Source organism: Paenibacillus sp. NPDC057934 (assembly GCF_042887565.1).
Classification (GTDB): Bacteria; Bacillota; Bacilli; order Paenibacillales; family Paenibacillaceae; genus Paenibacillus_AQ.
Genome location: NZ_JBHVPB010000001.1, coordinates 115,344 through 173,014, shown reverse-complemented (window position 1 = coordinate 173,014; position 57,671 = coordinate 115,344). Strand labels below are relative to the sequence as shown.

General features: G+C 43.4%; 53 protein-coding genes and 4 pseudogenes (1 of these 57 only partly in view). 15 read left to right on the top strand and 42 right to left on the bottom strand.

Annotation, left to right across the window (positions count from 1 at the left end; all coding sequences use genetic code 11):
• Positions 1-509 precede the first annotated feature (509 nt).
• The 9 genes and pseudogenes from ACFVRY_RS00805 to ACFVRY_RS00765 all read right to left on the bottom strand — a co-directional run.
• Positions 510-641: pseudogene (locus ACFVRY_RS00805) on the bottom strand (DUF255 domain-containing protein); the annotation flags it as partial.
• 178 nt (positions 642-819) lie between these two features.
• Entirely contained in the window at positions 820-1,701 is an 882-nt protein-coding gene (locus ACFVRY_RS00800; protein ID WP_387496038.1) for a DUF2971 domain-containing protein, read from the bottom strand.
• 54 nt (positions 1,702-1,755) lie between these two features.
• Positions 1,756-2,634, bottom strand: coding sequence for a hypothetical protein (locus ACFVRY_RS00795; protein ID WP_387497773.1), 879 nt, complete (start codon positions 2,632-2,634; stop codon positions 1,756-1,758).
• On the bottom strand, positions 2,603-2,893 hold the full coding sequence (locus ACFVRY_RS00790) for a YaaC family protein (protein WP_387496035.1): 291 nt from the start codon (positions 2,891-2,893) through the stop codon (positions 2,603-2,605). Before ACFVRY_RS00790 ends, ACFVRY_RS00795 begins: the two co-directional genes overlap by 32 nt.
• Complete coding sequence (locus tag ACFVRY_RS00785; protein ID WP_387496032.1) at positions 2,890-3,912, bottom strand: YaaC family protein; 1,023 nt, start codon at positions 3,910-3,912, stop codon at positions 2,890-2,892. The genes ACFVRY_RS00790 and ACFVRY_RS00785 overlap by 4 nt, the downstream gene beginning before the upstream one ends.
• Before the next feature lie 542 nt (positions 3,913-4,454).
• Positions 4,455-5,369, bottom strand: coding sequence for a hypothetical protein (locus tag ACFVRY_RS00780; protein WP_387496030.1), 915 nt, complete (start codon positions 5,367-5,369; stop codon positions 4,455-4,457).
• Between the two features lie 198 nt (positions 5,370-5,567).
• Positions 5,568-6,524, bottom strand: a complete 957-nt coding sequence (locus ACFVRY_RS00775) for a restriction endonuclease (protein WP_387496028.1) — start codon at positions 6,522-6,524, stop codon at positions 5,568-5,570.
• A gap of 39 nt (positions 6,525-6,563) precedes the next feature.
• Positions 6,564-8,465 carry an ATP-dependent nuclease gene (locus ACFVRY_RS00770; protein WP_387496025.1) on the bottom strand — a complete coding sequence of 634 codons (1,902 nt, stop codon included), beginning with the start codon at positions 8,463-8,465 and terminating at the stop codon, positions 6,564-6,566.
• A 421-nt stretch (positions 8,466-8,886) separates the two neighbouring features.
• A complete protein-coding gene (locus tag ACFVRY_RS00765) occupies positions 8,887-9,468 on the bottom strand; it encodes a recombinase zinc ribbon domain-containing protein (RefSeq protein WP_387496023.1) in 582 nt (193 codons plus the stop codon).
• A gap of 34 nt (positions 9,469-9,502) precedes the next feature.
• Between ACFVRY_RS00765 and ACFVRY_RS00760 the strand changes: the two are divergent.
• Positions 9,503-9,782: pseudogene (locus ACFVRY_RS00760) on the top strand (transposase); the annotation flags it as partial.
• A gap of 99 nt (positions 9,783-9,881) precedes the next feature.
• Here the strand turns inward: ACFVRY_RS00760 and ACFVRY_RS00755 are convergent.
• The 5 genes and pseudogenes from ACFVRY_RS00755 to ACFVRY_RS00735 all read right to left on the bottom strand — a co-directional run.
• Positions 9,882-10,313, bottom strand: coding sequence for a hypothetical protein (locus ACFVRY_RS00755; protein WP_387496021.1), 432 nt, complete (start codon positions 10,311-10,313; stop codon positions 9,882-9,884).
• A gap of 1,747 nt (positions 10,314-12,060) precedes the next feature.
• Complete coding sequence (locus tag ACFVRY_RS00750) at positions 12,061-12,627, bottom strand: hypothetical protein (protein ID WP_387496019.1); 567 nt, start codon at positions 12,625-12,627, stop codon at positions 12,061-12,063.
• Positions 12,628-12,657: 30 nt separating this feature from the next.
• Complete coding sequence (locus ACFVRY_RS00745; RefSeq protein ID WP_387496016.1) at positions 12,658-12,957, bottom strand: hypothetical protein; 300 nt, start codon at positions 12,955-12,957, stop codon at positions 12,658-12,660.
• Between the two features lie 200 nt (positions 12,958-13,157).
• Positions 13,158-13,475 (bottom strand): annotated as a pseudogene (locus ACFVRY_RS00740) (DsrE/DsrF/DrsH-like family protein); the annotation flags it as partial.
• A 20-nt stretch (positions 13,476-13,495) separates the two neighbouring features.
• Positions 13,496-13,660: pseudogene (locus ACFVRY_RS00735) on the bottom strand (YobI family P-loop NTPase); the annotation flags it as partial.
• Positions 13,661-14,891: 1,231 nt separating this feature from the next.
• Between ACFVRY_RS00735 and ACFVRY_RS00730 the strand changes: the two are divergent.
• From ACFVRY_RS00730 to ACFVRY_RS00710, 5 genes are all read left to right on the top strand, one after another.
• On the top strand, positions 14,892-16,016 hold the full coding sequence (locus tag ACFVRY_RS00730) for a DegT/DnrJ/EryC1/StrS family aminotransferase (RefSeq protein ID WP_387496014.1): 1,125 nt from the start codon (positions 14,892-14,894) through the stop codon (positions 16,014-16,016).
• Positions 16,017-16,482: 466 nt separating this feature from the next.
• Positions 16,483-17,331 carry an AraC family transcriptional regulator gene (locus ACFVRY_RS00725; protein WP_387496012.1) on the top strand — a complete coding sequence of 283 codons (849 nt, stop codon included), beginning with the start codon at positions 16,483-16,485 and terminating at the stop codon, positions 17,329-17,331.
• 25 nt (positions 17,332-17,356) lie between these two features.
• A complete protein-coding gene (locus ACFVRY_RS00720) occupies positions 17,357-17,869 on the top strand; it encodes a GNAT family N-acetyltransferase (protein WP_387496009.1) in 513 nt (170 codons plus the stop codon).
• A gap of 25 nt (positions 17,870-17,894) precedes the next feature.
• On the top strand, positions 17,895-18,965 hold the full coding sequence (locus ACFVRY_RS00715) for a heparan-alpha-glucosaminide N-acetyltransferase domain-containing protein (RefSeq protein WP_387496007.1): 1,071 nt from the start codon (positions 17,895-17,897) through the stop codon (positions 18,963-18,965).
• 47 nt (positions 18,966-19,012) lie between these two features.
• Positions 19,013-20,224 (top strand): GNAT family N-acetyltransferase, encoded by a 1,212-nt coding sequence (locus tag ACFVRY_RS00710; protein WP_387496005.1) that lies wholly within the window; start codon positions 19,013-19,015, stop codon positions 20,222-20,224.
• Between the two features lie 76 nt (positions 20,225-20,300).
• On the opposite strand, the gene ACFVRY_RS00705 is transcribed toward ACFVRY_RS00710, so the two are convergent.
• A complete protein-coding gene (locus ACFVRY_RS00705) occupies positions 20,301-21,350 on the bottom strand; it encodes an ROK family protein (protein WP_387496002.1) in 1,050 nt (349 codons plus the stop codon).
• A gap of 275 nt (positions 21,351-21,625) precedes the next feature.
• On the opposite strand from ACFVRY_RS00705, the gene ACFVRY_RS00700 reads away from it, so the two are divergent.
• Positions 21,626-22,222, top strand: a complete 597-nt coding sequence (locus tag ACFVRY_RS00700) for a sugar O-acetyltransferase (RefSeq protein ID WP_387495999.1) — start codon at positions 21,626-21,628, stop codon at positions 22,220-22,222.
• 150 nt (positions 22,223-22,372) lie between these two features.
• On the opposite strand, the gene ACFVRY_RS00695 is transcribed toward ACFVRY_RS00700, so the two are convergent.
• The 5 genes from ACFVRY_RS00695 to ACFVRY_RS00675 all read right to left on the bottom strand — a co-directional run bounded on the left by ACFVRY_RS00695 (position 22,373) and on the right by ACFVRY_RS00675 (position 31,313).
• Positions 22,373-23,356 (bottom strand): hypothetical protein, encoded by a 984-nt coding sequence (locus ACFVRY_RS00695; RefSeq protein ID WP_387495996.1) that lies wholly within the window; start codon positions 23,354-23,356, stop codon positions 22,373-22,375.
• 25 nt (positions 23,357-23,381) lie between these two features.
• Complete coding sequence (cysK, locus tag ACFVRY_RS00690; protein WP_387495993.1) at positions 23,382-24,302, bottom strand: cysteine synthase A; 921 nt, start codon at positions 24,300-24,302, stop codon at positions 23,382-23,384.
• Between the two features lie 185 nt (positions 24,303-24,487).
• The gene (locus tag ACFVRY_RS00685; RefSeq protein WP_387495990.1) at positions 24,488-28,462 is read right to left on the bottom strand and encodes a discoidin domain-containing protein; all 3,975 of its coding nucleotides are present in this window, start codon (positions 28,460-28,462) and stop codon (positions 24,488-24,490) included.
• Between the two features lie 562 nt (positions 28,463-29,024).
• A complete protein-coding gene (locus ACFVRY_RS00680) occupies positions 29,025-29,723 on the bottom strand; it encodes a Crp/Fnr family transcriptional regulator (protein ID WP_387495987.1) in 699 nt (232 codons plus the stop codon).
• Between the two features lie 75 nt (positions 29,724-29,798).
• Entirely contained in the window at positions 29,799-31,313 is a 1,515-nt protein-coding gene (locus ACFVRY_RS00675) for a DUF4153 domain-containing protein (RefSeq protein WP_387495984.1), read from the bottom strand.
• Positions 31,314-31,426: 113 nt separating this feature from the next.
• Here ACFVRY_RS00675 and ACFVRY_RS00670 point away from each other — a divergent pair, with 113 nt between their 5' ends.
• On the top strand, positions 31,427-33,121 hold the full coding sequence (locus tag ACFVRY_RS00670; RefSeq protein WP_387495981.1) for an ABC transporter substrate-binding protein: 1,695 nt from the start codon (positions 31,427-31,429) through the stop codon (positions 33,119-33,121).
• A gap of 42 nt (positions 33,122-33,163) precedes the next feature.
• On the opposite strand, the gene ACFVRY_RS00665 is transcribed toward ACFVRY_RS00670, so the two are convergent.
• The 3 genes from ACFVRY_RS00665 to ACFVRY_RS00655 form a co-directional block, all read right to left on the bottom strand.
• Positions 33,164-33,655, bottom strand: a complete 492-nt coding sequence (locus ACFVRY_RS00665; RefSeq protein ID WP_066372899.1) for a DinB family protein — start codon at positions 33,653-33,655, stop codon at positions 33,164-33,166.
• Positions 33,656-33,814: 159 nt separating this feature from the next.
• Complete coding sequence (locus ACFVRY_RS00660) at positions 33,815-34,252, bottom strand: GNAT family N-acetyltransferase (RefSeq protein WP_387495976.1); 438 nt, start codon at positions 34,250-34,252, stop codon at positions 33,815-33,817.
• Positions 34,253-34,269: 17 nt separating this feature from the next.
• A complete protein-coding gene (locus ACFVRY_RS00655) occupies positions 34,270-34,716 on the bottom strand; it encodes a hypothetical protein (protein WP_139084808.1) in 447 nt (148 codons plus the stop codon).
• 163 nt (positions 34,717-34,879) lie between these two features.
• On the opposite strand from ACFVRY_RS00655, the gene ACFVRY_RS00650 reads away from it, so the two are divergent.
• A complete protein-coding gene (locus ACFVRY_RS00650) occupies positions 34,880-35,416 on the top strand; it encodes a GNAT family N-acetyltransferase (protein ID WP_066371270.1) in 537 nt (178 codons plus the stop codon).
• Positions 35,417-35,483: 67 nt separating this feature from the next.
• Here ACFVRY_RS00650 and ACFVRY_RS00645 read toward each other — a convergent pair whose 3' ends face one another.
• Positions 35,484-36,908 (bottom strand): NAD-dependent malic enzyme, encoded by a 1,425-nt coding sequence (locus ACFVRY_RS00645; protein ID WP_387495971.1) that lies wholly within the window; start codon positions 36,906-36,908, stop codon positions 35,484-35,486.
• Between the two features lie 710 nt (positions 36,909-37,618).
• Between ACFVRY_RS00645 and ACFVRY_RS00640 the strand changes: the two genes are divergently transcribed.
• Together ACFVRY_RS00640 and ACFVRY_RS00635 are read left to right on the top strand one after the other, a co-directional pair.
• Positions 37,619-38,563: a tyrosine-type recombinase/integrase gene (locus ACFVRY_RS00640; RefSeq protein ID WP_066371274.1), complete on the top strand. Its 945-nt coding sequence runs from the start codon at positions 37,619-37,621 to the stop codon at positions 38,561-38,563.
• A 26-nt stretch (positions 38,564-38,589) separates the two neighbouring features.
• Entirely contained in the window at positions 38,590-39,666 is a 1,077-nt protein-coding gene (locus tag ACFVRY_RS00635) for a D-alanine--D-alanine ligase family protein (RefSeq protein WP_387495968.1), read from the top strand.
• Here ACFVRY_RS00635 and ACFVRY_RS00630 read toward each other — a convergent pair.
• The 3 genes from ACFVRY_RS00630 to ACFVRY_RS00620 all read right to left on the bottom strand — a co-directional run bounded on the left by ACFVRY_RS00630 (position 39,661) and on the right by ACFVRY_RS00620 (position 43,739).
• Positions 39,661-42,105, bottom strand: a complete 2,445-nt coding sequence (locus ACFVRY_RS00630) for an ATP-binding protein (RefSeq protein WP_387495965.1) — start codon at positions 42,103-42,105, stop codon at positions 39,661-39,663. The two genes, ACFVRY_RS00635 and ACFVRY_RS00630, sit on opposite strands and share 6 nt — an antisense overlap.
• A gap of 400 nt (positions 42,106-42,505) precedes the next feature.
• On the bottom strand, positions 42,506-43,096 hold the full coding sequence (locus tag ACFVRY_RS00625; RefSeq protein WP_387495962.1) for a histidine phosphatase family protein: 591 nt from the start codon (positions 43,094-43,096) through the stop codon (positions 42,506-42,508).
• 46 nt (positions 43,097-43,142) lie between these two features.
• A complete protein-coding gene (locus tag ACFVRY_RS00620; protein ID WP_387495959.1) occupies positions 43,143-43,739 on the bottom strand; it encodes a TetR/AcrR family transcriptional regulator in 597 nt (198 codons plus the stop codon).
• Positions 43,740-43,859: 120 nt separating this feature from the next.
• Here ACFVRY_RS00620 and ACFVRY_RS00615 point away from each other — a divergent pair, with 120 nt between their 5' ends.
• Positions 43,860-44,867: an acrylyl-CoA reductase family protein gene (locus tag ACFVRY_RS00615; RefSeq protein ID WP_387495956.1), complete on the top strand. Its 1,008-nt coding sequence runs from the start codon at positions 43,860-43,862 to the stop codon at positions 44,865-44,867.
• A gap of 75 nt (positions 44,868-44,942) precedes the next feature.
• Here ACFVRY_RS00615 and ACFVRY_RS00610 read toward each other — a convergent pair whose 3' ends face one another.
• From ACFVRY_RS00610 to ACFVRY_RS00590, 5 genes are all read right to left on the bottom strand, one after another.
• Positions 44,943-45,761, bottom strand: a complete 819-nt coding sequence (locus ACFVRY_RS00610) for a cupin domain-containing protein (RefSeq protein WP_387497705.1) — start codon at positions 45,759-45,761, stop codon at positions 44,943-44,945.
• Positions 45,762-45,941: 180 nt separating this feature from the next.
• The gene (locus tag ACFVRY_RS00605; RefSeq protein WP_387495953.1) at positions 45,942-46,475 is read right to left on the bottom strand and encodes a cyclase family protein; all 534 of its coding nucleotides are present in this window, start codon (positions 46,473-46,475) and stop codon (positions 45,942-45,944) included.
• 36 nt (positions 46,476-46,511) lie between these two features.
• Entirely contained in the window at positions 46,512-48,119 is a 1,608-nt protein-coding gene (locus tag ACFVRY_RS00600) for a sensor domain-containing diguanylate cyclase (RefSeq protein WP_387495950.1), read from the bottom strand.
• Positions 48,120-48,325: 206 nt separating this feature from the next.
• A complete protein-coding gene (locus ACFVRY_RS00595; protein ID WP_387495947.1) occupies positions 48,326-49,066 on the bottom strand; it encodes a GTP pyrophosphokinase in 741 nt (246 codons plus the stop codon).
• A gap of 140 nt (positions 49,067-49,206) precedes the next feature.
• Positions 49,207-50,241, bottom strand: coding sequence for an HD-GYP domain-containing protein (locus tag ACFVRY_RS00590; protein ID WP_387495944.1), 1,035 nt, complete (start codon positions 50,239-50,241; stop codon positions 49,207-49,209).
• A 272-nt stretch (positions 50,242-50,513) separates the two neighbouring features.
• Here ACFVRY_RS00590 and ACFVRY_RS00585 point away from each other — a divergent pair, with 272 nt between their 5' ends.
• Entirely contained in the window at positions 50,514-50,816 is a 303-nt protein-coding gene (locus tag ACFVRY_RS00585) for a Dabb family protein (protein ID WP_387495941.1), read from the top strand.
• Positions 50,817-50,861: 45 nt separating this feature from the next.
• Here ACFVRY_RS00585 and ACFVRY_RS00580 read toward each other — a convergent pair whose 3' ends face one another.
• From ACFVRY_RS00580 to ACFVRY_RS00565, 4 genes are all read right to left on the bottom strand, one after another.
• Positions 50,862-51,194, bottom strand: a complete 333-nt coding sequence (locus tag ACFVRY_RS00580; protein WP_387495938.1) for a DUF3024 domain-containing protein — start codon at positions 51,192-51,194, stop codon at positions 50,862-50,864.
• 78 nt (positions 51,195-51,272) lie between these two features.
• Positions 51,273-51,782, bottom strand: a complete 510-nt coding sequence (lepB, locus tag ACFVRY_RS00575; RefSeq protein ID WP_387495935.1) for a signal peptidase I — start codon at positions 51,780-51,782, stop codon at positions 51,273-51,275.
• A 39-nt stretch (positions 51,783-51,821) separates the two neighbouring features.
• A complete protein-coding gene (locus ACFVRY_RS00570; RefSeq protein WP_387495932.1) occupies positions 51,822-52,223 on the bottom strand; it encodes a DUF4265 domain-containing protein in 402 nt (133 codons plus the stop codon).
• An 83-nt stretch (positions 52,224-52,306) separates the two neighbouring features.
• A complete protein-coding gene (locus tag ACFVRY_RS00565; protein ID WP_387495929.1) occupies positions 52,307-53,167 on the bottom strand; it encodes an SDR family oxidoreductase in 861 nt (286 codons plus the stop codon).
• Positions 53,168-53,412: 245 nt separating this feature from the next.
• On the opposite strand from ACFVRY_RS00565, the gene ACFVRY_RS00560 reads away from it, so the two are divergent.
• A complete protein-coding gene (locus ACFVRY_RS00560) occupies positions 53,413-54,240 on the top strand; it encodes a hypothetical protein (RefSeq protein WP_387495926.1) in 828 nt (275 codons plus the stop codon).
• 40 nt (positions 54,241-54,280) lie between these two features.
• On the opposite strand, the gene ACFVRY_RS00555 is transcribed toward ACFVRY_RS00560, so the two are convergent.
• The 3 genes from ACFVRY_RS00555 to ACFVRY_RS00545 all read right to left on the bottom strand — a co-directional run bounded on the left by ACFVRY_RS00555 (position 54,281) and on the right by ACFVRY_RS00545 (position 56,034).
• Positions 54,281-55,072: a lipid II flippase Amj family protein gene (locus ACFVRY_RS00555; RefSeq protein ID WP_387495923.1), complete on the bottom strand. Its 792-nt coding sequence runs from the start codon at positions 55,070-55,072 to the stop codon at positions 54,281-54,283.
• Positions 55,073-55,080: 8 nt separating this feature from the next.
• Complete coding sequence (locus tag ACFVRY_RS00550; protein WP_387495920.1) at positions 55,081-55,482, bottom strand: ribosomal maturation YjgA family protein; 402 nt, start codon at positions 55,480-55,482, stop codon at positions 55,081-55,083.
• A 78-nt stretch (positions 55,483-55,560) separates the two neighbouring features.
• Positions 55,561-56,034, bottom strand: a complete 474-nt coding sequence (locus ACFVRY_RS00545) for an NUDIX domain-containing protein (RefSeq protein ID WP_387495917.1) — start codon at positions 56,032-56,034, stop codon at positions 55,561-55,563.
• A gap of 218 nt (positions 56,035-56,252) precedes the next feature.
• On the opposite strand from ACFVRY_RS00545, the gene ACFVRY_RS00540 reads away from it, so the two are divergent.
• A complete protein-coding gene (locus tag ACFVRY_RS00540) occupies positions 56,253-56,429 on the top strand; it encodes a hypothetical protein (RefSeq protein WP_387495914.1) in 177 nt (58 codons plus the stop codon).
• A 107-nt stretch (positions 56,430-56,536) separates the two neighbouring features.
• Here ACFVRY_RS00540 and ACFVRY_RS00535 read toward each other — a convergent pair whose 3' ends face one another.
• The 3 genes from ACFVRY_RS00535 to ACFVRY_RS00525 form a co-directional block, all read right to left on the bottom strand.
• Positions 56,537-57,118, bottom strand: a complete 582-nt coding sequence (locus ACFVRY_RS00535) for a putative ABC transporter permease (protein WP_387495911.1) — start codon at positions 57,116-57,118, stop codon at positions 56,537-56,539.
• A gap of 129 nt (positions 57,119-57,247) precedes the next feature.
• Complete coding sequence (locus tag ACFVRY_RS00530) at positions 57,248-57,427, bottom strand: hypothetical protein (protein WP_387495908.1); 180 nt, start codon at positions 57,425-57,427, stop codon at positions 57,248-57,250.
• Positions 57,428-57,611: 184 nt separating this feature from the next.
• On the bottom strand, positions 57,612-57,671 hold the 3' end of the coding sequence (locus ACFVRY_RS00525) for an ArsR/SmtB family transcription factor (protein WP_387495905.1). The gene runs 846 nt beyond the window's last position; only the last 60 of its 906 coding nucleotides appear in the window; its start codon lies beyond the right edge, outside the window; its stop codon occupies positions 57,612-57,614.

The following is a 57,671-nucleotide window of genomic DNA, read 5'->3' as shown; positions in this document are numbered from 1 at the left end:
TCCTATGCATGAGCTTCTGCCCGCTAGAAGTGTGTACCTCGCCACTTGTGGACTTTTGCTCGAGATAGACCTGTAATGGCTAATAACGGATAACGCCACGCAGGTCACGCAACTCTCTGATTACTGCGTACTTGTCTTGAAGTCTAAGATTCACTCGTTAGCAGATTTAAATACCGCTTTTTAGGTAGTCCACCTTTGCCTTAAAGCAATCCCGTTCTACTTCAATACTGGCAAACGCCGCACTAGGGCGTACTTTCATAGGGTTTGTTGAACCCTTGCGTATATCGAATGGCCCTACATTTTGAATTCCTCAGTATACGATTGAAGGACTTGCCCCTTTTTTGCCTTACAAAAATCCTCTCCAAGTTCACTCATTTCCTCACGTTAATACTTAATGTTTTATACGAGGGTCTAATTTGAAGGGAATAATTTATTATCAGGAGTTTTATAAAATTGAATGACGCAAACACGCCATCAATGACAGGTACGTGTAAATCAACAACTAGCTATTTATTCTCCTGCTTAGCTTTATCAAAAGCTTCTTCCGACCAAGGGAACCAGTTCACCGGGTTATGTACGTGTTGCAGCAGATACGGCGATTTTCCCTTGGCTAATCTATTGAGTACTTTTTGAGTTATCATGGGGAATCATCTCTTTTGGGTGGGATTATTGCTTAAGGTTTATTTATCCAAATTAATGGGGGAATTCACAGGGAATTACTCGTCACCACGAAGTACGAGGATACTGTTATAGAAAATATGCTAATATATACATATAAAATATACCAGAAAGGGTGTGTCGCCAAAACGAAATATTACTTCAGTTTATTCTCTTTGGTTTTAGCTGGTAAGCACTATTGATTTCTTTAAATTCCAGTTTATATAGAGGCACTTTCAACTCATGACTTATTTTAAACAAATTGTCGAAATGTATCGAGGTGCATTTTTCTCCAACATAAATTTCAAAAGGCCTCGCTTTAATAAAAGGCATTCCAATTGAAGTATTTCCTGCTGAACACCTGAACTCCATCTCATATTGCCAACTACTTTGTTTTATATTCTGAAGAAAAACAGTAGTATACACCATCATCAAATCATCTATCAAAATTCTTTTACTACCTTGACTCATTTGGCGGTGCTTCTGCTTCAAAATATAGTCAACAGTTTTCACCATAATATCAGTAATGTCGACTCTTTTGTCAGTATACTGAATAGGGAGTGTACTACTCTTTAAGTTTAGGTTATCAGCCTCATTCATATTGTAAGCAATACAGAAGCCCTTATGGTTATTAGCGTAATGCGCCCACATTGGCATTGAGTTAAATCCCGCTGCTGAAAGTGATGCCGCTCTAGAATTGAACATTATTTCATCACCTAGACGACCATCAAACGGACGCAATTCATCAAATTGCTTTAACTCATCATTTCTATAATAGAACGCTTTATTATCAAAGGGATCATTAAAATCACGACTGTCAGCAAGAAAGATCTTTTGTTCAGATAGTGTCTGCATCTTCAGATTATTTAGATTCTCATCATCGGTTAGACTCACATACTTATATAGAACATCACGAATATGTAATCTTGTTATTTGATATATCCAACGAAATACCTCATCTTTGTTTGAGCTACTATTCAATATTTCGATTGCTTTTATATAGTCCATTGGGTGTTCACGTCGATACTGCTCTATATCAGCCATATCACTATTCATTTTTACACCTCAATAAAATTAGTTTAAACCATTCCTACTACATCAGTTATGTTTAATATAGCCTACCCTAGGAAGACGCTTTACTTTACTAGGAGACAAGTCGTGATACAATCCGCAACGACTGCACCAAAACTTGGTTGACCCGAATGCCATGTACTCATTATCATCTTCAAAGTCTAGTAAAAGTCCCATCGCGGGGTTTTGTTTATAATCAAGATATTTTTTCATCCCTACATCATACGGTGTTTCGTTGTTAGCAAGTATCAACCAATCGTGCTCACAATTTCCACACGACTTGATGTTCCTGCTACACTGATACGGAATAGAAACGGGTTTCCGGTTTCCTACTTTGTAATATTCAAATTCATTGGTTTGTTGTGTCTGCCCTATTGTTATAACAAACATATCGCCACAAAGACAACTACGATACAAATTTGTGCCTTTCTGATAATCACTATTAATATACCATCCACTATGCGTTTTATCGGCATGCTGGGAGACACAATTATTACAGCAATGATTCTGTTGTTCACTAATGACTTTCACCTTGCAAAAAACACAAGTTAAACCTTCAATCATACGTGGGTAATCCAATTTAACATCATGTTGTCTCAATTGATGTGGATTAATCAGGAAGCAATCTTTACACAGCGTATAAACATCAGAAGGGGAAATAATTTTAATATGGCATCTATCACACCTTGTTTCAACACTTAGTCCAAAGAAGCGCCTAATCTTCATTACATTAGAAGTCTCCTTAATATCAACATAAATAAAAGCTGACATCTTTTCTGCTAAAAAAGTGCCACATTTATAATAAAAAATTTTAAACGTCATCTTAACCAGACAAGTGAAATAATAATGTTTCAATAATTGTTTCAAAGTCACACTAATTTCTGAAACCAGTTGCTCTAAAATCATCTCCAGAAATTTCAGACGAAATCATATCAATAAATTGATATAGGGATTTATTAATAAACTCTGAAAGCAACCAACCATGTTGACTAGCTATATGTGCATCTAATCGGTTGGGATCATATCTGGACAGTTCGCTCAGTCTATGCATAGCAGAAAAAGTAAGAATCAACGAATTTCTATTAACAACCCCAGTTGTAAGATTTCTCCTCTTATAATACCATAATTCATTAGTGCTATATATGTACACAAACTTTTTCCTCATTGCTCGATAATAACTTTTAAAGCCTTCAAGATTGACCCCATTATTTTTACTAAACCATGTAAAGGTTTCTCTGCTACGTAAATAATAGATATCCGTTTGTAGAAATCATCTCTATCGAAAGTATCTATATTTGTTAATGTTCGTGCGTTTGAATCTCCTTCCTCAAGTTGGAATTCAAGCCAACTTTCATTATTATTTTTATCAAAGACGAATCTTGGTTTAACAATGGGAATAAACAACTCAGGTTCACTATTAAATGTGAGTTTATATGCGCGATGAATAAACTCAAGATTATACAAAATGTTTTTCAATGTATGCGTTTCTGGAAAGGGTTTTGTATTTTTACGATTGATTAAATATTCTCTCACATTATTTTCGAACGCTTGGCGTTCAGCTGCGGAAACAAATTCTCTAGTTTTATTAGAGATGCCTCTAACAAGAACTTCAGCTTGATTAGATCCAAATATATTTACGTCTCTTGGAGTAAAGCTAACAGGTTCATTTAAGTATTCACATAAACCAGCAAGGACACCCTTTTTTTGTATACTGACGTACTCATTTTGCAACTTAATCTGACCAGCCTCGTGTTTTCCCGATACTCCATGTTGCAAATCGAAATTAATTCGTTTGTAGGTAAGTAATGCCTTTGTGGCATTCAAAAAACAATAGTATGTGGTTAATGGTTTAGCAACTAAATCTAGATTTGCAGTTGCTGTGTAAAAGTTTTTTGCTTGATTCCAATAGTTCGCAGCTTTATGGCAATGTTCTTCTTTGCCAGCACGCAAAAACAGCTCTATATAATGCCAATGAGAGTCAGTTAGTACCGTTTTTCTATCAAACTCGGGATAGACCACTGTTTTTCTTAGAATTAAATCTTTTCTATTATATTTTGAGCAAGGGCGCTCTATCAAAGGCTTGCTAGCCTCTTTCAAGTTGGAGACTTCATCTTTGAGTTTTTGTTGATTCTTTTCTAGTGAACTGATTTTTTTCGTTAATCTGGTTAAATTCTGTTCAGACAACCTGTATCGCCCCTTTATATAAAAACTTTAACTATATTTAGTTGTCGTTTTGCATGAGGTTTAGCTATATCCAATGCCTAACATTCAGTAAAAAGAGTGGGTAATTAGATCTATTAAAAATTATTTCCTATTACCATCACCTACACCAGAAATCATTTCCAATTACAACAAATTATAAAGCTCCTGCAAGCGACAGGAGCCTCAGCTCAATCTAGTTCTATATACCTTTCTCTCAAGCACTTTATCCGAATCCACCATACCGCCGACCTTGACACCAATCCTACCAGTTAACTGGCTGAACTTACCTTAACTCCATCTTTTCAAATCACGATACCGCCAATAATCGTGAGCAGTATCATTTTCTTTTGCTGGACTGAATCTTACCCTCATTTAATTACTTTAGGATTATACTAACAAATATAGCCCAAACTCTAGAAGCTTCGGGAAGTTTTGCTGTTCAGGCAAGTAAATGCGGTCATTAAGCACTACTTCCTAACCAACAACACACAAATCTCCACATGTGCCATCTGTCAATTTTGTCTTCAAGTAGCACCATCTATGTGCACTCCATTAAATAGGTTTGGGTAAATATCAAAAACATGCAAAATTTTGTTTATATTTTTTTTTGAAGTCACTGAAACTAAACCTGGTATATCTCTAAACTTAAAGAACTGATCATTTATACTACCAGAGTACTGATGTAGCAAGAACGCTAAAAAAAACTTTTCACCTGAAGATATAGATTGTGTCGCTCTTTTAAGATGCTCAAAATTCAAACCAACAACATCCATTTTTCTATCCATTGTACTTTTTCTTATTTCTATACAGTCTTCAAATTTTAATAAAGGAGTCTCAAATATCTCTTCCCACAAATCTTTTATAAGTTTGTACTTTGTATATTTTTGGTACTTAATTTTTAAAGACAGTTCCAAATCAGATAACACATTCATTAGGACGCCTATAAGGGTCTTCGCTTTCTCAAGCGAAAAACTATCGTTATTCCGACTTCCCGAACCTAAAATATATTCCCTTTTTGAAACTGTATTATCATGTGCAAGTTTGTTCCTATATTTAGATACCTCATCTATAATATTTTTATTAAATGACAGTTCAATCGATATAAGCTTTTGCATTTTTTGTAATAGCGCGACTGCGTCTCCTTTTGAAATAGATTTTATTTCAGCATCGATGATACTATAAAGGATGTAATTTGATGAATAGATATTATTCAGTATATCTGAATATTTGAGCTTTGGTTGCTTTTCATCTGATAACTTCTCTGGGAAGGCAGCGAGTATTCGCCTCAAAACCTCACAGATACTGCTTTCAAATAGGGCAAATGAGTAAACAAAAAAAGCCTCATAGTTTTGTTTATTCATTTGCCCGAACATATCTTTAATTTTCTCAAAGTTGACTCTAAGATCATTAATCAGTTCTTCACAAACAAAAACCCTCATGATGTTTTCACTTCCTTTTTCAAACTGCTATCTTTCTAATATTCATTCCTAAACTCTACCAAGTGAAATCACGTTCATAGATATCAAGAAAGTCTTAATAGGTATATCTAAATTACAGTATAATTTCTCTAGTAAAACGATACTTTTGCTGTTAACATCGGCAAAATCCCATTAAAACTCTCATAGCAATAAGTAATATTACTTCTCATGTGTTAAGTGTTTACTAATGGATTGCTGTTGCTTTCCATACTTCTTTCTCTTATTTGCGATAAGAATATCCAATCTATATACCCAGTCACTGCCTAAATGAGCATTAAAGAGAACATTAATATCTTCAAACGTCCATATTTGAATTCTCTTGTCGAAATTTCTGATGTTATCATTTACATAACCTGTACAGAATATCACTCCCCTGTTTACTTTATTTTCGAGGATAACATCTCGAAATGCTCTAACGGTCGTTAAATCCAGCTTGGTAGTTTTATACAGCTTGCATTCAACATATACTTGTTCTTCGCCATCTGTCCTTTCAATCTTTGCAATGACATCCTTGCCTCCATCACGAGTTGCGGTTGTCCATACCGTTTCATAGCCCATGCTCTCATATAAATTCTCAATTAACCATTCAAACTCTACAGACTTCAAATTAGTCAAATGCTCTAACGAATTTTCAAAATGAATGAACTTAGCCACTATTATTTGAATACTCTGGTCAACCCCATAAATTCTGTCATCTGGCAGGTTCGGCTGTGAATAGATATAGCTTTCAAGTGCCCTAATTGCTTTGTAAGGACTATGTGGCAATAATTCTAAAATCCACGTCAAACCTTCCCAGGCATCCTGTCCATTTTCAAGTCTTTTATATCTCTCACTATGGAACATATCTTTCGCAAAGTCCCTGTGAGCTTCGTTGTCTGAATCCTTCAAAAGCAAAAAAGTTTTGTAATCTGATACGTCAATTCCTCGAGTAATAGGGCATAGCAAACACCTTAATAATTCCTTAACATAGTCAGTCGACTTATTTTCAATTCCCTCAATAAGCTCCTCAACCCATTCATTATAAGGAATTCTTAAAGAAGGATATACTTGCTCCTTGCCACAAAGAACTAGATCTAACCATTCATCGAATGTATTGTAATTATCTGTATAATACATATATTTTAACTCCAATCATTAAACGATAACATACATCACTTATTCAGCCTCCGCAACTGCTACCTTCGCATCTACAGTCTCATGGTTTTTTGGTAACAAATTAAACGACTCTCTAAAAACATCAGTTACTATTAATCTCCACATAGGAGCTACTGAGTCCCACTCATTAGTCCAATTTGTGCTAATGTGAGCAAATGCTTTATAAGGCTTTTCACTAGATGGAGGAGTGTAGCCAAGTACATCCTCTATACAATTCGAAAGCATTATTCTCCTATTTTCATCACCCACAACTTCAAGAATCGGATCGTTAAATACTTCCGCCCGTTCCTTTCCTTCATCTTTATCATGAATAACGATTGGATTGATCCCCATAGCCCTTAAGTACTTTACAAGAGCTATTATCGTCGCTTTTCCCCTTGCCTTAACAATTTGCCAATTACATTCTATATCTTTCCTTACTACCTCAGGCATTCGACTTAGAGTTTCCCTAAGCACGATATCCTCGGTATCTCCCTCAACCACCAACACATGCTTAGAGAAAAATACTCTCGATATATGATCATCTAACTTCAACAGCATTTTAACGTATGTTTTATCGTCTTTTTGAAGCCTCAGGAACTCCTCACTGGCGTTAAACGCATTACATCTTAATCTCTCTATTTTAATCTGACGATTATCGCTTGTGTACTCGTCATTTTCTCTAGATAGAGAATTTAAAATCTGCAAAGGTTTTTTACTCAAATCGATCATATAAGGAGAATGAGTTGTGCAAACAATTTGATTGTTATGAGTTCCTGCCAACTCGTATATTGTATCCCTCATCTGCTTCGCGGCATTGGGATGCAAATATATTTCAGGTTCTTCGAAACCTATGATTAAAGGTCTATGCTCTTGTCCAGCGGTTTTTCTATTATTCCGCAAATTCCGATACCTTAGTAGGGCAAAAACAGCGGATCGAATCATTCCTGTGCCTTGTAAATTTACAGGTGTATTGATGTTACTGAACATGGAAATAGTAAACTGTGGTTTTATTACTTTATCCGCATCTGCAAGATTAGTAAGTGCTTTTAACCCGGTATTAGGGAAAACTTCTTTCATAACACCATTTAATTCCGTCATCATTTGCCCAAACTCACTCTGGGCATTAGTGGGATCAAGCTCCTCCGCAAGCTGATTCAAAAATAACTGGGCTTGTTTATAATTATTCGATGAGTCTCTTACATCATTAAATAGTTCAACTAGAGTGGAAACTAACGCGCCTGAATTACCTGAAAGTTCTTCTGCCTTATCCTGAGCAGGAATCAATAAGAACTTTGGAAGCTTAATTAACACGTTTGCAGGAATGCCTCCTGGATTTTTAAACCACTCTTCAACCTCTTCGTCATACTCGTACAACTCTTCAACTTCTTCAATAATAGTTTTAACTTTTGCAGTCAATTTCTTGTCACGATCTACTTCAGAGATTTTTGTTTCTATAGGAGTTAAATCAAGCCCCGCATCTATGTACTGGCCAACTGTGCTGCAATTTTCAAACTGTGTTTTTACTCTTTTCACCTGCTGACGTAATTCGACAGCACAATCTGTACCGGGAGTAAACGTCTTCCTATAAATCACTCTTAGTCCGCTCTCTCCATCGTCTTTGTTATACTGTAATACTCTTCCTTTAAAACCGATCCATTGCTTGGCCTCTTCCGGCACGTCCCTAAACTCAGCAGTTAATACTATCTTGTCTGATCCACGTCTAGTCAATTCTCCATCCATATAAGAGAAAAACTCTTCATCAGAAATTCTTTTCACATCATTCAAAAGTATGTTAAGCGCTGCAAGTACTGAGCTTTTGCCTACGTTATTTTCTCCAATGAGAAAAGTTGCGTCTGAGAATAGTACATTTGAATCTGTATGTCTCCTGAACCCCTCAATCTCCAATTTGTGCAACCGCATAGTTAGTTAGTTCCTCCTCTTCGCCTTTGTATATCTATAATTCTCCAATAAATTCCAAAATCCTCCTTAAGTAACAGGTACATGGAACTAAAATAGGATTTGCATAGCTTCGTGCTACACAATAGTTCCAGTAAGCACTGCGGAATGCAAAAATTAAAAGCCCAAGCGCCAACAGCGCCTGAGCTTCATCTGGTAGGTAAATTTGGCTCCAAATGCTAATCTCTCACCAACAACACACAGCTATCCACATGTGTAGATACGATGGAAAGGACTTCCAAAACTACTCGCTCTCACCTATAACAAACCGTCAACTCCACCCGATTCCCTTCCCGATCATACACAATTCGCTCCACCAGTTTCTTCAAAGCCCGATTCTTCTCTTCACTCGTCACTGAAGCGCTCCACAACTCCCTAAACTCACCTATCCGCTCATATATCTGCTCCACAGTCTGATATTGCCTTCATCTAATACTACCCTCCGCAAATCCTTCAATTCTCCCTCCAGCTTCTGTATCTGCCTTGATCGAACACCCTTTCGCTCTAAAAACACTTGCTTCGTTATCATATCTTCTTCATAAGATTCATGCAGTTTGTCCAACGCTCGCTTCTGCTTCTTCAATTCCTGCGCTTTGACCTCGATGATCACTTGAGTATCATTATACCGACTGCCATGCATTTCAATCTCCCGCAAAATGTTTGGATCAACATGGATAATCCGATCATACAGAGCATTGAAAAAATCAGCATCCATTACTTTGCCGCGCTGCTCACATTTGCTGCCGTCTTTGTATTGGTGATAGCACAATGCACTCCAGTGCTGTCCCTGCTTCTTATTCTCTCCCACCCGGAACCTCATCCGTGAACCGCATTTTTCACAATAAAGCAAGCCTGACAAAGGAAAAATGTTACGTCTTGAATTGGGATTCAACATGCGATTCTTAAGCAGCCGTTCCATAATCGCTTCATGTTCTTCCAGTGTTTTCAGCTTTTCATGTGTTCCCATGACTTTAATCCGCTCTTCTTCGGGTACAAGCGATGGTAAAATCGTGATGATATTGGATAACGCCCGTATTCATCATGCAAAGTTACTGTATCCGTTTCTGGAAGAAATGAACGGACGGCTCGAACTAATTTTTTGCCCCCTTACAGCCCGCAACTCAACCTTGTCGAAGGGCTTTGGAAATGGCTGAAATCCAATGCGATCAACAACGTATTTTATCATACCGTATTCGAAATTCGTAAGAACGTAGGACAGTTTATGAACGAAATTATGAAAAATCCCACTTCTATTATTGCCGTCTTTGTATTAGATTTTGATTCTCGATTCTCGATTTCTTTAGTTCAACTTATATAGAACTAAAATAACCGATATTGATTAACCAATCGGCATTCCTATATCATAAGGTGCCGATTAGATTATTTTAGGAAGTTAATGTCAGGGGATTTTGTTTCATACTCAAAATCTGACTCTAGTAGCTCGTCAGCCCTAGCTTTTATTTGCTTTATTTCGCTTGTAAAATATCTTCTTCGCGTATCGTGTACTTGTCGATTTGAATTTACCGAGTCCAATAAGGCTAGTATCTGTTCTTTGTCAAAGGCAGAAATAAACGGTTGGATACAATGGTCGAAGCTCCATTCAGCAGTATTAAAGTTGGTGCTATGCTTATAATGTTCTATCATCAAGTTATAGAACTCATATAAGTTGCCATTCTTTGTAGCAAGCTCACATAAAAATCTGATATCTACGTTTGTAAAATTTCTACCACTATTTATATGGAATTCCAATTCATCTTTTAGTTGCTCTGCAACCATTTTTTCTCTTTCTTCAATTGATGGTAGGTTATTCATTCCTCTCAATTAGTTTTAGATAACGTCTTTGTATTCACGAACCCTCACTGGCTTAAGGACGCCAGCCCGGGTCCGACGGACTTAGCCAGTGCAGGGTTTTGTCCGGCTGCTACCCCGCTTCCTCGAAATCCCTCTGCCGGACCGCGGACCGGATGGCCCTATACGTGAATATGGTGTTATGATGGATCGGCCATCTTCGAAATAACTATCAAATTCCCTCTTGCAATTCAATTCCCAACTTATCTAAATCCATAATTTCACTAGTTTCTAATTAACGAACGCATGATTGAGCTCAACACTAATACCCTATTATTACTGCCACCAAAGAGATCACCCACAGTAATGGAATTGCACTAATAAGAAAAATATTTAGTGATTTTATCTTTTCCTTTAATAGCCAAGACAAAATTGAACATATTACAATAGCAACAGGATACAAAGAAACTACAATCATGATCGATATACCCCATAATGAAATTCCATTATCAAATACCATAAAGGATAATCCCCAAATAAAAAACCAAGGAAGTAGAGTCAATAAGTAAAAGCCTTGAATGATAATTAAGTATAGTTTCATCGATTAATTCCTTTGTTATTATTTATTTTCTAGTCAAGCTTTTAAATTGCCGATCTTTCATATAACGTAATATTCACGAAATTCATAAATATAAGGAATACAATTGATTAAACGAGATCATCGTGTTTAAATAGCCTTTTTGAAGCATGTTTTTATTATACTATTAAATGGAAGAATATGACGAACTCTATTCCTATAGCCAAATAAAAAAACTCCCACCAAATTCCATGGCAGAAGCTTCTAAAAATTGATTCACGCAAACATCTCATCAATGACAGGTTCGTGTGGGTCAATAACTAGCTGTGCATAATAATAAGGCAGGAATGTAATCGCGAATGGCGAATTCAAACGCTATGTCGTGGTGTGTCACTTAGCTTGACAATCTACCATAAGTAAAATCAAAACAAAAACGACATTTATGTCGTTTTGAAGGCAACCTACGAAGGAGGACAGGGGATCGAACCCCTGCCAGTGATGCGCTCTCCCACGGACGGCCATTTAAACAGCCATTAGCAACACATTTAACAAATTTAGAAATTAATTGGTTAAATAATGAATGTAGGAAATTAAAAAATTGAATAATGGCTGAACATTGCTGAGATTGAACTTAGTGCACTGACGATTCAGTGTCTAGGCCACGGTTGATTCTTTATATTTCTTCATGTCTTCGTAATAAAAAAATGAGGTAGAAGGTAAAAGTATTTGAACCAATCAAGCTAATCATAATTACAAAAAATTTCCTCATTGTTTGATTCGAAATTCCCCCCTCGCTATTCCTTTAAATGATCTCCGATTCAAACCCACAAGCATTGGATAATTTCAACTAATTCCCATTATGAAACAATAACGCATATAAAGGAACTATTATCAGATAGATAACTGATATATTCACCCTATAATTTCAAGACAACCATGCAGCCTCTTTTTCCAGATGGATAGAAGGATTCGAACACATCAAACAGGCCGTTCCCTCCAGATGAATAGTCCGGCTGTTATTGAAGAAGCCGTCTAACTCCTGCATGTGAGGGAAGAACAAATTGAACAAGGAGAAAGAGGCAAAAAAGTCCCCTCAAAGTCAACGGAAGTGAAATGTCCTTCACCCCGCCCACTTGAGGGGAATATTTGAAAGCTCAGAAGAGTAGGCTTTCGGCAAGTTTGGAGATATTTAATTTATGTTGAATATATTTTTAATGCTCCAGCACCTGTACGATCTCCGTTTGTGCTCACCTTGATTTTATAATCCAGGCTTGGATTGTTAATGTTGAACCAGACCACTTGCCCCTGACTAACGTCCTCCCTCCAGACACGGCTACCGTCCGGGCTCTCAAGAATAATGTTCATGTTGGGCACGTAAGTCAAATAAACAACATGAACGTATAAATTAAAATGTGGGTAGGTGTTGAAATTTCCGATAGACACTGCCTGATTGCCATTGATCTCTCTAGGGATTGACACATGCTGGGTCGTATTTACAGCCTTTGCCCCTATCTGATCAGCAGCGGCCGATTCGGCCTCAGCAAGCTTTTCTGTAATTTGTTCTTGTGTCAAGTACGATACCGTCTCAACGCCATTCTCATCGTAAGACGTTAGCTTCCCGTCTGCCAGGGTGAGAACATTTACAGTGACGCCTTCCGGCCCTGTCCCGCTCCGTGCTTCCACATTCCCCGCAGCATAAGCGGAAGTCGTCAGCAGCATCGAGATTGTAAGCATTAGATAAAAGGCTTTTTTTAATTTCATTACCATTCCTCCCTTAAAATTAGTTTTTTATCAACTGTTGATTACGAAGGCAGCACCTTGAGATTTGTACGCCGAATACCACCCTAATATGCCTAAAAGAATAAAATCCCCTATTGTTGCATGGGACAAGTCAATTATGGACGCAGCAAACAGGCCGTTCCCTTTCATGGAACAGCCTGTCTGATCTCGTAAGGATGGCTTGCCATTCACTGCTTCAAGCCCTTCTATTCGTGCACAGATAGTGGCTCTTATCAGCAGTTCAATCCCCTGCTGCATGACTTTATCCATCTCGCCTCCGGATAGTTGTTCTTGCTGCACACATTGCTTCAAGTTTTCGGCTACGCTTTGCGCAATGGCCTCGTCAACCGCAGCTCGCCGCGCACCTGGCCTTCGATTCCTCTCAGCCTCGTTTTCTCATTTCAGCAGTATATGGATACGCCATCTGTTTCCCCTCCCACTTCACTTATACGGCCACACCACCGTATTCAGTATGCCCCAGCAGCTCTTCCTGCTGAAAACCAAGCAATCCACCGTCTGACATGCTTGATCATCTTAGGCCCTATTCCGGCCATGTTCATCTTCGACAGACGCTGTGCCCCTCGGGGCATCATCCACCGAATGCCTTCTCCAGCAGCTCTTTATTTGTCGTACCGCTTCATTCTTCCGCAACGTATTAAGGCCCAAAAAGGTAAAGAAAATCGTCACGCATGATCATAGGCCGCTGCTCCGTTCGCAATAATGAATACCGCGATGGCTTTGTCCAGATCTCCACTAAATAATGCGATGGTTGTTTTTTGTCTCTTCGGCACCCCTCCTCCTCTAATATAAAGGAACTGCGAATTAATCATTCTGCTGTTGCGACTTGGGATTATACAATGGATGCCCGTGTGTTCATTTTAAATCTGGGTTCTTTAAAATGCGATATGAATTGATCATATGAATTTGAGCTATCCACAACAGGAATAATTGGAACTATATAATCAAAAAAATTTGTGCGATCTTTTGAAAAAAAAATATCATCTCTAAATATAAAGCTTCTAGGCTTCACTCTTCTTTTAACCTTAAAGTTAGTTTGAGGAATTTTATGAGTTGGTATCTGATGAATAAGTTGATTCAATATTTTTCTTCTAAAACAGGTTCATTGACCTGAATTTCATCTTCAGTATCAGAAGATCTAAAACGTGCCAATGACCTGCCGAACCTTGCCGGAGGATTGCTTGTATTAATATATTGATCCCTTACCTCACGGATACTTTCCATTTGTTAAATATCTATCATAAAAAAAGTAAGCTAGCATTATTAGATTCTATAGTTCTTCTCCTTTTAACTTTTATTCATTGATATATTGGCTATTGAGAGAAGCTTATCAATGATGGCGCTTCCCCATTCTGAACGCTCGACTCTTTCGTTCAACGGCGATGTCTCCCCCTAGCCGTCGTCCATTTTGCATATCTTGGAGTGAGAAATTCTCATACCATTATTTATCCAGTTTTACCTTTGTTAAACGTAAGGAGAGCGCTTGATCTAATAAATCCCTGCGGATGACAACTAACCTCTTGGTTATACATTCATACATCATATAAAATCACTAGTCCTTGGAGTTGTTCGTTTACCCTATTCGTACAGAGGCCGCCGTGAAAACAGACGACTTTATTTATATCATAATCTATAAATTTCTTTAACTATCTTTCAGCAGTTGATAGGTCTGGTGTTGTCTGACTCGTAGGGGCCTTTAACTCACCATTAACTGTATGTAATGCATCTCTAGCAATAAGAATCTTATGTTTTTAAGTATAGACTTATATGACCCGATGTGTGTCCTGGTGTGAAGATTACTTGAATACCACCAAAATAGGGAAGCACGTCTCCTTCATTTAATATTTGGTCTACCTTCACTTTAGGAGGATTATCAAGCAAATGTTGCAATGGTTCAAATAAATCCAATTTTAAAGCGGTCTTTGCCCTTCACCTTTTCACTGATAGTCAGTCTATAATGTCGGTAGCTTGTTATCATACGTGTTCATCATGTTTTACTGAATCCCTCCAGCATTAAAATAATGTCGGCAAAAATATTCCACATGACCAGGAGCACTTAGAATTTTCCCATCTAACATGCAAATATCTACACCCGTTGTATCTGCCCTAATTGCTTTAATTCCTGCCTCACTAAAATCTAAGAGGACAACCGCCGTGCCATGTATTTAAAGATAAACATAAGATAAATCAACGACAAATTATTGGGTTTGGAAGGGGCTCTTTCATTCATGAATAGAATTCAACTATTTAAACCGGTATACCGAGTGGAAGAGTGTTTGGACGGGATAAGGGAGTGCCTCGAAAAAGGTTGGACGGGATTGGGACACAAAACGGTCGAGTTTGAAGAGCAGTGGAAAAAGTATACAGGATTACCGCAAGCTCACTATGTAAATTCGGCGACCTCCGGACTTCACTTGGCTATCAAAGTATTAAAAGAGAATTATGGTTGGAAAGACGGAGATGAAATCATTTCGACACCATTGACCTTTATTGCGACCAACCAAAGCATATTGTATGAACATCTAAATGTCGTTTTTGCAGATGTGGATCAGTATTTATGCCTAGATCCCGATGATGTGGAAAAGAAGATTACCGCCCGAACCCGAGCAGTTATGTTTGTAGGTTTAGGCGGGAACACTGGCCAATATAAAAGAATTGTAGAACTTTGTGCTAAATATAGGTTGAGCTTAATTCTTGACGCAGCCCATATGGCGGGCACTCAGCTTGACGGAGTTGTTCCTGGAAAAGAAGCGGATGCCGTGGTTTACTCCTTTCAAGCGGTAAAGAACCTGCCAACCGCAGATTCCGGCATGATTTGCTTGCGTGAACCCGAACATGATCTCTTATGCAGAAAGCTTTCATGGATGGGAATCGATAAAGATACTTACAGCAGATCTCAGGGGAACTATAAATGGGTGTACGAAGTCGGAGATGTGGGGTACAAGTATCACGGGAACTCGATTATGGCTGCAATAGGTCTGGTTCAACTCAAATATCTGGATGAAGACAATGCGTTCAGAAGAACAGTTTCCGACTGGTACGATGCCTGTTTTGAGCAAGCCAAGGACAAGGTGAGACCCATTCCGGTGGCAGAGGGCTGCCTTTCCTCAAGACACTTGTATGTTATTGAAGTGAATCACAGAGATGAACTGTTGGAACAATTGAATCGTGAGGGGATCTATCCGGGCGTCCATTACCGCGACAATACGGAATACAATATCTTTGCTTCGTCGGCCAACACTTGTCCAAATGCAGGAAGATTGAGTCATGCCATTATCTCTTTACCTTTGCATTTGGAAATGACCCAAAAAGATGTAGAAACTATCGCTTCCATCATTTTGAACTATTCATAATCCATCCGATATGCCTTTCCCGGGAAGACAACCATTATGACGATATATTTTTAATTGGACTAACGGAAACTATACTAGAAACGGCTGTCAGTGGGCAGCCGTTATTATTTGTATAACCGCTTGGAACAGGTTCTTTTTTCTCCTGAAGGATTTTCAAAGCATCCTTTCCTGTGCGCGTTTCTTCAATGGAGACTGAGGCAATCTTCCCTTTTAATATTCGACAGAATTCTTACTCCCCTCCCAAAAAAGCTAAATTCCCCCATGAAAAAAACCTAATTTCCCCAAAAATTAATAATTTTCTTCTAAATACTTCTATAGGCAAGTAGCCGCTCCTCTTCACCATCATTCAGTGCTTGCATTGCATCTGCACCCAATAAATCGCTTCTGGACAAAATCAGATTGAATTGGACAAACTTTCTAAGAAAGGCCAACTTATAATAACAGTAGAGAAAGGGAGAGAACTCAGATGGAACATGTAAGAATGATATCGGGAGTTTTGACAAACATTGAAGAACTGTTATATAGCCGGGAGTTAACGCCTGAGTCCTTGGCGAAGCAATATTATACCAATGTTGCTGATTTGCAAAAGGTGTTTCAAATATTAACCAACTTCACCATAGGTGAATATATCCGCAATAGAAGGTTGAGTAATGCCAGTATCATTTTACAAAAGAATGATGCCCCTATCCTTGATATCGCGCTTGAAATTGGCTACGAGACACACGAAGCTTTCTCAAAAGCCTTCAAAAGATTTCATGGTATTTCGCCTAAAGAGGCTCGTACTGAAACCTGTGCTGACAAAATCAAATATTTTGGCCCTCTACATATTAAATTCAGTGTGGAAAATAGCCCCCCATTAGTAGGGAAAATAGAGCAATGTCCGGCCATGTACTTCGTTGGCAAAATTATTGTTGTTCCTACGGATAGCTTGGAGTATCTACCCATTATCGAGCATACATGGAAGCAAGAGATGAGACGGGGAACACTATATGATCTATGCGACCAATATCACTCGGATGGGCTTACAGGTATTAGTCTTTCTGAAGACAAGGAAGCACTGCAATATGGGATAGGTATCCTTACACATCTTCCTCCTGAACAATTACACATGTACGAAGCGATAAAACTTGAAGCGAGGAGATGGGTGAAGTTCTCTGTAAATGGCATCGAAGATGAGGATTTCCGATTAGTTCGCAATCGGGTGCTAACAGAATGGCTGCCGATGTCGAACCACTCCATTTCCATGCTGCCTGAGATTGAGTATTATCCAAATATGGATGAGCAATCTCCGGAAATATGGTTTCCAATATTATGAGTACCAAAGAAAGGGATTTAATGTTATGGAGAAGATTAACGAAACAATCATCGTTGATTTGAATGATCATTATTTGGCGCAGGCAAAAAAACTAGTGGACCTTGTTTTTAGTTCCGAAGAAGAGGAAGAGAATCCTTCGCAAGAGCTGGAAGCGAGTCTTAGTCAAGAACTGCTGTATCAATATCGTGATGAGGTAGACAATCAGCTTCGTTCATTTCGATATTATGTAGCTGTTGATGGAGATCAGGTGAAGGGCATTATTGGGTTATACGAATTGGAGCATGATTATGAGATGAATGATTGGGTAGGGTGGTTCTGTGTGGATAACCGCTTTAGGGGGCAGCAGATAGGCAAAAGATTACTTTTGCACGCGATCAAGGAATCACGTATCCGAGGCAAGCAAAATCTATGCTTATATACGTCCACACATGAGAATGAACGGGAAGCACAAAAATTGTATGAGCAGAATCAATTTTATGTTACGCGTACAGTTCTTCAAGATGGATATGACCTGCTGTATAGGCAAAAACACCTGTAACATCACGATTTAAGGAGAATTTCAGATGATAGATTTGCAGAAAGTGAATAACAGCGGACGTCAAGTTGAACTGGATATCGCCAGAGGTATTGCTGTCATTGCGATGGTCTTAATTCACGTATTATTGGAATTTGGAAATACCTATGCAACTGATGAATCTATTTACGGCAAGATCGTCCAATTTTTCGGGGGTGTTCCCGCTGCCCCTGTGTTCATGTTCCTCCTGGGAGCAGGAGTCATCTATTCCAGAAAGAATACACCAGCGGTGCTTGCAAGACGAGGTCTTATACTACTCCTATTTGCTTATTTGCTAAACCTGCTTCGCTCTGTTATTCCCAGTATGATCAATGGCTTAAGTGCGGGTCAGACAGTCATGGAACAATTTCCATTGCTATATGGCGATCTATTATATGTGGACATATTGCAGTTTGCAGGACTTGCCATGCTTTATTTTGCTTTAGCGTTAAAATTGAAATTGACGATTCGCGGACATGTGATGAATCTACTATTTTTCATGCTCATCAATGATCTCGTTTCACCTTTCGCAGCTAGCTTGGACAATTTGTACATCTCGCCTATTGTGGCCTTATTGTTCGGGAACGAGCTTTCTTACTTTCCGTTCTTCGTATGGATTGTTTATCCAATCGGTGGATGTATATTTGCAACCTTTTTAATTCAAACTAAAAACAAGAAGAGGCTCTACCGTTCTCTGCTCAAAATCAGCTCCACCATACTGGTTGGATTTGCATTCTTAGCTATAGCATTTGGTTTTCCTACCGGTTATGAATCCGATGCTGATTATTATAACCATAATATGCTAGTCAGCGCCTTTTTTTCAGCCTTTATTGTGTTCTGGATTAGCTGTATTTACTTTGTCTCATCTTATTTAATAGGACAAAAATTTCAGTTTTTTAAAAGTGCTAGCGCTTTGACCACTCAGATTTACGTTATACATTTCTTATTAATTGGTATATATATGGTCTTTATTCATCGGAAGCTAGGACTTGAGATTATCGTACCACTGTCCATAGCTACTTACCTATTCTCTCATTGTACCTCTTATTTATATGTACGACTAAGACGCTACTTTGTTTAAACTAATACACTGTCCAGACTGTCAGCTCTAATAGAAAGGATAATAAGATGAGCAGGAAAAAACAGCTTAAAATAAAAAAGGTTGGCTTGGAGCATCTCAAGCAATACAATCAGCTGCTTAGATATGTATTTCAGGTAACCTTTCGGGATTTACATCAAATCGGGTGGGAAGAAGATGAAATTATTCGTGCCAAATCGCCTGTTTTGGAGCAGGCTGATGTACTCGGGTGGTTTGATGAAGACAAGTTGATCTCTCAGGTAGCCGTTTATCCTTTGCAAGTACGCATCTTTAATCAAACCTATGATATGGGCGGGTTAACTGGAGTTGGTACCTACCCGGAATATGCTAACCAAGGGCTCATGCATAAATTATTGTACCAGTCACTTGAAAATATGAAAAATCGGGGTCAGTCCATATCCTTCCTCTATCCCTATTCGATTCCTTATTATCGTAGAAAAGGCTGGGAGATTATTTCCGATAAGATCACCTATGAAATTAATGATTATCAGCTGCCCAAGAATAAGCAGGTTCCTGGCGAAATCGAACGGACTACTGTAGAAAGCGAGCAAGTGAAAAAAGCCTATGAACGCTTTGCGCTTCAAACCCACGGTGCTTTGCTGCGGAATGACTTGCTTTGGAATGAATATTGGCTGTGGGATTCAGATGATATCATGGCAGCGATTTATTACAACACAGATGAACAGCCGGACGGCTATGTGCTTTATCGGATCTCAGATGAGATTTTTCATATCAAGGATATGATTTTTATCAACGAAGAAGCTCGTAGTGGTCTGTGGAATTTCATTAGTGCACATTTCTCCATGATCTCTAAAGTAAAGGGCAACACCTATACCGATGAACCATTAGCATTTTTACTGGAGGATGCGGATATCAAAGAAACCATTTCTCCTTATTATATGGCTCGAATCGTAGACTTTAAGCCGTTCATCGCACAATATCCCTTTAAACCGGATACCATTGACCGAGAATGGACCTTTATGTTGGATGACCCTATGCTGTCATGGAATCAAGGTGTGTTCAAACTCAAGATCTCTGCAGAAGGTAACGGCGAAGTTGTCCGGGTATCAGAGAAATGCAGCGATAGAATTGACATCCAGACCATGGTGACTATGCTGTTAGGCTACAAACGTCCAAACTATCTACACAAAATCGGTCGCATATCCTGCACTTCGGAAATCGTAGATATGCTTGAAGATGCTATTGAGCAGCGGACGCCTTATTTCTCAGATTACTTTTAATTTTTTGATGATTAGCTGATATAATAAAAAACGCCTTATTAAGGCGTTTTTCAATAAATGCTCTCTTCAAAAACCTCTACCGTCGTCTCTCAACCAACTGCAGATTATAGCTCAAGCTCTCCAGCGTGACAGCAATTAATCCATTCATATAATGGTCATGCGGATGATCTAACACAATAATTTGTGGCATATGCTCATCAGGAATGACGCCGGAGCAGAGCTGGTAGATTTCCTTAATATGCTCTTCTTTCGCCAGTTCTCCAGTTAATGCTATCGTCTCAGGGTTAATAACCGCAATGAGCGACATAATTGTCGTTGCTGCCAAATTCGCAAATGTATCATGTTGGTGCAGCCTGGCAAATTGCTCTTGACGTGAGATCCCAAAGGGTAGAAAGGATACCTCCCCTGCAAACTGGGTTGTACCGCGATGAATATATCCATCAATCATCATGCCTGATCCGGGAAAGTTATTCCGCGGGAAGGTCACCACTACGATGGTTTTATCTTCTTCATAATCCTGCTTTTTATAAAAACCATAAACCGTCAGGTTCATATCATTGTCAACGGTAACTTCAATCTCATACTTCTCTTTTAAAAGTGACTCTAAAGGTACATTAATTAACTCTGAAATGTCACAAACGTTAATGACCCCTTGATGAACAAGACCTGGAATCCCAATCCCAAGGGCCTTGATCTCAGGATGCTTGGTGATCAGTGATTCGATTACATGCTCAATAACAGTAATGTCAGCCAGCTCCACGGCATGAAAACCAGCATCGATCTGCTCACCCGATAAATTCGCTACCCTATAAGTTAAAGAGTGCTGATCCCCTTCAGCATTAATATATATGCAGGCGATGTAGGCAAAATTGGCATTATATACGAAGCGCTTCGCCGGCCTTCCCCCGTTCGGCTGCTCCATTTCAGTTTCAATCACTTCACCTGTTTCGAGAAATTCATTCAGAATATTGCCGCAGGTAGCAACACTTAAGCCTGTTGCGCTTGCAATCATAGACTTTGTGCCTTGCTTCATCATTTTTAAAGCCTGCTTGATCAGTTCCTGGTTAATTTTTTTAACGCGAATCGAATTGTTCGTGATCTGACTGATTGTATACACCTCTTTCATAGTTATTATCTTAAAAATCTAGCTTTTGGATACTTCTTTTGTTCGTCTTATATAGACAGGCTAAATATCCAGTATTGAGCTTGTCTACTTGCTTGTATGAGAAAATCTAGGTATCATGATAACAAAACCTTTTCACTAAATTACTTTCAATAACATTTTTAATAATAAAATATAATAATTCCCTTATCAAATGTCAAGCATCAGTCAGGGATTCCAGACTACTGGTTCTTACTAAATTATAACCATAGATTCGTCTTGGAGGTTGAGGAATAATTATGAACGAAAAAGAGAAAGCAATCAAAGGGTTGTTATATGATAACAACAATGATCCCTTACTTATTAGAGAAAGAACATATGCTAAGGATCTCTGTCACGACTACAACCAATTACGTCCCTCTAGTATCAATGAACGTAAAGCAGTCATTAAACAATTGGTCGGAAAAGCCAGCCAGAACTTCCATATTGAACAACCGTTCTGGTGCGATTACGGATATAACATCGAGTTGGGTGATAACTTCTACGCTAATCATAATTGCGTGATCTTAGATTGCGCCAAAGTAACGTTTGGAGATAACGTATTTATTGCACCAAACTGCGGCTTTTACACCGCCGGTCATCCGCTGGATGCCGAGCAACGTAACCAAGGCTTGGAATACGCCTACCCGATTACTGTCGGCAACAATGTGTGGTTTGGTGGTAATGTAGTGGTTTTGCCAGGAGTGACCATCGGCGATAATAGCGTTATCGGAGCAGGCAGTGTGATCAACCGCGATATCCCATCAGGGGTGATTGCTGCTGGGAATCCATGCAAAGTGATTAGAGCTATCACTGAAGAAGATAAGACGAAATATTGGAAAAGCCAAAACCTGTAAACCCTACCTGCTAGCACATGCTAGCGCTCCAAAATAGAAATATAAAAAAGCTCCCCTCAGCTAAAGGTTATATTAATTAAACCTGCCTGCTGTTAGGGGAGCTTATCATTTTAGACACATAAAAAAACTCCCGCCAACCATCATTTCGATTTATAAAGGAGAGGTATAACGCCCGTACTGAATGTCCAATTCCTTGAACGTCGCTGCATGCTGATCCAGGAAAAAAGTATTAACCCCTTCCGCACCCCACCAGTTGATCCCGAGTAGGACACCGTCCGCTTTTTGGGCGGCAAACAGTACCGAGAACATCTCAGGAGTCACCTCTCCGCCATCATCCACCCGCCATACGGAGTAGTCGTCATCCTGAGCGACCGCGGGATAGTCCATAAAAGCAAGGGACTCCCCTTCCTTCAGCACAAGACTGAACAGCATATCCTTATCCTGCCGCACAAACTGAACAACATATAACTCACGGTCCGGAGACAGATCGGCAATCTTTCCGATGCTTTGAATCTCCCGTTTTCTGACCGCGGCAATCGCCTTCTGCACGTCTTCACCAACTACTGGAGGGTGCGCCAAATCTTCATTGGCTGGCTTAACGTCCAGCAGAGACTTGGCATTGAAATCCGCCTCCGTGGTCAAATAATAGGTGGCATCGGGGAAGGCACTTTCTTCTTCAACGGTGAACAGGTACCCTGGCAAATGCGCAAAGTTATGCGCCATCTCCCGTCCAGTCCCGTCCTCACTGCCGGGCTGCCATTTCACGAAATTCACAGTCAGCACCTGTCCGTTGTTGCCGATAGCCCGATCTAGCAGTGATAGTGCCTTATCCTGTCCCTCTTCCTGTGCGGTGACCAGAATCTGCTTACCCTCCGCATCGGCAAACCCGAAATTCTCGGACAACTTCCCAGTGTCCAGAACCTCTGCGGCTTCGGCGTTCTCCGCAGTCGGGGAAGCCTCTGCCACAGGCTCCGGCGAAGCTGTCTCTACAGCGGCTGGACCGGCTGGACTGGAAGACGCTTGCTGAGCAGCGTTCCCACCGCTCTGCGTGTTTCCTGTATGGTTCACAACAGAGCATCCCGCCAGAATTATAGTCAGCACAGCAGTAACAGTCATCCCCGCATATTTCTTCATTCCTGTACCTCCGCCGTTAGTTGGATTAGAAAATCCCCATGCTCAGGTAACGCTCACCGGTATCTGGAGCAATACACAGCACCCGCTTGCCAGGGCCAAGTCGCCGGGCCTCCCGCAGAGCAGTCCATACCGCTGCGCCACCAGACGGTCCGATTAGAATGCCCTCCTGTGCCGCCAGTGATCTTACGATATCCAGGGCATCTTCATCCGCTACCTGCACAATTTCATCGTACACCTCAGTGTTGAGAATCGCAGGAACAAAGCCGGGGCTGGTACCTACCAGCTTATGCGGCCCCGGGATTCCGCCCGACAGTACTGGTGAACCTTGTGGCTCCACCACAAGAATACGGATGTCCGGCAGCTCCCGGCGCAGCACTTCCCCAGTGCCGGTGATCGTTCCACCTGTACCTGAAGTAGCCACGAACACATCCAGTCGCCCTTCCATCTGCTCCAGAATTTCCGGCGCTGTCGTGATCCGGTGAATATCGGGATTAGCCTTATTCTCAAATTGCTGTGGAATGAAGCTGTTCTCTATACTTCGGCCAAGCTCTAACGCTTTGGCAATAGCACCCGGCATACGCTCCGCTGCGGGAGTCAGCACAACATCAGCACCATAGGCTTTTAGAATATTAATACGTTCCTTGGTCATGTTGTCTGGCATAATCAGAATGGCCTTATAGCCCTTCGCGGCTGCGTTCATGGCGAGCCCAATGCCTGTATTTCCGCTGGTCGGCTCAATAATGGTTCCGCCAGGCTTCAGCAGCCCTTCTTGTTCTGCTTGCAGAATCAGGTTGTACGCGGCCCGGTCCTTGACACTTCCGCTGGGATTGTACATCTCCAGCTTGACATAAACTTCCGCATCCCCGGGACTGGTAAGACGGTTCAGACGCACAACCGGCGTATCCCCGATCAGCTCGGTGATATTATTAACTATTTTTGGGGACATGGTATAGCCTCCTCATTCCATTTCTTTTCCTTAACATGCCTATTCCTTCATTGTAACTGGTGAGCAAGGCTGCTGTCGAATCCAAAAGCACCTGCGACAAGCCCTCACGACAAAAAGCCGCTCCCCTGTAAAAGCGGGAGACGGCTTGTTGCAACCAGCTACTGAAACAGTTAAGTCATGATGTTTTACGGATTCACATTAATAGTGAATGTCGAGGTATTGTTCTTGATTGGTGTTACTGTGTTCGTAATCTTCAGATTGTTGAAGGTGACGGAACCGACTGCCGGACCTTGACCCGGCTCAGCGGATTCATTGACCCAGATGCCGACGCCGGATTTAGCGTCAAACGCGTCACCGCTCTTTTGCGCGCCGGAAATCGTGATGTTATTGAAGATAGTGTCTTTTACCGGGAACTGCGGTGTATTACCGACATAGTTCGTCTGGAACATAATGCCGTGGTACGTTGGATCAATGATATCCACATCGCTGACGCGGATTCCCTGGAACACCTTGGAGGCCGAGAATACCCAGATGGCTGGGAAGGTCTGGGAGCCCCAGAAATGTCCGCCCGCCCGCTCAATCGTAATGTTCTCGAAATTCGTGGTTGGGGAAGCCCCGAAACCATTCATCGGATATCCAAAGTCAAGCGAACTGATCGTAACTCCGGAGTAAACCAGCGTATCGGCGATGTAGATGTTGCGGAAGGTATTAGCATAACCGCCGTATACCGCGAGCCCTGCTGCACGCCAGGTCAGGAGTGAAGTCAGATTCTCATAAACATTGTCTCTCATGTCAGATCCGCCTGCATCGATGGCCGAGAACAAGGCAAAGCTGTCATCCCCGGTCGCGCGTGCTTCAATATTGGAGACCAGGTTGTTCGTGCTGCCGTTTGTCATATTGATACCGTCGGCAAAAGTGTTGCGGATACGGGAATTCTTGATAACCATGTAGTCCGTGTTAGCACCCCAGTACATGCAGACCTGATGCTCGGTCCAGATGTTGTCGATGGTGATGTTGGCCACATTGGCGAAATCAAAGACTTTACCCGGACCGTCGATACGGGAAGTATAGTTACCGAAGTAAGCGAAATTGGCAAAAGTGGAGCCGTTCGCCGTATCGGTAGCTCTAAATCCGATATCTGTATTGCTCTGATTGGCTGGGGCCACGAAACGTGTATACCATGGTCCTGCGCCAATGATTTTTACAGGCTTGCCGTACACTTGGAACTTGTTAGAAGTCTCATACGAACCGGCAGGCAGGTAGACACCGACGAGGTTGCCGGTAGTATCCATACGGAATTTGTCCAGTGCGTTCTGCACGTCTTGATGAGTAAATCCAGTAGGCACTACATATTTGGCTGGGTCAGGATTTGGAATCGGTGACACTTGCTCTAAGTTGATAAAGTCGATAGCATATTGCGACGTATTAGCAGCATCCTTTTGCAGGCGAATCTTGCTTCCCGCCGGGATGGTGCTGTCGAACATAATATTGGCTTCGTCATAGATATGACGCGGTGAACCTGCGCTTGGCGTGTTGCCCGGGTTAGTCTCTGAGCCGTACAACCAGGCATACTTGGAAGTAAGGTTGATCGCCTTCGTGAAGACACCGTTTACATAAATATTAAGTGTAGCATCTGTTCCGCCACCACTCGGGGAATCCGGAATGGAGAAACGGGTCACCAGCGTATTCGTGCTGGCTCTGGTGGTGAATTCCACGTAGCTGCCTGTGGTATTCAAGGTTACCGCTCTGCGGCCGGAAGCTTCACCGGCAAGGTCGCCAATGTTACGGTTCGGTGCAAGCTTGACGGCACCGCCGCCAACGACAGCATCCTCAGCTTCGTACATATCGTAAGGCATATTGGCCCCTCGTCCTACGAAGAGAGATTGATTCTGAATGTTGTTTCCTTGTTTTACAGGAAGCTCATTGGCATCGACAGCAATCTCGCTCTTGATGTTGTACTTGCCGTTACCGGCTGTCCAAGAACCAAGACTGATTGGTGCTGTCGTTTGTCCGCTGGCAATCACGCCAGTGTAAGAACCGCTCAGGGTCTTCACTACTGCATTGGTTGTGGCATCTGTAATCGTCAGGGTAACAGCATGGGCCCCTGCGGCGGAAGCCGCTGTGCCCTGGTTCTTGATTGCGATCGTGAAGTTTACCGTGCTGCCTGGCGATGGATTGCTCGGCGACCAGCTGACGGAGTCCGCGATCAGGTCGGAGCTGGATACTGCTGCAACCGTCAACTGGGACGGATTGGTGTAGTTGTTGTTGGATTTGTCCAACTCAATAATGCTGTTGTTCTCATCCACCTTGGCAGTTACTGTATAAGCTGCAGCATCCTTGGCTCCAATGTTCACAGAGACATTCGTGGAAGCTCCTGCAGCAATGGCTCCAACCGGAGCAGTGCCGACAAGCGTCGTACCCAGGTAGAAGTTAACACTGGTGGCTCCAGAAGCAGCCGTACCGATATTCTTCACAGTGGCATTAAGTGTGATAGCAGTGGTCTCTATCGGAGCTGCCGGTGTCCAGGATATCCCTGTGATCGTCAAGTCCGGGTTAGGAGCTGGCGTACCGAAGATTTGGAATTCGGCAATTTGCCCAGCGCTGGAGCCAGAGTTTGTCGTAATTCTGAGCTGCACTTCGCTGGCTGTAGCATTAACCGGTATGGTCACTGAATTGCCAGTAGCCGGATTAAAAGTATAGACGGTTGCCGGTACAAGACTGGAGAACGTAGTTCCGTTCTGGTCCCGTCCGAGCACCTGAATCGTTTGTGTGCGTGTAGACCAGGACGAAGACGGGTTCAGCTTCAGTACAACGGAGCTAAGATTGGCATTCGCACCCAAATTCACACTGAGTGTATTCGGATAACTTCCGCCTGCACCTTCCCAGTAAGTATTTACATTTCCGTCATTAGCATTGGTGGCTACGAAAGTAAATACTGAAGAAGAAGCGGTGACCGGTTTGTTCAGCGCCAGGTTGGACCCTGGTCCGGTCGTCGGTGTTGGTGTTACGGTCGGCGACGGCGTTGGTGCCACGGTCGGCGATGGTGTTGGCGCTACGGTCGGCGACGGTGTTGGTGCCACGGTCGGCGACGGTGTTGGCGCTACGGTCGGCGATGGTGTTGGTGCTACGGTCGGCGACGGTGTTGGTGCTACGGTCGGCGACGGTGTTGGTGCTACGGTCGGCGACGGTGTTGGCGCTACTGTTGGTGACGGTGTTGGCGCTACTGTTGCCGTCGGCGCCACGCCCGGTGTGAGATTAAGGTTGTCCAGATTTACATTACCAGTGTCCCCGGCATCGTACTTGTACGCAATCGTGTTAGTTCCGGCATTCAAGGCCAGTGTCTCTACTTTGGTGGACCAAGTGTCCCAGTTTGCCAGATTCAGCAGAGAAGTCTGCTTCACCTTCGTTCCGTTGACGTACACGCTGATTGTCTTGGTACCGCCGCTGGCATTGGCATAACGCAGCGCTGCGTCATAACTGCCGGCTGTAGGTACGTTCACTGTGAAGGTAGTTGAGGCACCTTGTGTCAGGTATCCATCCACAAATCCCGATCCAGTGTAACCCGTGTGATCGGTGTTCACCTTCGCACCACCGGACAGCGCAGCCGCTTCGGCTTCATACGCTCCAGAAGGTGTTGCAGTCGTACCGTAGACTTCAAACTCAGAGATTTGAGCGGCCGCCCATCCTGTATTAGCAGTAATATTCAGTCGGACGTATCTCACACTTGTCGCTGTAAAATTGATGGTTACCGTATTGCCATTGGATGGATTAAAAGCATAACTGCTAGAAGATGCCAGATTGTTGTAACTGGAATCGTTGCTACTTCCCTCTACAGACAGTGTCTGATTTCTTGCGCCCCAATTGGACGGCAGCTTCAGCACGACCTGGTTGACATTGCTGGCTTCACCCAGATCCACTTTAAGCCACTGTGGAAAAGCATTGCTGCTACTCTCCCAATACGTTCCCTGGTTGCTATCATTGGCATTGGAAGCCACATATACATCACCAACAGAGCTAGCTGTAATCGTCTTACCCTGGGCCAAATTTCCGGCTGCTGAACTCACAGATGGGAAAAAGGCTAACTGGCCCACAAACAATGCAGCAATCAGGCAGTACATCAGGACGGACCTTCCCGTTGAAGCTTTGCGACCTGTTATCATTAACAGCCAACCTCCATATTTTTTATGGTGAAGCTTGAAACCTTTTGGACTGCACACATCTTTCGAAAACAAACACTTCTTGGATACCAAGTCTCGAAATCTTGCAAACTCCCACTTCGTATACGCTTTCAAAACCAGCCTTTAGCCATCTACCGCCTCCTCCAGGATACTGAAATCGTAGAGAAACCTTGTGAAGCAGCATACTATTACTAGTAGAAAGCCCATAGTGATCCCCTTAGGCGCAGAAAGCAGTCGCTTCGCATAAAAAAGAACGATCCCCTTGCTTGCGTAAATATGCATAACTGCAACTCAACACGCAATATAAGAAGATCGAATCTCGGAGGATGACTATTAACTAACTAATAATGGTAATAATATAAGATATAGTAATCTTCCAGTCGATGGCAATTTCTATGATTTGTATGTGGTATCTTACGATTTCGATAAAATATGCCAATAGTCTTACTTCAAAAGACTGATCCCTACCTATAGAAAAAGCAAAAAGACCGCTTCTTCCGGCCGCAGCCTGTTAAAGCGATCTTTGATAGCAACTTGTGCCACTCTATTCGTACAAACTGCCGCTCGCCAGTTCAGCCAGCTTCCCTTCATCCAGGATGCTTAGGCGGCCATGCTTGCGTTCGATGATGCCCTGTTCAATAAATTTACGAACAATCCGGTTCAGATGCCGGTAGCTGGTACCCAGCAGTTCTGCTGTTTCTGTCAACGTGGAGGTGCGAATCTCATCTATGTATCGTATCCCCTCACCGTCCGTGAACAGTGATAACAGATAGCTCGCAAACCGGTTCTCTACCGGATACAAGAGGTTCAGCGCAGAAGTCTGTCCCAGCGTGTAGAGCTTGTGGCTCAGTTCTCCGTATAGAAAACGTAGTAGCACCGCATTATGCTCCATTTCCTTCAGCAGCCGTCTCCGGCTGGCAAGCAGGATCAGGCTGTCTCCCACCGATTCTACTTGGTTCTTCACAGGATATTCCCGCAGCAGTTCTACATCTCCGATAATCGACATTGGCCGCGCGAAACGTACCAGCATTGACTTCCCGTTAGGCAGCAGCGTGTGAATCTTAAGGTTACCTTGTACCAGAATGAACAGATATTCCAGCTTGTCTCCAACCGAGCAGACCGCCTCACCATCCCCGTACAATCGCAGCTCCATAGACTCGATCATCGGATTGCCAAAAATTTCGTCAAGACCGTTTTTTTCCGCCAGATGGCGAACAGCCTCCCGGTCATATATCATTTGCATTCGCCATATCCCTCCGATGCTTCAGTGTAATGTAGAATGCCCCGTAAAAAAAGGACTTATGTCCTTTTTGGCTATTTATTTCGTCTCTGCCTGAAAATACTCTCTCAGTTCATGTTCTGCCCTGTATCGTGATACATTAAAAGACTGCCATTTGTCAGCCGTCTGGCTGACCTCCCATTCCCTGCGTAAATCATTATCAAGTATACCATTCTGACTACGGCTGAAATCAATCAGAGTCGGAATCGCTTGTGGCGATAATGTAAACAAATAATCGGCATCCAGTTGTCCACTGGTGACATACCGTTCAATATTCTTGTTCGCGACAATTACGTCCAAGCAGATATAGTTCATCACGACGTATGACACCAGCCCCAGCACGATATAACATTTTGCCAGAGAAATCTTCTTGCTTCCAATCCGCAGTGCTGCCAGACCAAGCAGCAGGCCCAGGAAAATCATAAAAGCATGCACCAGAAAACGCGTGTAGGTATATCCGTATGCTTCCTCATATAACGTCAGCCGGGTAAAGGCGGAATACAGCATGACGCCGGAACAGGCTACCAAGATGTATAGCAGGACGCGAGTGATTCTTCGCAGCATACCCTGTCCTTCACCTGAAGGCAGAAGGCATAACATAAGCAGTATGAAATTGATTCCTGTCACCATCACCAGCTCGAAAAAACCGCTCCGTGCATAATCAGCATACGTGCTGCCCGTTGGCAGAATTCCCTCCCACGCACCGAACAGATAGGAGAACTGCACGAACACAAACAGCACATAGACCGTATTAATCGAAATTAGAATCGTCGCCATGATCACAGGATCTATTCTGAAGACTGGCAGTTCCGGTGTCTCCATATTTAGCTGCTGTAGCGCAGGATTCTGGGCATTCCAACTGTAATCCTTGGGATCTACAAAGCCCCAGACCAAGCCGAAAAAACCAAGTCCGAACAATAGTACCCACAACACCCGTACAACACCCTCGCCCAGAGACAAGTTGCCCAAAATATTGGGAAGCTCCTGCATCAGATGAAGGAAGACTCCGTCGGCAGAGGAGAGCAGCGAGACCACAACCAGCAGGATCGGACATGAAATGGTCAAACCAATCAACACCTTAATCAGAACCTGCTTACGCTCATCCTTCATTTTGCCACCCTGCTTGCTGCGCAACTGGGCAAAGGCTGTACCCCAATGCCGAAAACTCTGCGGGAAAAAATGTTCCAGCATTTTGCCGATCAGCTTTCCCTCGCTCCACGAGAGTCTGTCTGCTCCCAGCATATACGTCATATGTAAAAGAATCAGAACCGGAAGGACCAGCAAATTAAGTCCGAAAAATAGCATATCCTGGAACAAAACAAACGTTAGCGAGAGTAAGCCGATAGAAGCTAACCATAGGTAGCTGAACCATGAGAACGGACGTCTTTGCTCTCGGGCGCAGTACAGCATAAAGACGTAAAACAAGGTCACAAATATCGGATAAGATATACCGGGTTGCGCACCATAGAACAAATACTGGTGAATAACAGCCAGCAGAAATGCTGCACCCAATACGATAAGAGGGCGGACCCGCCTTACTTCGTTTTCAGACATGGTAAATACCTCCAGTTTATGACTTTCTAATCCTTATTTTAAATGTTAAAATAAGAAGATAAATAGAAAAAACGAAATTATTATTTCCTATTTTCCAAGGAGGACCCTCTTTCGTGAAGCTGCATAGCCAATATTTGAAGCTCCATTCCCGCTACGGAAGCGCCGCCGAAGTAGCTGTCACCCTGGACGAGCTGGCACAGACCTTGGGCTGCACACACCGTAACGCCCTGCATGTCGTGAATAAAATGGTCCAGCAAAGCTGGATCGTCTGGACATCCAGCCGCGGCCGGGGGCGGCGCTCTACGCTGCGTTTTCTGCTGCCTTCCGAGGAGATCGCCCTGCAATCGATGAAGCAGGCGATCAGCCGCAAGGATATCCTTAGCTCCATCGAGGGTATTCGGGACCATGCCCGATCCTCGTCGCTTCAGGACACCCTTCAGGGCTGGCTGCTAGCCTATTTCGGCCATCATTCCGAGATCCGCAGCGACAAGCAGATTGATACTTTGCGGCTGCCGATCACACAACAACTGCATACCTTTGATCCGCTTTATATGAATTTGTTGGCAGAGTCTTTTGTGTCGAGCCATGTATTTGATGGTCTGCTGCGCCAGAGCGGAGAACAGAATGTGATCAGTCCGGGGCTCGCTCATGCGTGGGAGGCCGATCAGAGCCGGACAACTTGGACTTTTTTTCTGCGTAAAGAAGTCCTGTTCCATCATGGCAAGGTGCTGGCTGCCGAAGATGTCGTCTATTCCTTTGAGCGGCTGATGCAAACATCTCAGCGAACGCTCTATAGCTATATTTTCAAGGAAATTCAGGCGGTTACGGCTCTTAGCCCAACTACTGTTCAGATACAGCTCAAGCAACCCAATGAGCTCTTCCTACCCTTCCTGTGCACCAGCCGGGCGGCGATTGTGCCACGGGACTCGGAAGGTGCGCGTGGTGCAGATCTCGGGCGTCAGCCTGCCGGGACAGGACCGTTCAAGGTCACAGAGATGCATGAGCATCTATGTGTGCTGGAAGTGTTTCCGTATTATTTTCAGGGACGAGCCCACCTGGATCGTGTAGAAATTATCTATGTGCCGTGGGAGATGGATGCATCTTCTGCCGATTCCGGTGCCGCGTTCCATGTGATCCAGAACCCATCCGCCCCCGAGTCTTCGAGCTGGAGCCGAATGCACTCGGAGTCCTCCACGCGCAAATTCGTGACCTGCAATACGCATAAAAAAGGACCGCTGAGCGATCCATTGGTCCGAGGTCATCTGATCTCCTGTCTGCATGGGCAAGGGGCTGCAACTGACAATATCCCGCAAGGGTCTATCCCCCGCGCGGGCCCATTGCAGATTGCCACCATCCCCCAATATAGGGGTGATGCCGAAGATATTGCGGTCAAACTGACTGCCGCCGGCTATTCCTGCCGGGTCGTCACCGTCTCCCCGGAGGAATTCAAAGGGTCGATCCGTCTGGAATCAGACCTCATTGTCTTCTCCCTCTTCCGTGATCAGGATGAGCAGCTGCGGCTGTTCGACCTTTACCAGACCTTGTCACGGCACCTGGAGGCGCACACGCGGGGCGACATCGAAGGCATGCTCCACAGAATCTCCCGTGAGCCCGATCCGCGTGTCAGAGCCGAGATCTTTCAGCGGATTGAGAAACGTCTGACGGACGAGCATCACCTGCATATTTTATATGAAAAATCGACCCAAACCGCCTACCTTCCTTCGGTTCGCGGCGTCACCTTCAACAGCCAAGGCTGGGTCGATCTGCGTCATATCTGGTTTCCTCCGGAAGACTTGAAAGCCCGGTAACTCCACAGTTACCGGGCTTCTTCAACGGTTAATTATAGCGGTCTATTCTCTGCCAGGCAGACTAAATACCAACCCTTTTTCTATTAGGTTAGCCGACACCGGCGCCTTGCCGATCTCCCTAGCCCATACGGATAGCTGTCCCATATGATGAATCTCGTGAGCAATCACATGCCGGAGCACCTCACCCCAAGCTAGGGAGCGCACCCGCCCATCCGGCAGCAGATCATCAAACATTTTCCGTTCCAGCTCTTCCCGCCAACCTAATACGAATCCCTCTACATCATGCCGGAAACGTGCATCTAGCGCCCTCACCTGTGCCAGGCTTTGATACAAATTGAAATCCTCCAGAAAATCCGGCTTGCCCTGAATGGACTGAATCCAGCTCCACTCGACATCAGCAACATGGAATAGCGTCTTCAGAATGCTCCCTACACCACCTGTCCGTACTTTGAGAAGATCCTCCTCCGGCACATCCTCACACCAGCGGTACCACTGCTCGCGAACCATCCAGTTATAACGAAAAAAAGTCTCCAAATAGAACGCCTCCATGATAATCATATCCTGAGTATAATATGGCGGGAGCTCTCGTAGTATGGAAAAGATAGCTTTAAAAAATTGATCCCGCGTAGGTTCTCCTTATTCTCTCCTCGTCTCTTACCGCACAAGGCTCCCATGTAGCCACTCTGGTTAGCCCTAGCTTAAATGCTTCCTGTAACCCTCTACCTTCTCATCGCGGAAGCCCAGCGTTTCATAGAATATATGTGCTTCCTTCCGCTGTTCGCCTGAGACCAGAATCATGTAATAGCAGTCCCGCTCACGGGCTATTTCCTCCATCCGCACCATCAGTTTCTTGCCAACGCCTTGCCGGCGGGCACGCGATGAGACCACAACATTCTCAATGACCATAAAGGACCGACAATCCCCCACCAGGTCGTAGCACAGAATCCCCATTACTGAACCTACCAGCTCACCATCTATAAAAGCCCCCAGCAGAATGTACCGGTTATCATCCTTCACCAGCTTAAAAACTTCCTCCAGCTTACTCCGCTCTGCCGCTCTCTCCACCAGTTCATGATACAGATCGTTTAACGCGTCCAGATCGTCCGTTTCAATTTCTTTAAGAATAACCATGATTGTCCTCCGTCGATTTATTTTTTGGGAACCTGCAGCTCAAATTGCTCCTTCTGTCCATCCCATTCAACCGAAACTTGAATTACGGCGTCCTCTTGCTCGATAGAACCGTTACTTACAGACCTTGATTTCAAATCACTAAAGTGAACCGGACCTTCAATAGTGCTACTACCTTCTCCGGTAGTCCCTTTGTAGCTGTACTTCAACTCTTTTATATCACCGAGATCGGTTTGCTTGCCCTTGTACTTGAGCTGGAAGGTACGCTCATTCGAAGAGCTGTACTCCGGTCTCACGCCTTTCCTGTCGGTCAATGTCGTTGATGCTTTCTGCACATACTCCGCCGCCCACTGCTCCCCCTCACCTTTAAACGTATAATTATACTTATAAGTCTTCGAGTTACAGGATACAAGAAGCAGCAACATTATTGCACTCACCAGCAAAACACGAAGTGCCTTCGTCATCATCCAGACCTCCTGTCCTTTGATTAAGGCAACCTGTCAGACGGTCTCAAGATCGCCAAGTGATTAGTATAATTTTACAACAAAAAGAACTTTACCTTCCAGTTCTATCGTCCGCAGGAGTAAACTTAGAAAATACTATTATTTTCCTCACGAAAGGATCGATAAGATGTCTGACTTTGAATTCCCATCCTTGCAAACTGCCAGATTGACCTTAAGATTGCTAACACTTGAAGACAGCCAGGAGGTATATAAACATTTTGCGGATGAGGACGTCACGAGGTTCATGGATATTTCGCCCTGCAAGAGCGTCGAAGAAGCTGAAGAAATCATCCAATTTGGCATAGATCACCCGGGGTGCCGCTGGGGAATATTTGAGACGATCACTGGCACGCTTATTGGCACTTGCGGTTATCATTGTTGGGTAACCCAGAGCAACGGCGAAGCCAAAGCAGAAGTCGGATATGACCTGTCAAAAGCATACTGGGGTCACGGATTTATGACAGAAGTCATGCCCCCCGTGATTTCATTTGGTTTTGAAAAAATGGGGCTAACGATGATTGAAGCCACAGTGGAACCCCAGAACGAGCGATCTATCCAACTGCTGAACCGGTTAGGCTTTGTACGACATCAAGAACTCGTAGATCAACTCGTTTACTTCCATCTGAACTCGCCATTGCGTGAAAGCTCTCCTGCCAGCTTATAAGCTCTGTATGCATAGCAAAGAAGGACAGCCAAACCAGCTGCCCTTCGCATCATTCAAGCCCTTAGCGCTACTCTTCCTTCGCTTCTGCAGAGAAGTCCGGGGGAATCCGTCGTGCTGTATCCGTTGCAATCGCCGCCTTAATCACAGCTGAACGAACATGCTCTACCACCTTGTCATTAAAAATACTTGGAATGATATAATGCTCATTCAATTCGTCCGGTTGCACCACGGAAGCAATAGCCTTCGCTGCAGCCAGCTTCATATCCAGATTAACCGACCTGGCCCGGCAATCCAAAGCCCCACGGAAAATACCAGGGAAGCACAGCACATTATTGATCTGGTTCGGGTAGTCACTTCGTCCAGTAGCAAGCACCCTTACATGCGGTTCAGCCAGATCCGGTTCAATCTCCGGCGTAGGGTTCGCCATTGCGAAAACGATGTTATCATCAGCCATGTTTTTGAGCAGATCGACACTCAAAATCCCGGCACCAGCCACCCCGATGAACACATCTGCGCCCCGGATCGCTTCCGGCAAGCCGCCGGTAATCCCTTCTGGATTCGTATGCTGAGCCAGCCTGTTCCACTCTGCGTTGCTGTATTCTATTTTAGCCGAGAGAATGCCTTCCCGGTCTACCGCATAAATATTTCGGGCCCCCGCTGCCAGAAGCAGATTACAGATGGAAACACCTGCCGCACCAATACCGACCACAACAATGCGTGCAGTTCCAATATCCTTGTCCACAACTTTGAGCGCATTCAGCAGACCTGCAAGAGCTACAACAGCCGTGCCATGCTGGTCATCATGAAAAACAGGAATGTCCAGCTCTTCCTCCAACCTTCGCTCAATATCAAAACAGCGCGGCGAACTGATATCCTCCAGATTGATCCCGCCAAATCCGGGAGCAACCGCTTTCACAATTTTCACAATTTCATCCGGGTCTTTTGTATTCAGACACAAGGGGAATGCATCAATGTCTGCCAGCTGCTTGAACAGCATAGCCTTACCTTCCATCACTGGCATCGCCGCTTCAGGTCCGATATCTCCGAGACCTAACACCGCGGTTCCGTCAGTTACAACAGCTACTGTATTTCTTTTCATCGTCAGGGAATACGCTTTGTTAGGATCTTCATGAATGGCCATGCTGACACGGGCTACGCCCGGTGTATACACCTGCGACAGGTCTTCCCGGTTCTTGATCGGCATCTTCGGAGTAACCTCAATCTTACCACCCAGATGAGCCAAGAAAGTCCGGTCAGATACGTTGATTACTTTGATACCCGGCATGTCCGATAACACACCGACAATCTCGCCGTTCGCCGCATCCGGCACATTCACCGTAATATCACGGGTCGTCACATCCTTGCCCGCACGTATGACGTCAATCGCTACAATGTCACCGCCCACCTCAGCAATTCTGGATGCTACATCACCAAAAGACGCAACCGATTTCCGTATTTCCAGCCGGATAATCATTGTTGTCGCTATCGACATACATTCTGCCCCCTTGTCTCAAAGTCTGCTTCCGCTGTACAACACTCATATTATAGGAGATAGATTCCCATTACAATAGATGGAAATTCACACACCCTGCCCACCGGATGATCATTGTCAGGATAACCAAAAGAAACGACATTAAGACATAATATAACCCCCTCCAAGCGACAAATGCATCGAAAGTCTCAAGTTAACCCTGAGTATTGGAGTAACTGGAATAGTTCCTGTTATTTTCCTTAAATTCTCTTCTTATCAAAGATTAACTGGAAAAACTCCTGTTAATCTCCTTAATAATAGAGCATTAAGGGATAAACGAGGTTAATAACGGGAGAAATTCCATTTATTTATGACAAATAAGGTGAAACGAAATAATTAACGGTATATTTTCCCGATATCCAATTCCCTTCTAAGCTCGAACGTCAGCTCAGGTGATTGTTTCGCCGAAGTGTGAACTAGCGGTCGCTGATCTTAAGAATGATCGCGTATGAATGAGTTACATGTGTTACATAAGTTACACCCTTGTGCACCAAAGATTTCGCCCACCCAAGACGTTTAATTTTTTAAAGTTCACACTATACAACTGAGCAGTGCATAACAACACGAATATGGGTAGCACAAGGATAATCCTAACGTTCTAACGGTAATCTTTGCTATAATTTGAGCAGTCGTAGAGCCTACATAACATACATACACCAGGAGGAATACCATTGACGCTCCCCGCTTCTGAACTGCCTGCATATCTTGAGAAATATATTTCCTTTCTAATCATAGAGAAGAATCTGTCTTCCAAATCAATCAAAGCCTATACTTCTGACCTCAACATGCTGCACTTCTGGCTCATAGAGAACGCTGTAGAAGGCATCACTAGCGAAAGTCTTCACCTCTATTTTCATAGCTTCAACAGTTCAGGTACACTCAAAGACTCGACTATAAAACGCAAATACATATCAATTAAGGCCTTTTTTATATTTTTAGTCCAAAAAGAGTGGCTAGATCAATCCCCTCTTCAGAATTTCGGAAAAAAATTCAAAATGGCCAAACGAATCCCGAAAACACTGGCGGTAGAGGAAATCGAACGATTGCTTCACTCCCCACAATTGGACCGTGAGACATTAAAGACTCCTTTTCGCACACGTTTATCCATCCGTAATGATGCGATAATCGACCTTTTATTTTCAACAGGAATGCGTATTGGAGAGCTGACTCAAATTCATTTGCAGGATATTGATCTCAAGAATAGAGTGGTGGTCATTTTCGGAAAGGGACGCAAAGAGAGGTTATTGTATTTGTCCAGTACAGAGCTTATTGAGAAACTGAATGAATGGCTGAGCGTTCGGGAGCTTTTCCGCCCCCAAGTCGATACCCTGTTCGTGAACAAATACGGCCAAGCGTTATCTATTTATGGCGTTGAAGATATTTTTACGAAATACAGGCAGCTCGCTAATATTAATGAAAAAGCCACACCGCACTATCTGCGCCATTCTTTCGCAACACAGCTGCTTGAAAACGGGGCCGATCTACGCGCTGTCCAAGAAATCCTGGGCCACTCCAGCGTAAGCACCACAGAAATCTACACAGAAGTATCTGTCAAAAGAAAACGGGACGTCCTCTCCCAGTTCAATCCCCGGAACCGGATTGTTACCTCCAAATAACTACGAATTATTTGGGGGTAAGGATAGTGAGTGAGATTGAAAGACTTATTGCAGATGCAAAATTAAAAGCAAATACTATTAAAGAAAATTATAAAATTGCTCTTTTAACAAATACACGTTCCAAAACTCGAACCATTAACAATGAGGTTATTAGCTACTCGCCTAATAATGAATTTTTTTCAGATGAAGAATACAACGAAGTCCTGGAAGGTATACAATCTGCTGATTATTATGTGGAACCGTTTTTTAACGAAATCGAATTCATTATGGATGCTCTTGTAAATGCTAATGAAAAAAATGATAAGTGGGTTTATAATTTATCCCGCAATGGAAACTTCACAGGAAAAAAATCATTAGTTCCTTCTTTCTGTGATTTATTGTCTATCCCTTATACAGGTTCCAATGCTTTTGTTATTTCTTTTAGCAGAGCAAAGTATATATACACAAAATATATAGAGAAACACAATATCTCAGTACCTCGAAGTTGGGTGTACAGCGCTAGCAATGGCTGGCTCCATCAATCAAAACCACCTTTTGGTACCAAAATCATAATTAAACCAATGCATGAGTCAGCAAGTATTGGCCTTTCCAACTCATCGATCAGCATTTATGATACAAACACAGAAAAACAATTCGATGAACAGATAAGTAATAATAGTGAAATGCTAGTACAGGAATTCATTCAAGGTTTTGAATGTGAGGTTCCTTTATTAATTTCAACTAAGCCTTATGCATTGGATCCCGTTGGTATTTCGATTGATGGACAGACTCAACTGGACGATCTCATACTAACTCATGAACGGTCTTTTAACGACTTATATGATTTTTATCCTTTGGAACAACAATTACATAAAAGTAAAGTTGAAGCTATAAAGACAACTGCTGTTCAAATTTCTTCTTTATTAGGACTAAGAAATTATGGTCGCGTTGATTTTAGGATAAATCATCAAGGCGTTCCATTTTTAATGGATATTGCTGCCTCTCCATATACAACTAAACATAGTTCATTCGCCTTTTCTTTCGATAAACTGGGTTTAAACTACTATGAAATTTATAATGCGATAATAGGCTTATCAGCAGCTGATAATTCTCTAGTTTTATAGAGAAGAAAATTGCAAATCAGAAAACAGAAATAATCTACAATAAAATTCACTAGCGTCATCTTCGTGTGTTGAATTATCATAAATCCATTTATCCAGCATAATAGGATTCATAATTTTTTTTTCAACCACTAACTTTTCCAGTGCTGTAATTCTACTTGTGAATTTCTTTTTATTCTTTTTATGAAATGTTGGTGGATTTTCTTGCATACGTTTTAAATAAGATGTAGCGTCCTCCCAATTATTTTCCAAGATACTTCCTACTAACTGTACATTAGAAATGTAATAATCGTAGAAATTATCCTCATTATCAACAAGGACATGCTTTTTTAAGTCATCAAGAAGAGTATAGCAGCCCTTAAAATCTCCCTTTATTAAAAGAAGATTCATAAGATTAAGAAGCATAATAGCGTTTTTCTCATTGGGAGTAAGAGACAATTTATTTTTAAAGTTCGTAATAGTTTGGTCTAACAGTACTTCATCCAACGCTTCATTATTTCTGAAGGATGATAAAAAATCGGCCAAGAATAAATTGTTATATACTTTATCTTTCGAAGGAAATTTTATATATTGATGTTCAGCAATGAGTTCTAGGCATTTGTTTAGGTGGGATATAGCTTGAGAATACTTACCTGTAACAATTAAAATTCCGGCATAATTACAAAGCGCAAAATAATACTGCAAATAGTCTTCTGTCCGTTCAAAATACGCCACACTGTCCTGTATAGCTCTTCTGGACATCAATACAGACTTGTATAGAAACGATTTTCTATTAAGAATCTTGCCCATATATTCATAAAATGGGGATTGAGATTGGTTGCGAATGAATTTCTCCAGATCTAAAGCAATCATTTCGGTTTGATCAAAATCTCCGAGTTTATTGGAATATGTTGAAAACAATGCGAAGGAGCACTGTGCCCACTGCTCTTTCTCTGAAAACTTAAGTTCGACCATTAGTTCTTTTAAGTTGTCTGTGTGCTTGGAGATTCTGTCCGTATTCATATCGAGCATCAATGATACTAATAGTTGCACACGCGCAACTTCTGCATTGAACAAAAGCGAACCTGAGCTTGAAATATTATTAAGTTCTTCATAGGCTTTCAGATAATCTTGCACCATGTAGAGCTCGCAAGATTTTATTAAATGATTGAAGTCTGCACATTGAATTTGAATATTATAACTAGTGTTGCTTTCAAAGATTTTATTTAACATTTCCTTGATATGTATAGACTCATTGCTATGAATTGCCACCTCCATATTACGACAATAAGCCAATATTAATAATCCTATAACTTCTACTAAATATTTATTTTCATTATCAGCAAATGAAAGATGTATTGCACGAGCTAAGTAATTTTCAGATTTATGTTCTCTCAAATAATGCGAGTAATGAAAATGAAATTTGGCGACAGAGCCTGCCAATCGCTCATAAAAATATTCTTGAATACGGTTATTCGAAAACATGAATTCATCACTCTTTTTTAAAAGCAAATATTCGCAAGATTTATGCAAATAAAAATCTATGTTTTTCATATCTTTACAGAGATATTCTATTTCCTTGATATTAAAATTACCCTCAATAATAGAGGAGGCTTTTAAAATATCAAAAAAATCCTTTTTTTGTTCACCGAACAACTCTAATCTGTATTCAAGAATTTTCATAAGATTAAGATTGGTACTAACCGCTGGAACTATCGACGAGTTATGACTATGTAATCCTTCTACTACTATTTTTATAAAATCAATATTCGCACCACTAAGCGACCTGATCGTTTCAAGTTCTTCTTTGCTAAGAGACAGATTATATCCGAGTACACTTAAAATTTCTTTCATTTCATGGTCCTCAGGTAATGCTAATGGTAATATTTTTCCTTCGTTGAAAAATGTCTTTGCTTCTAGATAAGGTGATTGCTGTTTTTCATCCTCATCTATTATCATTACAATTTTAATATTTTTATTACTAAGTACTTTTTTACTTGTTATTAGTGTTTCTAAAAATGATTTTGAAGATTTGTCCCAATATTGATAACTGTCAGCAACAATAACAATATTCTTTTGATTTATTTTATTTAGTTTTTTAACAAAAAAACTAATTTTGGAATCAAAAAGTTCTTTTTTTCTAAATGAATTTGTTAGACCTACACTGAATATTTTGGGAATAGACAATCCTAGGCTAAAGCTCGTTCCAGTATGTTCTCCAAAAGGAAGTTTAACATCTTCTGCAAACGTAATTGTAGAATAAGCATCGACCAATCCTTTTGTACCTTCAATGTAATATCCTGCCCAATCCTCGTAAAAATTCTCAACTTTTTCCAGATATTCTTTTATCACAGTTGTTTTACCAGAACCAGTAGGGCCATGAATACATACAACATTAGTTTTTTCACTAGTAAATGCGTCCTCGATTGCGTTTCTTATATTTAATTGTTTAGTAGAAAGCAAATGAATTGACCCCCAAATAATTCGTAGTTATTAGGTCATATTAGAAAGATTCGGAGGGAGAAACTTGAATTACAGTTTATCATCACAAATCAAAAATATGATCTACTATATTATTAACTTATTCGAGTTCAAATTCCAATATCCTCCTTTTTAACATCCACATTCCTCAAAAATATAGCAAATGTAGACAAAATAAGACAGCAGGTCTTTATAAACCTACTGTCTTATTTTGTATTTTAGCCTATTTATTACATAATGTTCTGAGTGAGCAATAGCAAATGTCCTGTGATTTCCTCTTGGTCAGACCGCATGGCCTATGCAGACAAATGATTTTCTAAATTCTATAGTCTTTAATCAGAAGAGAATGGAGGAAATTAATAATTATCATGCTCTCTCTGCCCTACCCAAGACTCTTCTCAAACGTGTACAAACCACCATTTTTCGGAACTGTAAATGATTCCCCTTGATATCCCCTCCGCAGCAACTCCTTACGGAGAACCTTCATAAATGCGCCATGAGTCACGAGCAATGTAGCTGCGTTCTGATCTTGTTCCAACTGATCAATAACACTTCTTGCTCTTAATGTCGTCTCTATCCTGCTCTCTTGCTGAGAACGGTGTGATCCATACCAAGCCAGCCTTCCAATCACCATCCACCAGCTTAGAGGCAGTTTTACAGGGAGCTTGGTGAATGCACGAACATCGATCTCTCTGAGCTGATCCGTTACAATAATTTCGCCAGTGTACATGCTTTTGGCTGTTTCAGTTGCTCGATATAGATTACTCGACAAGCACCGCCCCCAGTCTACATCAAGAACATTTACGACCTGAGGCATTTCTATACTGCACGCATTATATTCATCCACCCAAGCGTTGAATTGCTTCGCGCTCATCCATGTTCTCTCTGTTTGCAAATCAACTTTGAAGTGTCTAAGCAGTCCAATCTTCACATTCCCGCTTATAGTAGCCACCTCATTTTCTACAGACTCCATGTATTCGCGCAACTTAGTCTAGCATCTACTTTAAAAAGACTGCCGGTCACTTGCTAAGCACATTCAACACCGCATCATAACAGGATTTCTTAAACACAGCATGCAGATTATCCCGGTCCGACATCAGCCATTGAATCAGACAACCGTCAATTACCGCCCGGATAACCGGAGCCGTTGTATCCGGGGAGAGACGGGCGGCGAAGAGCCCCTCCTCTTGACCGAGCAGCAGCACCTCTGTGCTAATACGGGTACAGTTGTCATAGAAACGCTGATTGATCTCACGGTACACAGGAAGTCGGCTCGCCCGGGCCAAAAAATCCAGGTAGACCCGGTAAAAGGAGCGATTCTTCTCCGGGGAGACGAACACGGCATCGATGTAAGCCATCAGCTTACCTGTAGCCGTCGTCTGTTGCTGAACAGCTGCGTGTTCTTTTTCATAGATTCTGGCGGTTAGCCACTCTAGCAGCTCCGTCAGGACAGCTTCCTTATTCTCAAAGTAGTAATGTACTACCCCCTTGCTCACCTCAGCGTGATCCGCTATGACTTGTAGTGTCACGGCATCATATCCAGATTCGGCCAGCGCTCGAAAGGCTGCGGAGAGGATTTGCTTGCGTTTTTCCTCAGATTTCTTATAACGTACCATAATACCTCCACTAAATAGGCAATAATGCATATTATATCACAGACATAAAAAAGTTGACCGGTCAGAATAAATATTATATAACTGTCTTACATTTCATTTGAGTAAAGGAGTCCTTCGCACATGAACTCACAACTACCAGAATCATTTCAAGCCCTGATTGTTGATAAGACCGACGACTCATTTTCTGTCGGCATTAAATCTCTAACCTTGGCAGACCTGCCTGCCGGAGAAGTTGTCATCAAGGTCGCTTATTCCAGTGTAAACTATAAAGATGGTTTAGCCAGCATTCCTGATGGGAAAATTCTCAAATCCCATCCTTTCATCCCGGGAGTGGACTTGTCAGGCTATGTAGTCTCGTCTAGCGACGAACGTTTTACCGAAGGTCAGCCTGTGATCGCTTGCGGCTATGGCATTGGCGTAACCCATTTTGGTGGCTTTAGCCAATATGCGCGTATTCCCGCAGATTGGATCACGCCCCTCCCGGACGGACTCAACTTAAGAGAAGCCATGATCTATGGAACCGCCGGCTTTACAGCAGCCTTGTCCATTCAGGGCCTGGAAGAGCATGGTCTGTCTCCTGAAAAAGGAAAAGTGCTGGTCACCGGAGCTACCGGCGGTGTCGGCGGAGCTGCTGTCGCCATGCTTGCTACCAATGGTTATAAGGTCTCTGCCAGCACTGGAAATGGTGCAGCTGGAGACTATCTCCAAGCGCTGGGTGCTGAAGAAATCCTCACTCGTGAAGATGTTCTTGGGACATCTACCAAACCCCTGGACAGACAACTATGGCAGGCTGCCGTCGATTCTGTCGGAGGATCTACACTCGCTGCCGTCCTGAGCAAGCTCGCTTACAAGGGCTCTGTAGCTGCAAGCGGGTTGACCGCAGGGACCGCCTTACCGACTACTGTGCTACCGTTTATCCTTAGAGGAGTCAACCTGCTTGGTATTGATTCCGTATTCTGTGATGCGAAGACAAGAGCAAACGTCTGGGTACGTATGGCAACCGACTTAAAGCCTGATGATCTGGAGCTTCTGGTAGACCGAGAAGTGACGCTCGAGGAGCTCCCAGAAGCGCTGGAGGATATTTTAAAATTCCGGACCCGCGGACGTGTGCTTGTTTCTTTAACTTAAAGTCATTTTCTCTAAAAAAAGGGCGTCTCCGCAGCCGTGGTTCTGGCTTGGGAGACGCCCTTTGACATCTGAGGGTTAGAGTGATTCAGGTGCTCTGACGTATTGTACGATCGGCTGCTGTTGCGCATACGGCTGCTGCCGATTGCTCTGTCCATACACTTGATGGGTATACACGGGTTGGCCATAAGGCTGTGGTGCTTGTGCATAGGGCTGCGGTGTCTGTGCCCAGCCTTGTTGAGGTGCATTCCAGTGGGGCTGAGGAGATTGCCCATATTGCGGAGGGATAGCCCCGTAAAGAGATTGGCCATGAGGATGCGGATTCGGCATCGTATTCTCCGTCTTGCCTTTGACCGCTCCTTTTACACAGCCCACCGGCGGACCAATGAAGGTCTTCTTTTGAATAGGGCCGAGCGCCTCTTTTACTTTAGCTTCATCCAGGCAGTAAGTATGAGCAAGCACATTCGTTGGAGTAAGCTTCAGAATATCCGAACCAAGGATTACCTCGGGAATCGGTGCATCAAAAATAGCCAGCAAATGTGTGTCATCCACCGTAGCCACCTCGTAATGCCACCAGCCTTGTGGAACATTCGCTACTTGACCCGGGGTAATCGGGAAATGCAAAAGCTCATTCGTAAACGGGTTAATCAACGAAACCACAGCCGAGCCACAGATGCAATAAACCAGTTCTGCCGCATTTTGATGATAATGGGGTTCTACCACATTGGATTTACTAAGGAAAATATCCAGCAGTGAAGTGTTCTCCAGCGTGTTCAATTGTTGAACAGACAGCACATTGATAAAGTTCCGATCATCTTTTTTGAAAAGCGGGCTTTTGTTCACATCCGCAGTAAATTGTGTCCCAGGAGACGTATAATCCATATAAGAAGTCAAAATACATTCCTACCCTTCTGTTCATCCCAATTTTGGACTCTCTAAGGTAAGATATGTATTTGCCTAGGCCCAGGTGCGGATTTTTTTATGTTACCCAGTCCATCAATGGATCCGGGCAATTACCCGGGAAATTGCGGAATCCGACTGAATTCGTAGCGGCAGGGCGATCACTTCAAACTTTTTCTAGCCAAGCAATGCACCCACGTTCGTCAGATTCTCCAGAATCAGTACGTCGTTCGACAATAGATACTTATGGATTTCAAAAGGAAATCTGTCTGGTGAAGGCATGTCCATACCAATAATTTTGACCCGCTTCTTCACAAGCAGTCTGGCAAATTCCATACTCAGCACAGGATGCCCCTCGAAATATCTCTCCTGTCCGAAATAGACGTCATGCCCCGTATGCAGAAGAACAATATCGCGTTCCTGTATCTTATTCTCACAAGCCTCCGAGTAATCAATTACCGTCTCGTTAGACACATCCAACATGCATCCATTCCCAATAAAAGTATCCAATGGGTACTCATTAATGGTCTTGGTAACATCTAGCATATGCATCGGTCCGTCAATGTGAGTGCCGGAATGCATGTTAATGTCTAGTTGATGATTATTATATTTATCTCTCAGAAATTGTTTGGAATGGACCAAATGGGTTGCGGTATCTCCTGGATATACGGGTAAGCCGTCAAAGATTAGATGAGTTAATTCGATCAACAAGGTAGATTCCCCCAAGATCAACAGTTAATTACTAAATCACGATTGCTCCGTTTCACTGCCAGAGATAATGGTTCTGTTTCTCCCCGTGTTCTTGGCATAATACAGCGCTTGATCTGCATTCCTAAGCAGCATTTCGCTGGACTGAGCGTGGGTGGGATAGTGGGCTATGCCCTGCGATACAGTTATTGGCGTCATGGTTGGAGCCTCACTTGCTGCCAAAGTTTGGCGGAAGCGTTCAGCCACAATGTAGGCATCCTCCGCTCGGGTATCAGCCAGCAAAATAATAAATTCCTCTCCGCCGTAACGACTGCAGATATCCCCGGGTCTGACGGATGCTGCTAGAATTCCGGAAACACGCTTCAGCACCTCATCACCGGTCAGATGGCCATAGGTGTCGTTGACAAATTTGAATTTGTCGACATCCATCACAATCAGGGAAAAGGAAGTGCGTGCCGCAATCCATTCTTCCATTACAAGCTCCAGGGCTCTGCGATTAGCAAGGCCAGTCAATGAGTCCGTCATGGCATGGCGCGTTAATTGATCCGTCTGCTTCTGCATCACCTTCAAGGCAGTAAAGAGCGTCTTGGTCAGCAAGTCAGCTTCCCTGTTCCAGTGGGACCTAGCAGCAGGGATTTCTATTGTCCCCTTCCCGACTTTGCTTATCAGATTCGCGAGATAGACGAACGGACTGGCCAGCCTGCGGGCCACTACAATAACAACGGCTATCAGCAGAATGAACGGTAGCAGCGTATACCAAAAGATTTTTTCCATATGACCTATAATCTGCTTGTGTATCACCTCGACAGGGGACACCACCACAATTCCCCAGCCGCTGGCGGGAACATTGGCATATCCGGCCAGCATCTTCACCCCTCCGATATTAATAACCTCTTGTGCACCGCTGTGACCTTTTATTAGCTCCTGAACAGCTTTATTAGCACTGATATCCTCACCAATTCGCCTTTTATCTGGATGATACAGCAGTTGCCCCTTGGAATCCACGATATAATAATATGAGCCGGTCTCATCCCTCTCGTTATTATCAAAAATCATACTGAAGATATTCTTCTCCTCAAGGTATACGGTACCACCCAACATCCCCCGATATCGTCCCTTACTGTCGAATAAGGGCTGGCTTATGAACATAGTCATTTTTGCGGTGTTTTTCGTAATATACGGCTGTGAGATATAAGTCTTCTTTGCGGCCAAAGCTTCCAATACTGGTTTGCTAGTAAACAGTAGCCCGGCGGTTCCAAGCGATTCTGGAGACACATTACGGATCATCCCGTTCTCGTTCACCAAAGCTATCGAATTGAAATAACTGCTGCTTTGTCGCATTAACTCAAGATAATGATTGAACAGATCCTCCGTTGGTCCATCTTCACTCATGAGGTTATGTGCACTGAAATCCAGGGTGCTGAGCATGGACTGGAAAAGAGACTCTGCCGTTTGACTCATCCGACTTGCGTTCGCATGATTCAGATTCAATGTCGTTTCGGTCAGGGACTCCTTTTCGGATTGGTAAGATGCAACCAACAGAATAGCTGAGGTTAGGACAAAGACCATTGTTACCAAGCCAATGAGGAGCGCTGTAAGGCCTATTTTTTTTCTGCGACCCAAATGGGCTTCTCGGTGTAAAGGCATCCTGCACCCCCTGTGTTTTTACGTGACCCTTACAATAAACAATGATTAATTTTATTATAAACGAAAGATTCACATGAACGGTAAGAAAAAAATGCTATATCCATCTAATACTCTCTAGGCGAGTGCACAATGCAGAACAGCGATCCCCCCATAACGGGAGAATCGCTGCTCTGCTCACTATTGTGATTGTTAGAATGAAAAACCTGTTATTCGCCCAAAAGTTTGAGGAAGCCGGAAGGCAAAGCGATTTTCTGATTATTGATAATAATTCGTTTCAGGTCTTCTATCATGTCGTCCTCGCCCTGTGCATCCTTAATTTCCTTAATCTCGCGGTGTAGACGTTCCATCTGCACATCCAGCATGTTTGCAGATTCAGCAGCCTGTTTCAATTCGCGGGTAAGCCGCTCCGGAACGGACTGGTTGTATTTATAGAAGATTTTATGCTCCAGACTAGCCCAGAAATCCATAGCAATGGTACGGATCTGTACTTCGACACACACCAGTTCCTGACCGTCGGACATAAATACAGGAACCTGAATCAGTAGATGCAAGCTTTGATAGCCGTTGGGCTTGGGATTCTTGATATAATCCTTGATCTCCAGCACCGTCAAGTCATCCTGCTTCTGCAGCATCTCGCTAACATGATAAATATCAGAAATAAAAGAGCAGGTAATACGCAGGCCCGCAATGTCTTTAATATCATGCTTCACAGAGGCCAGAGAGATCTCGCAGTTCTTGCGCAGCATTTTATTCATAATACTCTCAGGAGACTTCAACCGTGATTTCGTATGCTCGATGGGACTATAGTCATGAAGTGACTGGAATTCCTGCTTCAGAATTTCAACCTTGGTCTCCATTTCATCCAGTGCGAACTTGTAGAGCAGCATAAACCGGGTAATTTCGTTACGGAATCTCTTCATTTTCTCAATTTGATCTTCGGTCTTCATGGAAATCTCCTTCATCAGGTTATGAATTAATCATAGCCAATCCGCTATCGGAATTCAAATTTGGAATAAAAAGGGGATTAAAGCAATAAAACTGCCCTTCCGGTCGTTAGACCAAAGGACAGCTTTATTCTCATAGCGTACTAGATAAAGACTTCTTCAACAGACAGATTACGTTCTTTGGATAAGTCTCTGAAAGATTCATCCACCTTCACAAGCGGTTTGAACATGTCCAGCGGATTGTTCATGACAATGGTACCCATCTCCCCATTGCTGAGCTGTACAGTCTTCCCGACAAAGTTAGGCAGCAGATGTCCTGTTAACGCTTGTACTGCATTCCCGTTCAGCTTCCCAAATCCAAGCTCATGCACCTTGCGCAGTACGGTAACAAGGCCTTGCTTAGGTTGATTAGCTCTGGCAGCCGTCATACCCATATAAGTATTGGCGACAGCGACAATCCGTGTATAGGGGTGAATATCATTCTTGTGCAGTTTGCCCGGATAGCCGCTGCCATCCTCGAACTCGTGATGCTGGAGAGCCACTAAAGCAGTAGTTTCATCCTTCATGGATTCACGAATAATTTCATATCCGTATGTAGTGTGGCGTTTCAATTCTTCCTCTTGGGAAGGAGTCAGGACGCCTGTGTGATGCAGAATCCCAGCCGGAACCTGGCTTTTACCAATGTCATGCAGATATCCAGCTCTGCTGATCTCATATCGCTCTGCCTTGGAATGGCCCATCCATGAAGCGATATAATACGATAGTAATCCGACTTGCAGGGAATGATTGTATGTATCTACGTCGTCACGTTCGAACAAAAGCAGGAGCGAAACGACATCCTTTTGCTCATCCAGACTTTCTAGCAAGGGCTGAAGTGTATTGTCAACCATGGTTTGGGTGAAACTGCCCTTGGCAAGTGCTTCCAGAAAGATGGCTTCGTAGTTCTGGATTGTAAGATCCAGATTAGCTTTCAGATCCTGCTGGAGATTATTGACTTGCCCCCCCTGTTGCATGGAGCGCGGCTCAATATCCACATAATCAATCTTGTGCCGGATGAGGATGGTGATTTCTTCACTTTGGACGACAGTCCCTTTCGGGAGCACATGCAGACCAACACTATTGAAAGTGTCTGTCTGCAGACAGTCGCCGTGTTTTAGATCCGTGACATGAACTTTCAAGAATCAGCACCCCTTCTTATGTATAGGAATTTTTTCCTGTTGCTTTTACTTGATCATAGTCTATTAACGTTTAGCCTGACAATATGGTGAAAGTCACATAAACGCCGTCTACTAGGTCCAAAGTATCCCGACTTTAGCAGCACTACCCTTATCAAAGGGAGAAATTAGCCTTACCTCGCGTTTTTTCAGGTTTTATTGACAAAATTCTTTGTGGTAAGCTAGAGCGGCAACGTCCATTAGCCCTACACTTCATGTATAAAGGAGTTTTTACGATGTTTGAACATTTGGTTCTTTTTAAATTCAATGCTAACTATGATCCAGCGACAGGACCTCGGCTTGTAGAAGCTTTATTGTCTTTTAAAGGGGAAATTCCAGGTATTGTGCAAATTACAGCCGGTGTGAATGAGACTGAGGAAACAGACAATATTCGTGGTTATACACTGGGACTACGGGTAACCTTTGAAAATAAGGAAGCCCTGCGCCAGTACGGCCCACATCCGAAACATCAAGACTTTGTCCAAATGCTGACAGGCATCCTCGATAATGTCGTCGTGGCGGATTACCCCATCCAATAAAGAGAACCGGCGCGCGATCTAAGATAACAAACTTGCAGCAATCTTTCAGTCTCCAAAGATCCCCTGGCAATCTTGCTCTACAATCTTTAGTTGTTGCTCAAAATCAGCATTAGGCTTAACATTGTCCAACACATGCCAATGGTTCTTCAGGTCCCGCCAGTAAATGCACCAACCTTGATCACTCCTGCAAAATTGGGCGATTCCCCATTCTATCCATTGTCCATTCAGCAGAATCGGGCGCTCATCCAGCAGCGTTACCGTATCTTCATGTATCCGATACTTGAGTTTACGCTGCGGGTTGGAGCGCCCGGAGTTATTGGCTTTTATAAAATGATCCATGATTTTCTCTATACGTTTCTTTGTAAATGGATCCAGCATCTCATCCTCACCTCTTAAGAAGATTCCAGAGGTTACTTTATCATTTTTACATATACATAATCTGAACGAGGAACGCCGTTAACGCTGAAATAGTAAGTGGGTTGGAATTTCCGCAATCACTTTTCCAATCAACTGATCCTTGGCAACAAACGGCTTCTCCCATAAATGGCCGTCATAACTGATATTCCGGTTATCTCCAAGGAAGAAATAGTGGTCTGCCGGGACCGTAACCGGTCCGAAGCTATAGTTCATCGGCTCTTTCAGATAAGGCTCATCTACCTTAAGGCCGTTTCTGTAGAGAGCTCCCGCTTTGATCTCTACAGTATCACCTGGAAGTCCGATAAGCCGCTTAACATAGCGTTTACCTTCATCGCCGGGCACCGGTGGGTAGAACACCACAATATCGCCATGCTCCAGTGAAGTCATCCACAGCAGTTTCTCAACAATAAGACGGTCATTGATCTGGATGGTCGGAATCATCGACCCGGTAGGGACCTTCATCGCTTCAGCGACATAGGTTCTCAGGAATAAGGAAACTACAAGGGCAATCACGAGCGTAGGCACCCATTGCTTGGCATATTTCATCATGATTATTCACCTCACCAATCTTTATCATTAGCTCTTGCTTCATTCTCCAAAACATTCAATAATGCGGTTCATTTCGTCTTCCACATCGAGCATAGAGTCCTGCGGAATATGAATAACGACCAATCCGCCAAAAATCTGCTCCCAGCTTCCACCAGCTCCATTGACCCGCTGCTTGAAGGCGGCCAGAACCGGTGAATACGCGGTATCTTGGGTCAACAACCAGGCATATCTTTTTAAATCCGATTTCCGTACAGTCTCCTGATAGTAGTAGACTCCCCGTTCTTCCTTTAGCCGGATTACATCCCCCATGGACACGCCTGGATTAAAAATAGGTGTCTCTTCTATTCGATACATGTCCTGATCTACCGGGGTAACATCCAGAACCTCAATCTCAAATCCTCGTTCATCAAAACATATATGCAGCTCCAAAGGCTTCGGCATCAGCATACCTCAATTCTTTCTCTTAAATATCAAATCCATATATGATAGTTTACCTTATTCAGCCCAACAAACACAAAACTTCACTACTTCTTCAAACTCTTATCTATGATTTTTTCAAGCCACTTCCAGGGAAGAAGCGTCTTGCCCCATCTCAGGATACGTGTTCCTTTCCCAATTGGATAACGTAGCCGTGGTGAAGACATCCCTGCAATCCGTCCGATTAGATCTGCCACCTGCTGCGGGTCAGGAGCCGATCCGGCGGTCTTTCTCGTGTAGCTCAGTACGGCATCGAGTCGCTCTTTGTAAGGTGAATCGGGGCTGGTGCGAATGCTGTCCAGTCCTTTGCCCCAGATGGCGGTACGGAATGAGCCTGGTTCAACGATGACAACCTTGATGCCAAACGGAGACATCTCATGGCGCAGGCTTTCACTGAAACCTTCTACTGCGAATTTGGATGCAGCGTAAGGCGCATATCCGGGGAATCCAGACAGACCGCTAATACTTCCAACGTTGATAATCGTCCCACTCTCCTGTCCCCGCATCAGCGGCAGCATAGCCTTAGTTACAGCAATAAGACCGAACAAGTTCGTCTCGATCTGCCCACGCCAATCGTCCATGGTCACTTCTTCCACGAATCCACCTACAGCGTATCCCGCATTGTTCACCAGCACATCTATTCTTCCAAAAGTTGCGATCACTTTGGCCACGGCCATATCAATGGAGCCTTGGTCTGTTACATCCATATGTATAAAGTACAGCCTATCCAGCACGCCCTCCTGCCGGGCCTGTTGCTCAAGTTCACTACTGCGGCCGAGGTCCCGCATCGTTGCTGCCACCTTGAAGCCTTTCTTGGCAAGCGTAATAGCGGTCAGCAGCCCAAAGCCGCTGGAACTACCGGTTATTAGGGCTACCTTTTCCTTCGAACGTTCCTGATAGGAAGTCATCCTACCCCTCCTTCATTGAAAGATTTGATTTATGTTAACAAAAGTATATTTCATGATCAAAAAGAAAACAAATGTTCTATTTTCTGATTGACTATCCAGTAATTTTCAAGTTATAGTAAAAACATAAATATGATAGATTGTGCGGGCGAAGCACCTCGCAAGACAGGCAGAAATGCCTTTCTTGGGGGTGCTTTTTTTGTGCCCACTACTATTCAGAGAAGAGGTTGAGATCAATGTGGGAGCCAATGATTGCAGACAAAGTACGTAACAGAAAGAGTGATCGCTCAGCGGTTAAGAAGGAAACAGCGGTATATCGAACATTCACTGCTGTAATTTTGCTAACGTTATCCATGCTTTTTCTGCATATGCCTCAAGCCGAAGCGGCAGCATCAGACTGGGACATGGCGCTAGAACGTATTAGTAATCTGTACAACGACTATTCTGCCGTGCAGGAAAACATCACACTGAATACAGGAACCCTCCAGAAACTGCGCAAGCAGAACAATGACGAGTTGAAGGTAATCCAGGGAAAGCTCAAATCCACCGGTCAGGTCCAAATCGACAACTTGAAGTTGCAGGTCGATGCAGCACGCAATAAACATGCTCCACTTCTGGAGAAGTATAAGACACTAGGACAACAGGCGGCTGCTGCCCGCAAAGCCAAAGATCTGAAGAATGCCGCGGTCCTCGATCTGCAGCGCAACAAGCTCAAAGCAGCGGTGTCAGCGGCACAGGCAGAGATCAAAGCTAAATCCGAAACGTTGGCGGTAGTCCGTAAGCAGACCACTGACAAGACCCAGCCAGCTAGGGAAACTCTAGCAGCTATATCAGCACTTCGGAAGGAGACCGCCACAGGGAATAGAGAGCTTACTGTTGCACAAAGGCTTCGCACAGAAGCTCATAAGCGCTATCAGGCAGGAATGAAGCAAGGTGACGCACACGCTGCTGCTGACGGAATGGAGACCTCTTTTGCCAAGATGAAAATCGTTCAGGCCTTGCAGCTAAAGCTGATAGGCTGGGAGAAACAAATCTCCACCCTGCTCCGAGCAGCGGAGCTGAAACTCCCGAAATAAACACTAGAGCTGACGGGCTGTTGATGCCGACCACTTTTAATTAGATCAGCTTGACCAACATACTAATGAAGAGCGCAGCAGGATACAACACAACTTGGCCCAGTAAGGTGCCCAGGAATCTTGAGCCCATCAGCACAACATATATTTTCCCAAGCTGATCCCGATACTCTGCATGCTGAGTGGCCTTGTGCGTAATAATCCCCAGCTGCGGGTCAATGAACACTGTAAGCATAATCGTCGCCAGCCCGTTAATAAGTCCGGATGCCTGTGAGGCCGTCGTACTGAACTGTGGAACGAGATGTGCTGCATAGAGCGAAGACAACACACCTACGGTGTAGAAGGCCGTAACGAAGATATTCATGACGATAAAACGTTTAGGAATGCCCAGATACCTGAAGCTGTAGAGTCTTACCTTTGGTTTTCTTATGTATTTTCGGGTGTTCTTGAGCTGGCTTATCGTGACACTGTTCAGCAGTTTAGGAATGGACCCTTCGATTTCCAGTTTGGAGATGACCCTTTCGAACAGACCTACAAATGTCGGGAAGACTGCTATAGCAATTAAGGTGCCCAGAGATGAAGCCAGCATAATAATCATTAAATAGTTAAGAAGCGGGAAACCCGGATTCACTTTGGCATAATCGACGAATTTAGCTGTCAACGGGGCCTGGATCATATTGGCCGTTCTGGATACAAGAACAATGATTCCTGTCAAAGATAGGGCAATCGCAATTTTGTTTAGCCTCACCCCGGCGAATCTAATCGAATAGGATAGAGTCTCCGCGGTATGGATGATCAAGGTGAGCAGGCATACAATAATTAAGCTGTTGGTCATGTTCTCATTCATCTCCAATGCTTGTCTTTATAAGCTTGCGAGATCGCTCTATCCAGAACAAAGACGACAGTAATTCCGATAGTATACCTGAGTAGATCAATCCACAGGAACCCTTTTCCTAATACCAGGCCTCCCAGTACAGTAGCACGTATGCTGTTTATCCAGTCCGCTTGATATAACTGGCTGAACTCAATGCCATAACTGAACAGCAGACTTAGCCAGAAGGAGAGCAAGAGCTGTCGTCTAGTCAATAATAGCCGGAAGCCAAAGTAGACCATACTGCCCCATAGCGCATCGCCAAAATGTCTGGAGATAAACAGCGGCAACTCATCCGCAAACGCCCTGGATTCAAGGCCAAGCACGATGACGAACAGAACGGCGGCAAGGTAGATTAGTTTAGTTCTCCACATGATATAAATACCTATAAATATATGTTCTCATTATTGCCTCCAAAATTATGTCCATGACTTCTACTAACAAATGATGCTTTATTCAAATAACGGTTTTAAGGAAGAACTGTTCTTTGCAAAAATCTCTTTCGGATAAGGAATCGCTAGCTCTGGCAGTTCTTCTTCCTTAAAAAACTTCAGTTCCTCCGCCTCTCCATCCAGTCCGATTAACGTTCTATTGATCATTGAACATTCAAATACCATAGCCAGATACTCCACCTGATGACCATTGTTATATTCGAATCTAAATTTCTCACCGCCAAACACACCGATCATCCGATTCGGATTAACCATGAGTCCCGTCTCTTCGTACACCTCTCTTCGTATAGAACGTGAAGGCTTCTCGCCCGGTTCGATGGCGCCTGCAGGCAGGCCCCACAGTGTCTCGCCCGGTTTGCGGATAAACAGGATCTTGTCCTCTTCATTTCTTATGACTGCCGCTACAGAGGGGATTAGTAGCAACTCTGGTCCGATCTTTTCCCGTAATCCCCGATAATACTCAGACATTGGCATGGCTAACCATCCTTTGGGTTTATGACGTGACCTTAATTAAACTACTGTATATGTATATTAGACAAAGCCCTGTCATTGACCTTGTTCATCTTAACTTTTTCTTCCATCGGTTCAAAACATGCACCTGTTGTAGTGAATTTGCATAGTCCCGGCTGATTACTGCCACAATAGATAGATAAGCACCATGCCTATCATTCGATGTCAGGGAGGATTATACAATGAGTCCAGTCAAACCGGATAAAAACCTGATCAACACAGTAAGTGACCTTGAGACAACACCTGTGACAAGCCAGCAAGCCCAGCAGCTTGGACAAAAGAAAAAAGACCATCGGAAAGAAATGATCAGTAGTGATGATCAGAAATTCCAGAAGCCTGAACAGAATACGTATAAATAATGCGAAAAAGGGAGCTCTGTACCTCTGTACAGGGTTCCCTTTTGATTGTCAGGCCCAGCCTCTCATTATTATGAAGACTACTCTCCCTTCATGATATTAGAAAATCTTTAACCCTCTCCTAGCTCCATTTCTTTCTGCCCCCGAGCTCGGGTCCAGCAGGTCCATAGCAGATCTGCGCTAAATAACAGGATCACTAGCGGCATGGCTATCTGCCATACCACCCCCACCTGACGGTACAACAACACCATGAGCGGCTGAAGCACATATACACAAGCAATGGACAGCATCCACCAGTATAAAGAAAAGCGCAGGCAGATATGTCCATGAAGCTGGTAAGACATACCGGAGTAGTCCCACCATTGCTTGTGAAAAGCTTTTTGCAGCAGCCAGCCACTAGCGTATTCAACCGCTGACGGGATCAGCAAGGCACATAACAGGAATATTGGGAGCGGTACTCCCAAATCCCGAGTAGCCAGCAGCAACAGCGGAGCCAAGCCGTACATCGGTTTGAATGGACCTCGCAGAAAACCTTCTTTGCGAAAGGTGCCCTGACTATATAAATTGTAGGTTCCTTCGAGTACCCAGCCCAGGAAGGAATACACCATAAAGTAAAAAAAGTACTCACTAACCACGGCAACTGGCCCATAGTTATACAACGAGATATACGGTGTTCGTGTGAAAATTGACATGGATCTCGCCCCCTGCCTGTTCAATTGGTGATTGAACATCGGGACATAGTATGCCTTCCTTAGACTGGCAATATTCGCTGTAACCATAACAAAACAGGCCATCCATATGGACGGCCTGTTTGGCAGTTATTAGTCCTGATTATTCGGAAGCGGATCAGGATGCGCGGATTCCGCAGGCTTGGCGACCCAATCGTCCGCCTGTGGCTCGATGTCGACCCCACTCTCAATCTTCTTGATTTCCGCCAGTGAATCACCGGCTTTATTTTTCTTATTGCGGATGTCCGCTTCATTCTGAATATGATCCGTCATGTGAAATCCTCCTTTTGGGCTGTACGATGTTGTTCTTAGTTATCGTTACCCGTTAAGGTTGTTTCCAAACATGACATATTTAACGCTCCGGACGGATGATCTTGGGAGCGCTGGGGAAACCCTAGTCGGTAACAATTACGCCGACAGCGACGGCAAGACAGCTGTACCGCAGCTTTTCATAGGCTCATTCGCTGTAGACTCTGAACACAATATCCTGCTCGTAATTTCCGCTTCCGCAGCCGTA

What these genes read in the sequence shown, in the direction of transcription:
- ACFVRY_RS00800 (WP_387496038.1), bottom strand. Translation starts at nt 1,701, where the DNA reads ATGGCTGATATAGAGCAGTATCGACGTGAACACCCAATGGACTATATA.
- ACFVRY_RS00795 (WP_387497773.1), bottom strand. Translation starts at nt 2,634, where the DNA reads ATGATTTTAGAGCAACTGGTTTCAGAAATTAGTGTGACTTTGAAACAA.
- ACFVRY_RS00790 (WP_387496035.1), bottom strand. Translation starts at nt 2,893, where the DNA reads ATGAGGAAAAAGTTTGTGTACATATATAGCACTAATGAATTATGGTAT.
- ACFVRY_RS00780 (WP_387496030.1), bottom strand. Translation starts at nt 5,369, where the DNA reads ATGAGGGTTTTTGTTTGTGAAGAACTGATTAATGATCTTAGAGTCAAC.
- ACFVRY_RS00775 (WP_387496028.1), bottom strand. Translation starts at nt 6,524, where the DNA reads ATGTATTATACAGATAATTACAATACATTCGATGAATGGTTAGATCTA.
- ACFVRY_RS00770 (WP_387496025.1), bottom strand. Translation starts at nt 8,465, where the DNA reads ATGCGGTTGCACAAATTGGAGATTGAGGGGTTCAGGAGACATACAGAT.
- ACFVRY_RS00765 (WP_387496023.1), bottom strand. Translation starts at nt 9,468, where the DNA reads ATGGGAACACATGAAAAGCTGAAAACACTGGAAGAACATGAAGCGATT.
- ACFVRY_RS00755 (WP_387496021.1), bottom strand. Translation starts at nt 10,313, where the DNA reads ATGAATAACCTACCATCAATTGAAGAAAGAGAAAAAATGGTTGCAGAG.
- ACFVRY_RS00750 (WP_387496019.1), bottom strand. Translation starts at nt 12,627, where the DNA reads ATGAAATTAAAAAAAGCCTTTTATCTAATGCTTACAATCTCGATGCTG.
- ACFVRY_RS00730 (WP_387496014.1), top strand. Translation starts at nt 14,892, where the DNA reads ATGAATAGAATTCAACTATTTAAACCGGTATACCGAGTGGAAGAGTGT.
- ACFVRY_RS00725 (WP_387496012.1), top strand. Translation starts at nt 16,483, where the DNA reads ATGGAACATGTAAGAATGATATCGGGAGTTTTGACAAACATTGAAGAA.
- ACFVRY_RS00720 (WP_387496009.1), top strand. Translation starts at nt 17,357, where the DNA reads ATGGAGAAGATTAACGAAACAATCATCGTTGATTTGAATGATCATTAT.
- ACFVRY_RS00715 (WP_387496007.1), top strand. Translation starts at nt 17,895, where the DNA reads ATGATAGATTTGCAGAAAGTGAATAACAGCGGACGTCAAGTTGAACTG.
- ACFVRY_RS00710 (WP_387496005.1), top strand. Translation starts at nt 19,013, where the DNA reads ATGAGCAGGAAAAAACAGCTTAAAATAAAAAAGGTTGGCTTGGAGCAT.
- ACFVRY_RS00705 (WP_387496002.1), bottom strand. Translation starts at nt 21,350, where the DNA reads ATGAAAGAGGTGTATACAATCAGTCAGATCACGAACAATTCGATTCGC.
- ACFVRY_RS00700 (WP_387495999.1), top strand. Translation starts at nt 21,626, where the DNA reads ATGAACGAAAAAGAGAAAGCAATCAAAGGGTTGTTATATGATAACAAC.
- ACFVRY_RS00695 (WP_387495996.1), bottom strand. Translation starts at nt 23,356, where the DNA reads ATGAAGAAATATGCGGGGATGACTGTTACTGCTGTGCTGACTATAATT.
- cysK (WP_387495993.1), bottom strand. Translation starts at nt 24,302, where the DNA reads ATGTCCCCAAAAATAGTTAATAATATCACCGAGCTGATCGGGGATACG.
- ACFVRY_RS00685 (WP_387495990.1), bottom strand. Translation starts at nt 28,462, where the DNA reads ATGATAACAGGTCGCAAAGCTTCAACGGGAAGGTCCGTCCTGATGTAC.
- ACFVRY_RS00680 (WP_387495987.1), bottom strand. Translation starts at nt 29,723, where the DNA reads ATGCAAATGATATATGACCGGGAGGCTGTTCGCCATCTGGCGGAAAAA.
- ACFVRY_RS00675 (WP_387495984.1), bottom strand. Translation starts at nt 31,313, where the DNA reads ATGTCTGAAAACGAAGTAAGGCGGGTCCGCCCTCTTATCGTATTGGGT.
- ACFVRY_RS00660 (WP_387495976.1), bottom strand. Translation starts at nt 34,252, where the DNA reads ATGGTTATTCTTAAAGAAATTGAAACGGACGATCTGGACGCGTTAAAC.
- ACFVRY_RS00655 (WP_139084808.1), bottom strand. Translation starts at nt 34,716, where the DNA reads ATGATGACGAAGGCACTTCGTGTTTTGCTGGTGAGTGCAATAATGTTG.
- ACFVRY_RS00650 (WP_066371270.1), top strand. Translation starts at nt 34,880, where the DNA reads ATGTCTGACTTTGAATTCCCATCCTTGCAAACTGCCAGATTGACCTTA.
- ACFVRY_RS00645 (WP_387495971.1), bottom strand. Translation starts at nt 36,908, where the DNA reads ATGTCGATAGCGACAACAATGATTATCCGGCTGGAAATACGGAAATCG.
- ACFVRY_RS00625 (WP_387495962.1), bottom strand. Translation starts at nt 43,096, where the DNA reads ATGGAGTCTGTAGAAAATGAGGTGGCTACTATAAGCGGGAATGTGAAG.
- ACFVRY_RS00620 (WP_387495959.1), bottom strand. Translation starts at nt 43,739, where the DNA reads ATGGTACGTTATAAGAAATCTGAGGAAAAACGCAAGCAAATCCTCTCC.
- ACFVRY_RS00615 (WP_387495956.1), top strand. Translation starts at nt 43,860, where the DNA reads ATGAACTCACAACTACCAGAATCATTTCAAGCCCTGATTGTTGATAAG.
- ACFVRY_RS00600 (WP_387495950.1), bottom strand. Translation starts at nt 48,119, where the DNA reads ATGCCTTTACACCGAGAAGCCCATTTGGGTCGCAGAAAAAAAATAGGC.
- ACFVRY_RS00595 (WP_387495947.1), bottom strand. Translation starts at nt 49,066, where the DNA reads ATGAAGACCGAAGATCAAATTGAGAAAATGAAGAGATTCCGTAACGAA.
- ACFVRY_RS00585 (WP_387495941.1), top strand. Translation starts at nt 50,514, where the DNA reads ATGTTTGAACATTTGGTTCTTTTTAAATTCAATGCTAACTATGATCCA.
- ACFVRY_RS00580 (WP_387495938.1), bottom strand. Translation starts at nt 51,194, where the DNA reads ATGCTGGATCCATTTACAAAGAAACGTATAGAGAAAATCATGGATCAT.
- lepB (WP_387495935.1), bottom strand. Translation starts at nt 51,782, where the DNA reads ATGATGAAATATGCCAAGCAATGGGTGCCTACGCTCGTGATTGCCCTT.
- ACFVRY_RS00570 (WP_387495932.1), bottom strand. Translation starts at nt 52,223, where the DNA reads ATGCCGAAGCCTTTGGAGCTGCATATATGTTTTGATGAACGAGGATTT.
- ACFVRY_RS00565 (WP_387495929.1), bottom strand. Translation starts at nt 53,167, where the DNA reads ATGACTTCCTATCAGGAACGTTCGAAGGAAAAGGTAGCCCTAATAACC.
- ACFVRY_RS00560 (WP_387495926.1), top strand. Translation starts at nt 53,413, where the DNA reads ATGATTGCAGACAAAGTACGTAACAGAAAGAGTGATCGCTCAGCGGTT.
- ACFVRY_RS00555 (WP_387495923.1), bottom strand. Translation starts at nt 55,072, where the DNA reads ATGACCAACAGCTTAATTATTGTATGCCTGCTCACCTTGATCATCCAT.
- ACFVRY_RS00550 (WP_387495920.1), bottom strand. Translation starts at nt 55,482, where the DNA reads ATGTGGAGAACTAAACTAATCTACCTTGCCGCCGTTCTGTTCGTCATC.
- ACFVRY_RS00545 (WP_387495917.1), bottom strand. Translation starts at nt 56,034, where the DNA reads ATGCCAATGTCTGAGTATTATCGGGGATTACGGGAAAAGATCGGACCA.
- ACFVRY_RS00540 (WP_387495914.1), top strand. Translation starts at nt 56,253, where the DNA reads ATGAGTCCAGTCAAACCGGATAAAAACCTGATCAACACAGTAAGTGAC.
- ACFVRY_RS00535 (WP_387495911.1), bottom strand. Translation starts at nt 57,118, where the DNA reads ATGTCAATTTTCACACGAACACCGTATATCTCGTTGTATAACTATGGG.
- ACFVRY_RS00530 (WP_387495908.1), bottom strand. Translation starts at nt 57,427, where the DNA reads ATGACGGATCATATTCAGAATGAAGCGGACATCCGCAATAAGAAAAAT.